This is a genomic window from Campylobacter magnus, assembly GCF_028649595.1.
GTDB classification, from domain to species: Bacteria; Campylobacterota; Campylobacteria; order Campylobacterales; family Campylobacteraceae; genus Campylobacter; species Campylobacter magnus.
This window is the reverse complement of sequence record NZ_JAQSLK010000004.1, coordinates 57,672-114,194: the sequence shown is the minus strand read 5'-3', so window position 1 is coordinate 114,194 and position 56,523 is coordinate 57,672. Positions and strand designations below refer to the sequence as shown.

Annotated in this window: 59 protein-coding genes and 1 other RNA gene (1 of these 60 cut by a window edge); 28 read left to right on the top strand and 32 right to left on the bottom strand. The window is 40.3% G+C overall.

Translation table 11 applies throughout. From position 1 onward, the window contains the following. Positions 1–324: 324 nt before the first annotated feature. The 6 genes from PTQ34_RS06100 to recA all read right to left on the bottom strand — a co-directional run bounded on the left by PTQ34_RS06100 (position 325) and on the right by recA (position 5,639). Complete coding sequence (locus PTQ34_RS06100) at positions 325–552, bottom strand: hypothetical protein (RefSeq protein ID WP_273932643.1); 228 nt, start codon at positions 550–552, stop codon at positions 325–327. Positions 553–571: 19 nt separating this feature from the next. Continuing rightward, positions 572–1,678, bottom strand: a complete 1,107-nt coding sequence (locus PTQ34_RS06095; RefSeq protein ID WP_273932642.1) for an MFS transporter — start codon at positions 1,676–1,678, stop codon at positions 572–574. 514 nt (positions 1,679–2,192) lie between these two features. After that, the gene (locus tag PTQ34_RS06090; RefSeq protein WP_273932641.1) at positions 2,193–2,900 is read right to left on the bottom strand and encodes an AMIN domain-containing protein; all 708 of its coding nucleotides are present in this window, start codon (positions 2,898–2,900) and stop codon (positions 2,193–2,195) included. Positions 2,901–2,907: 7 nt separating this feature from the next. Further along, positions 2,908–3,177 carry a septum formation initiator gene (locus PTQ34_RS06085; protein ID WP_273932640.1) on the bottom strand — a complete coding sequence of 90 codons (270 nt, stop codon included), beginning with the start codon at positions 3,175–3,177 and terminating at the stop codon, positions 2,908–2,910. 178 nt (positions 3,178–3,355) lie between these two features. Continuing rightward, positions 3,356–4,612, bottom strand: a complete 1,257-nt coding sequence (eno, locus tag PTQ34_RS06080) for a phosphopyruvate hydratase (RefSeq protein ID WP_273932639.1) — start codon at positions 4,610–4,612, stop codon at positions 3,356–3,358. Then, a complete protein-coding gene (gene recA / locus PTQ34_RS06075) occupies positions 4,605–5,639 on the bottom strand; it encodes a recombinase RecA (RefSeq protein ID WP_273932637.1) in 1,035 nt (344 codons plus the stop codon). The genes eno and recA overlap by 8 nt, the downstream gene beginning before the upstream one ends. Positions 5,640–5,761: 122 nt before the next feature. Between recA and PTQ34_RS06070 the strand changes: the two genes are divergently transcribed. The 9 genes from PTQ34_RS06070 to PTQ34_RS06030 all read left to right on the top strand — a co-directional run bounded on the left by PTQ34_RS06070 (position 5,762) and on the right by PTQ34_RS06030 (position 11,129). After that, positions 5,762–5,944: a hypothetical protein gene (locus PTQ34_RS06070; RefSeq protein WP_273932636.1), complete on the top strand. Its 183-nt coding sequence runs from the start codon at positions 5,762–5,764 to the stop codon at positions 5,942–5,944. After that, positions 5,941–6,069, top strand: a complete 129-nt coding sequence (locus PTQ34_RS06065) for a hypothetical protein (protein WP_273932635.1) — start codon at positions 5,941–5,943, stop codon at positions 6,067–6,069. Before PTQ34_RS06070 ends, PTQ34_RS06065 begins: the two co-directional genes overlap by 4 nt. A gap of 10 nt (positions 6,070–6,079) precedes the next feature. After that, positions 6,080–6,958, top strand: a complete 879-nt coding sequence (locus PTQ34_RS06060; RefSeq protein ID WP_273932634.1) for a menaquinone biosynthesis family protein — start codon at positions 6,080–6,082, stop codon at positions 6,956–6,958. After that, complete coding sequence (gene fliQ, locus PTQ34_RS06055; protein WP_273931223.1) at positions 6,958–7,224, top strand: flagellar biosynthesis protein FliQ; 267 nt, start codon at positions 6,958–6,960, stop codon at positions 7,222–7,224. Before PTQ34_RS06060 ends, fliQ begins: the two co-directional genes overlap by 1 nt. Next, the gene (locus PTQ34_RS06050) at positions 7,224–7,988 is read left to right on the top strand and encodes a UDP-N-acetylmuramate dehydrogenase (RefSeq protein WP_273932633.1); all 765 of its coding nucleotides are present in this window, start codon (positions 7,224–7,226) and stop codon (positions 7,986–7,988) included. The genes fliQ and PTQ34_RS06050 overlap by 1 nt, the downstream gene beginning before the upstream one ends. 418 nt (positions 7,989–8,406) lie before the next feature. Next, positions 8,407–8,583 carry a hypothetical protein gene (locus tag PTQ34_RS06045; protein ID WP_273932632.1) on the top strand — a complete coding sequence of 59 codons (177 nt, stop codon included), beginning with the start codon at positions 8,407–8,409 and terminating at the stop codon, positions 8,581–8,583. Beyond that, complete coding sequence (locus PTQ34_RS06040) at positions 8,562–9,974, top strand: DUF2972 domain-containing protein (protein WP_273932631.1); 1,413 nt, start codon at positions 8,562–8,564, stop codon at positions 9,972–9,974. Before PTQ34_RS06045 ends, PTQ34_RS06040 begins: the two co-directional genes overlap by 22 nt. Positions 9,975–10,362: 388 nt before the next feature. Beyond that, positions 10,363–10,500 carry a hypothetical protein gene (locus PTQ34_RS06035; protein WP_273932630.1) on the top strand — a complete coding sequence of 46 codons (138 nt, stop codon included), beginning with the start codon at positions 10,363–10,365 and terminating at the stop codon, positions 10,498–10,500. After that, positions 10,449–11,129, top strand: coding sequence for a CatB-related O-acetyltransferase (locus tag PTQ34_RS06030; protein WP_273932629.1), 681 nt, complete (start codon positions 10,449–10,451; stop codon positions 11,127–11,129). Before PTQ34_RS06035 ends, PTQ34_RS06030 begins: the two co-directional genes overlap by 52 nt. Before the next feature lie 494 nt (positions 11,130–11,623). On the opposite strand, the gene PTQ34_RS06025 is transcribed toward PTQ34_RS06030, so the two are convergent. Then, a complete protein-coding gene (locus tag PTQ34_RS06025) occupies positions 11,624–12,340 on the bottom strand; it encodes a hypothetical protein (protein WP_273932628.1) in 717 nt (238 codons plus the stop codon). A gap of 371 nt (positions 12,341–12,711) precedes the next feature. Here PTQ34_RS06025 and PTQ34_RS06020 point away from each other — a divergent pair, with 371 nt between their 5' ends. Both PTQ34_RS06020 and hemN read left to right on the top strand, forming a co-directional pair. Further along, the gene (locus PTQ34_RS06020; RefSeq protein ID WP_273932627.1) at positions 12,712–14,019 is read left to right on the top strand and encodes a Na+/H+ antiporter family protein; all 1,308 of its coding nucleotides are present in this window, start codon (positions 12,712–12,714) and stop codon (positions 14,017–14,019) included. A 66-nt stretch (positions 14,020–14,085) separates the two neighbouring features. After that, a complete protein-coding gene (hemN, locus tag PTQ34_RS06015) occupies positions 14,086–15,444 on the top strand; it encodes an oxygen-independent coproporphyrinogen III oxidase (RefSeq protein ID WP_273932626.1) in 1,359 nt (452 codons plus the stop codon). On the opposite strand, the gene PTQ34_RS06010 is transcribed toward hemN, so the two are convergent. Next, positions 15,420–15,548: a hypothetical protein gene (locus PTQ34_RS06010; protein ID WP_273932625.1), complete on the bottom strand. Its 129-nt coding sequence runs from the start codon at positions 15,546–15,548 to the stop codon at positions 15,420–15,422. The genes hemN and PTQ34_RS06010 overlap by 25 nt on opposite strands. Before the next feature lie 180 nt (positions 15,549–15,728). On the opposite strand from PTQ34_RS06010, the gene PTQ34_RS06005 reads away from it, so the two are divergent. From PTQ34_RS06005 to recJ, 11 genes are all read left to right on the top strand, one after another. Then, a complete protein-coding gene (locus PTQ34_RS06005; RefSeq protein WP_273932624.1) occupies positions 15,729–16,541 on the top strand; it encodes a DUF5718 family protein in 813 nt (270 codons plus the stop codon). Further along, positions 16,534–17,280, top strand: coding sequence for a pyrroline-5-carboxylate reductase dimerization domain-containing protein (locus PTQ34_RS06000; protein ID WP_273932623.1), 747 nt, complete (start codon positions 16,534–16,536; stop codon positions 17,278–17,280). Before PTQ34_RS06005 ends, PTQ34_RS06000 begins: the two co-directional genes overlap by 8 nt. Positions 17,281–17,298: 18 nt before the next feature. Then, the gene (locus PTQ34_RS05995) at positions 17,299–18,087 is read left to right on the top strand and encodes a UDP-2,3-diacylglucosamine diphosphatase (protein ID WP_273932622.1); all 789 of its coding nucleotides are present in this window, start codon (positions 17,299–17,301) and stop codon (positions 18,085–18,087) included. After that, positions 18,080–19,039: a chemotaxis protein gene (locus tag PTQ34_RS05990; RefSeq protein ID WP_273930957.1), complete on the top strand. Its 960-nt coding sequence runs from the start codon at positions 18,080–18,082 to the stop codon at positions 19,037–19,039. Before PTQ34_RS05995 ends, PTQ34_RS05990 begins: the two co-directional genes overlap by 8 nt. 11 nt (positions 19,040–19,050) lie before the next feature. Beyond that, positions 19,051–21,435 carry a hybrid sensor histidine kinase/response regulator gene (locus PTQ34_RS05985; protein WP_273932621.1) on the top strand — a complete coding sequence of 795 codons (2,385 nt, stop codon included), beginning with the start codon at positions 19,051–19,053 and terminating at the stop codon, positions 21,433–21,435. A gap of 9 nt (positions 21,436–21,444) precedes the next feature. Continuing rightward, the gene (locus PTQ34_RS05980) at positions 21,445–21,939 is read left to right on the top strand and encodes a chemotaxis protein CheW (protein ID WP_273930959.1); all 495 of its coding nucleotides are present in this window, start codon (positions 21,445–21,447) and stop codon (positions 21,937–21,939) included. A 9-nt stretch (positions 21,940–21,948) separates the two neighbouring features. Further along, positions 21,949–22,572 (top strand): phosphoserine phosphatase SerB, encoded by a 624-nt coding sequence (gene serB / locus PTQ34_RS05975; RefSeq protein WP_273932620.1) that lies wholly within the window; start codon positions 21,949–21,951, stop codon positions 22,570–22,572. A 52-nt stretch (positions 22,573–22,624) separates the two neighbouring features. After that, a complete protein-coding gene (locus PTQ34_RS05970) occupies positions 22,625–23,605 on the top strand; it encodes a transaldolase (RefSeq protein WP_273932619.1) in 981 nt (326 codons plus the stop codon). A gap of 93 nt (positions 23,606–23,698) precedes the next feature. Beyond that, complete coding sequence (locus tag PTQ34_RS05965) at positions 23,699–24,853, top strand: type IV pilus twitching motility protein PilT (protein WP_273930962.1); 1,155 nt, start codon at positions 23,699–23,701, stop codon at positions 24,851–24,853. A gap of 412 nt (positions 24,854–25,265) precedes the next feature. Next, on the top strand, positions 25,266–26,885 hold the full coding sequence (locus tag PTQ34_RS05960; protein WP_273932618.1) for a CTP synthase: 1,620 nt from the start codon (positions 25,266–25,268) through the stop codon (positions 26,883–26,885). Then, positions 26,875–28,515, top strand: coding sequence for a single-stranded-DNA-specific exonuclease RecJ (gene recJ, locus PTQ34_RS05955; RefSeq protein ID WP_273932617.1), 1,641 nt, complete (start codon positions 26,875–26,877; stop codon positions 28,513–28,515). The genes PTQ34_RS05960 and recJ overlap by 11 nt, the downstream gene beginning before the upstream one ends. Before the next feature lie 611 nt (positions 28,516–29,126). On the opposite strand, the gene topA is transcribed toward recJ, so the two are convergent. Continuing rightward, a complete protein-coding gene (gene topA, locus PTQ34_RS05950) occupies positions 29,127–31,214 on the bottom strand; it encodes a type I DNA topoisomerase (protein ID WP_273932616.1) in 2,088 nt (695 codons plus the stop codon). Between the two features lie 307 nt (positions 31,215–31,521). After that, positions 31,522–32,154: a non-canonical purine NTP pyrophosphatase gene (locus PTQ34_RS05945; RefSeq protein ID WP_273932615.1), complete on the bottom strand. Its 633-nt coding sequence runs from the start codon at positions 32,152–32,154 to the stop codon at positions 31,522–31,524. Between the two features lie 103 nt (positions 32,155–32,257). Between PTQ34_RS05945 and PTQ34_RS05940 the strand changes: the two genes are divergently transcribed. The 3 genes from PTQ34_RS05940 to PTQ34_RS05930 all read left to right on the top strand — a co-directional run bounded on the left by PTQ34_RS05940 (position 32,258) and on the right by PTQ34_RS05930 (position 34,489). Then, positions 32,258–33,322, top strand: coding sequence for an LptF/LptG family permease (locus tag PTQ34_RS05940; protein ID WP_273932614.1), 1,065 nt, complete (start codon positions 32,258–32,260; stop codon positions 33,320–33,322). A gap of 19 nt (positions 33,323–33,341) precedes the next feature. Beyond that, an RNA gene (gene rnpB / locus PTQ34_RS05935) (RNase P RNA component class A) lies at positions 33,342–33,662 on the top strand. Positions 33,663–33,910: 248 nt separating this feature from the next. After that, complete coding sequence (locus PTQ34_RS05930; protein ID WP_273932613.1) at positions 33,911–34,489, top strand: nitroreductase family protein; 579 nt, start codon at positions 33,911–33,913, stop codon at positions 34,487–34,489. Positions 34,490–34,777: 288 nt separating this feature from the next. On the opposite strand, the gene PTQ34_RS05925 is transcribed toward PTQ34_RS05930, so the two are convergent. From PTQ34_RS05925 to surE, 13 genes are all read right to left on the bottom strand, one after another. Further along, positions 34,778–34,957 carry a highly acidic protein gene (locus PTQ34_RS05925; RefSeq protein WP_273930970.1) on the bottom strand — a complete coding sequence of 60 codons (180 nt, stop codon included), beginning with the start codon at positions 34,955–34,957 and terminating at the stop codon, positions 34,778–34,780. Next, the gene (locus PTQ34_RS05920) at positions 34,954–35,571 is read right to left on the bottom strand and encodes a carbonic anhydrase (RefSeq protein ID WP_273932612.1); all 618 of its coding nucleotides are present in this window, start codon (positions 35,569–35,571) and stop codon (positions 34,954–34,956) included. Before PTQ34_RS05920 ends, PTQ34_RS05925 begins: the two co-directional genes overlap by 4 nt. 12 nt (positions 35,572–35,583) lie before the next feature. Beyond that, entirely contained in the window at positions 35,584–36,945 is a 1,362-nt protein-coding gene (locus PTQ34_RS05915) for a M14 family metallopeptidase (RefSeq protein ID WP_273932611.1), read from the bottom strand. Continuing rightward, complete coding sequence (locus tag PTQ34_RS05910) at positions 36,942–38,045, bottom strand: 1-deoxy-D-xylulose-5-phosphate reductoisomerase (RefSeq protein ID WP_273932610.1); 1,104 nt, start codon at positions 38,043–38,045, stop codon at positions 36,942–36,944. The genes PTQ34_RS05915 and PTQ34_RS05910 overlap by 4 nt, the downstream gene beginning before the upstream one ends. Then, positions 38,042–38,803, bottom strand: a complete 762-nt coding sequence (locus tag PTQ34_RS05905) for a phosphatidate cytidylyltransferase (protein ID WP_273932609.1) — start codon at positions 38,801–38,803, stop codon at positions 38,042–38,044. Before PTQ34_RS05905 ends, PTQ34_RS05910 begins: the two co-directional genes overlap by 4 nt. A 60-nt stretch (positions 38,804–38,863) precedes the next feature. Continuing rightward, on the bottom strand, positions 38,864–39,319 hold the full coding sequence (locus PTQ34_RS05900) for an RDD family protein (protein WP_273932607.1): 456 nt from the start codon (positions 39,317–39,319) through the stop codon (positions 38,864–38,866). Between the two features lie 313 nt (positions 39,320–39,632). Beyond that, positions 39,633–40,241 carry an orotate phosphoribosyltransferase gene (gene pyrE, locus PTQ34_RS05895; protein ID WP_273932606.1) on the bottom strand — a complete coding sequence of 203 codons (609 nt, stop codon included), beginning with the start codon at positions 40,239–40,241 and terminating at the stop codon, positions 39,633–39,635. Then, on the bottom strand, positions 40,238–40,795 hold the full coding sequence (gene frr, locus PTQ34_RS05890; protein WP_273930977.1) for a ribosome recycling factor: 558 nt from the start codon (positions 40,793–40,795) through the stop codon (positions 40,238–40,240). The genes pyrE and frr overlap by 4 nt, the downstream gene beginning before the upstream one ends. Positions 40,796–40,804: 9 nt before the next feature. Then, complete coding sequence (gene secG / locus PTQ34_RS05885; protein WP_273932605.1) at positions 40,805–41,221, bottom strand: preprotein translocase subunit SecG; 417 nt, start codon at positions 41,219–41,221, stop codon at positions 40,805–40,807. Positions 41,222–41,232: 11 nt separating this feature from the next. After that, positions 41,233–41,955 (bottom strand): Bax inhibitor-1/YccA family protein, encoded by a 723-nt coding sequence (locus tag PTQ34_RS05880; protein ID WP_273930979.1) that lies wholly within the window; start codon positions 41,953–41,955, stop codon positions 41,233–41,235. 117 nt (positions 41,956–42,072) lie between these two features. Next, a complete protein-coding gene (locus PTQ34_RS05875; RefSeq protein WP_273932604.1) occupies positions 42,073–43,218 on the bottom strand; it encodes a bifunctional 2-C-methyl-D-erythritol 4-phosphate cytidylyltransferase/2-C-methyl-D-erythritol 2,4-cyclodiphosphate synthase in 1,146 nt (381 codons plus the stop codon). Between the two features lie 9 nt (positions 43,219–43,227). Beyond that, positions 43,228–43,665: a hypothetical protein gene (locus PTQ34_RS05870; RefSeq protein ID WP_273930981.1), complete on the bottom strand. Its 438-nt coding sequence runs from the start codon at positions 43,663–43,665 to the stop codon at positions 43,228–43,230. Further along, positions 43,658–44,446 (bottom strand): 5'/3'-nucleotidase SurE, encoded by a 789-nt coding sequence (surE, locus tag PTQ34_RS05865; RefSeq protein ID WP_273932603.1) that lies wholly within the window; start codon positions 44,444–44,446, stop codon positions 43,658–43,660. Before surE ends, PTQ34_RS05870 begins: the two co-directional genes overlap by 8 nt. A gap of 44 nt (positions 44,447–44,490) precedes the next feature. On the opposite strand from surE, the gene lpxB reads away from it, so the two are divergent. Beyond that, entirely contained in the window at positions 44,491–45,534 is a 1,044-nt protein-coding gene (gene lpxB, locus PTQ34_RS05860) for a lipid-A-disaccharide synthase (RefSeq protein ID WP_273932602.1), read from the top strand. A gap of 106 nt (positions 45,535–45,640) precedes the next feature. On the opposite strand, the gene PTQ34_RS05855 is transcribed toward lpxB, so the two are convergent. The 9 genes from PTQ34_RS05855 to gltX form a co-directional block, all read right to left on the bottom strand. Next, the gene (locus tag PTQ34_RS05855) at positions 45,641–46,453 is read right to left on the bottom strand and encodes an MBL fold metallo-hydrolase (protein ID WP_273932601.1); all 813 of its coding nucleotides are present in this window, start codon (positions 46,451–46,453) and stop codon (positions 45,641–45,643) included. 10 nt (positions 46,454–46,463) lie between these two features. Continuing rightward, complete coding sequence (purF, locus tag PTQ34_RS05850) at positions 46,464–47,834, bottom strand: amidophosphoribosyltransferase (RefSeq protein WP_273932600.1); 1,371 nt, start codon at positions 47,832–47,834, stop codon at positions 46,464–46,466. Positions 47,835–47,836: 2 nt separating this feature from the next. Continuing rightward, entirely contained in the window at positions 47,837–48,598 is a 762-nt protein-coding gene (gene dapB / locus PTQ34_RS05845) for a 4-hydroxy-tetrahydrodipicolinate reductase (protein WP_273932598.1), read from the bottom strand. Between the two features lie 79 nt (positions 48,599–48,677). Next, a complete protein-coding gene (locus PTQ34_RS05840) occupies positions 48,678–49,532 on the bottom strand; it encodes a nucleoside-diphosphate sugar epimerase/dehydratase (protein ID WP_273932596.1) in 855 nt (284 codons plus the stop codon). Further along, complete coding sequence (locus tag PTQ34_RS05835; protein ID WP_273932595.1) at positions 49,532–50,218, bottom strand: NTP transferase domain-containing protein; 687 nt, start codon at positions 50,216–50,218, stop codon at positions 49,532–49,534. The genes PTQ34_RS05840 and PTQ34_RS05835 overlap by 1 nt, the downstream gene beginning before the upstream one ends. Further along, a complete protein-coding gene (locus PTQ34_RS05830) occupies positions 50,215–51,048 on the bottom strand; it encodes a DMT family transporter (protein WP_273932594.1) in 834 nt (277 codons plus the stop codon). The genes PTQ34_RS05835 and PTQ34_RS05830 overlap by 4 nt, the downstream gene beginning before the upstream one ends. Next, positions 51,045–51,896 (bottom strand): choline kinase family protein, encoded by an 852-nt coding sequence (locus PTQ34_RS05825; RefSeq protein WP_273932591.1) that lies wholly within the window; start codon positions 51,894–51,896, stop codon positions 51,045–51,047. The genes PTQ34_RS05830 and PTQ34_RS05825 overlap by 4 nt, the downstream gene beginning before the upstream one ends. Positions 51,897–51,933: 37 nt before the next feature. Continuing rightward, positions 51,934–53,334 carry an alanine/glycine:cation symporter family protein gene (locus tag PTQ34_RS05820; protein ID WP_273932589.1) on the bottom strand — a complete coding sequence of 467 codons (1,401 nt, stop codon included), beginning with the start codon at positions 53,332–53,334 and terminating at the stop codon, positions 51,934–51,936. A gap of 8 nt (positions 53,335–53,342) precedes the next feature. After that, a complete protein-coding gene (gene gltX / locus PTQ34_RS05815) occupies positions 53,343–54,719 on the bottom strand; it encodes a glutamate--tRNA ligase (protein WP_273932588.1) in 1,377 nt (458 codons plus the stop codon). A gap of 70 nt (positions 54,720–54,789) precedes the next feature. Between gltX and PTQ34_RS05810 the strand changes: the two genes are divergently transcribed. Further along, complete coding sequence (locus PTQ34_RS05810) at positions 54,790–55,617, top strand: peptidylprolyl isomerase (RefSeq protein WP_273932587.1); 828 nt, start codon at positions 54,790–54,792, stop codon at positions 55,615–55,617. 57 nt (positions 55,618–55,674) lie between these two features. Continuing rightward, positions 55,675–56,523 carry the 5' portion of a GTP 3',8-cyclase MoaA gene (moaA, locus tag PTQ34_RS05805; protein WP_273932586.1) on the top strand. It continues 111 nt past the right edge of the window, so only the first 849 of its 960 coding nucleotides appear in the window; the start codon lies at positions 55,675–55,677; its stop codon lies off the right edge, out of view.

Genomic DNA, 56,523 nt, shown 5'->3' with positions numbered 1-56,523 from the left:
TACCATAAAATCTAGAATTCCTAGGAATTCTAGATTTTTTCTAGGGAATTCTAGAATTCCTAACTACTTATGTCATTGTACGGCTTGACCGCTCTGTGTCATTGTCCGGCTTGACCGGACAATCTCATCACAAAGAATTTTAAAATTCCGTCATTGCGAGCGAAGTGAAGCAATCTCGTTCAAGGTTTAATAAATAAGATTGCTCCCTCTTTTTTTCAAAGCCTCGCAATGACGAATTTTAGGGAATTCTAAATTCCCTAATCTAAAATTCCCAAAAAGAAACCCCCTAACCCCCAGAAAAAAACAAAGGAATTCTAGAATTCCCTAGTGCTTAAACTTTCTTCTGTGCGCCTCAAAGTCTATTTCTACGAAGCGGTTTTTCTTTTTGCCTTTTTTAAAATAAAAATACACAAAAACTCCAAGCAATACAGGCAGCGCAAAAATAAACAGCCAACTAAGCGCAAAAAATACAAAGGCTAGCAAAGCAAAAAGCCCTATAAGCACAGCCGTGGGCAGCGAAAATGCCAGTAAAAATGCAAAAAAGTTTCTCAAATATCTACCTAAAATCTGCTTAAATTCTATCAAGTTTAGCTAGCATTAGCACCCACAGCACGCAAAGTGCGAGCATAACATAAGGCGCAAAGTAGCTAGCCCCAAGCAAGCTGCCAACAAAGCTACCGCCGTATCCACAGGCATTTAGCACGCCAAGGGCCACGCCTCGTTTTGCTTTTGTTAATTTACTCATTTGGCTTTGTAAAATCGGCTCCTGAAGGCTAAATGCGATGAAAAATAGCACCGCACCAACAAAGGCAAATAGTATATTCTCAAAGCTTGGTGAGATCAAAAACACAAGCAAACTAAGCGCAAAAATAATCACGCTAGCAAAAAATAGCTCTTTTGCCTTGCCCTTAGCATCGCCCAAAAATCCAGCCACGCCCATAGAAAAAAAGCCAAAAACCGCACACAGCGCATAAATCTGCCACAAACTAGCACGCTCAAAGCCCATTTGCCCCACAAGCACAAGCCCTATGCTTACAAAAAAAGCATTTAAAAACATTTTTTGGAAAAAATTGCTAAGGCTTAAAATGCGAACATTTTTGTTTTTAATAAGCTCGTAGGTGGTAGTGGTCTCATTATGCTCGTGTTTTTCTGGCTCGGCTAAACCTAGCAAGATAACAGCACTAATCACGCAAAGCAAAGCACAAAGCCAAAATAGCGCACTAAGCCCCAAATAGCTAGCTATAATAGGGCTTGAAATCATAGCAATCACAAAGGCCATACCAACGCCCATGCCAAGAAGCGCCATGTATTTTGAACGGGAGTTTTCTGGCACTATATCAGCGATAAAGGCACTTGCTACAGCGCCAACTGCGCCAGCACCTTGAATAAAACGTCCCAAAATCAGCAGATAAATACTATCGCTAAATATAGCGCAAAGCACGCTGCCAAGGCCGTAAATAGCGATACCTAAGCCTAGGGCTTTTTTGCGACCGATTTTATCGCTTAAATGCCCAAAGGGTGCTGCAAATATTATCTGGCTTAGCGCATACGCCCCCACAGCTAGACCTATTTGCCACGCCTCTCCGCTAGCATAAGCACTAAGCACAGGTAAAATCACAAAAAGCCCAAAAAACCTAGCCCAAACAATGAATATCAAACTAAATACTTGTCTTTTCAAAACTCTACTTTCTTTTAAATAATTTATAAAATCACTAAGGAATTCTAGAATTCCCTAGCACCGAGATCCTCGGGTCAAGCCCGAGGATGACAGAAAACTTAGGAATTCTAAAATTCCCTAGAATTCCTCACTATGTCATCCCACAACCTACATTGTGTCATTCTCGGGCTTGACCCGAGAATCTTGTTCAAAATTCGTCATTGCGAGCGAAGCGAAGCAATCTCATTTATTAAGCTTTTTATTAAACTCCAAACGAGATTGCTTCGGTCGCTTTGCTCCCTCGCAATGACGGAATTCTAAAATTCCCTAAATAACTCTAGAATTCCCTAGATTGTAACTTGCTCGGCGATTCTAGTATCGTGGTGCTAGTATGACAAAAGGCAGTGAGCGCGCCGCAGGGATAGGATACGAAATCCATCCCAAGGCGCGCGTAACTGGCTTTTTTTATAATAGTGCTGCGAGACGAATCGCCAAAAAAAGCACTCACAAGTTAAAGCCTAACGATAAGCAACTATTATTTTCCTAGCCAAATAGTATAACTCGAACTATTTTGCCTAATAGAATACTTATACTTCTTATCTAACTCCAAAACCACTCTATAAAACTTACCGTGAGAACCCACGGTTGCGCGGCGCAAAGGCGTTTTGTTGCCAAACTCACGACTATGGGTTAAAAACTTACTTTTTTTCTCAAAATCCATCACAATGCGTGAGCCTTTATCATAGCTTTTTAGCAGCAAATCAGGCGTGTTTATGACGATTTTATTAGCATAGGCATTTATCCTGCCAGCTACGATATCAGCACTTGCTAGTGGCGTCTTTTGGCTTGGTGTGGCAAGGGCTTGTAGTGGTGGGCCTTCTGTGAGGTTTGTTATCGCTCTTGCTTCTGTGATGTTGCCTTGGGCTGTGACTGAGACATCAACCACTTCGCCGTTTTTTGGCATGGCTTGGCGGCTGATGTAGATAGTATCACGCCAGTCAAAACTAGCCCTAATATCCACACGCTTTTCTTTTAGCGAGCCATCCACGCTTTTATAGACTACAACCACGGCCTCTAGCTCTCTTGCATCACTTGGCAAATTCACGCTTGTTTGGCTAAAACCTGCTAGCTTTGTAATGATATTTGTAGTATTTGAATCAGCCAAAGTAGTAGAGATAAAAGGATTGTCCCTACCAAAAGCCAAAAGCGGCAACAAACACGCCAGCAAATATAAATATTTCATCATCTCCTCAGTTTCTCTCAGGATCAAGCCCGATGAGCTCAAAATAGTCTTTTTGAAGTTTTGCGTTTTCTTGTTGTAGCTCGCTTACTTGTTTGCTTAGCTGTTCACGCTTTGCGTGTAAATCAAGCATCACATCAAGCCCACGCGCGCCAAAAAGTATATTGCCTATATACCAGCCAGCAAAGATCACGCAAACTGCCATTGCGCCGTAAGCTAACAAGGCTTTTGTGTTTTTTTTGCGCCTTTGCTTTGGTAAGTGGTCTAAAATTTCGCTCATTTTGTTACTTTTGGCAATACTCTAAACAGAGGAATTCTAGAATTCCTAAGTTAAAATTCTAGAATTCTAGAATTCCCAAAATAAAATTCTAAGAATTCTAGAATTCCAAGTTAAATTCTAGAATTCCTAAGGCTAAAACTAGAATTCCCAAACTAAAATTCTAAGAATTCTAGATTTCCTAGATTTCATGTCCCAAATACTCGCCATCGCTCTCATGCTCGATTTCAAGCAAGCGGTTGTATTTTGCCATGCGGTCACTGCGAGCGGTTGAGCCTGTCTTTATCTGCGCTGTATTTAGCGCCACAGCAAAATCAGCGATGAAGCTATCCTCGCTCTCGCCGCTTCTGTGGCTCATTATCGTGCGATATCCGCTGCGTTGTGCTAGGCGCACAGCACCCATAGTTTGGCTTACTGAGCCGATTTGATTTGGCTTGATTAAGATAGCATTTGCTACGCCTGCTTCAATGCCACGAGCTAGGATTTTTGTATTTGTTACAAAAAGATCATCGCCTACTAGCTGTGTTTTTGCGCCAAGGGCTTTTGTAAGCTTCGCCCAGCCCTCCCAGTCATCCTCACTAAGTCCGTCTTCTATAGAAAAAATAGGATATTTTGCTACTAAATCGCTATAAAGTGCGATCATTTCATCGCTTGAGTGGCTTTTGCCGCCGAAGTTATAAACGCCATTTTCGTAAAATTCGCTAGCTGCTACATCCAAAGCGATTTTTATTTGCTCGCCTGCTTTGTAGCCTGATTTTTCTATTGCTTCCATGATGACTTTGATAGCCTCTTCATTGCTAGCAAAATTTGGCGCAAAACCGCCCTCATCGCCTACAGCTGTGCTTTGGCCACTAGAGCCTAGAATTCCTTTTAGATTAGCATATATCGTAGCTGCTGCACAAAATGCATCTTTAAAGCTAGCAAAGCCAAAAGGCATAATCATAAACTCTTGAAAATCGATATTATTGTTTGCGTGTGCTCCACCATTTATGATATTTAGCATAGGCACAGGCAAGATTCTAGCATTTGCGCCACCAAGGTAGCGATATAGTGGGATATTTAGCTCAGATGCTGCTGCCCTTGCTGCTGCCATAGATACGCCCAAAACTGCGTTTGCGCCTAGTTTGCTGTAATTATCTGTGCCATCAAGTGCTAGCATTGTACTATCAATCTTTGCTTGATTAAACACGCACTGACCTTTAAGTTTCTCGGCAATTAGCGTATTTACATTTTCTACTGCTTTTAGCACGCCTTTTTTGTTTAGGCGGTTTGCATCGCCATCACGAAGTTCTAAAGCCTCCCTTTTGCCTGTGCTTGCCCCGCTTGGCACGATTGCGCTTGCGCTTACGCCGCTTTCTAGCGTGATGCGAGCTTGCACGGTTGGATTTCCGCGGCTATCAAATACCTCTAAAGCACTTATATTTGCTATTTTACTCATTATTTTCTCCTTCATCAGGTTCAGCACTACCACTTAGCGCATCGCCTATATTTTCTCTAATTTTGTTTTCTATTTCAGTTGCTATGGCTTCATTTTCTTTTAAGAAGGCTTTTGCGTTTTCTCTGCCTTGACCTAGCTTGGTGCTGCCGTAGCTAAACCACGCACCGCTTTTATCGATTATATCAAGCTTTACGCCATAATCCATTAGCTCGCCCTCTCTACTTATGCCCTCACCAAACATAATGTCAAACTCAGCTTGTTTAAATGGCGGTGCTACTTTGTTTTTTACGACTTTTACACGAACTCTATTTCCCACTGGATCCTCGCCTTGTTTTAGCGTGGCGATTCTGCGCACATCTATACGCACAGATGAGTAAAACTTTAGCGCATTTCCACCTGTGGTAGTCTCTGGAGTGCCATAGCCCATTGCGCCGATTTTCATACGGATTTGGTTTATGAAAATCACAGTTGAGCCCATTTTGTGAACTACACTTGTAAGCTTGCGCAAGGCTTGACTCATAAGGCGAGCTTGAAGTCCTACATGCTGATCTCCCATGTCGCCATCTATTTCGTTTTTTGGCGTAAGGGCTGCTACGCTATCTACGACTATTAGATCCACAGCACCGCTTCTAGCAAGGGTTTCAACTACATCTAGTGCCTGCTCACCAAAATCAGGCTGAGAGATATAAAGATTATCGATGTCTACGCCAAGATTTTTAGCATAATTTGGATCTAAGGCGTGTTCAGCATCCACAAAAGCGCACACTCCACCAGCCTTTTGGCACTGGGCGATTAGATGAAGGGTAAGCGTGGTCTTACCACTGCTCTCAGGCCCATAAATCTCTACAATACGACCTTTTGGCACTCCACCTATACCAAGGGCAAGGTCAAGCCCCAAAGAGCCTGTATTTATCGCATCTATTGGCTCGATTTCTCTATCGCCCATGCGTAGAATCGTGCCTTTGCCAAATTGCTTATCAATCTGCTTTATAGCAAGTTCTAAGCTTTTTTTCTTATTTTCATCCATTGTTTATCCTGTGAGAATTAAAAAAAATTTAGTGCTAATTGTAGCAAAAATGCTTAAAAATTTTGCGTAAATTGCTTAAAAAATTTTTTAAATATGTTATAATCTTTGCTAAAAGGCAAAATATGAAAGAATGGCAAAAAATTACTTTTAATGCTTTGGCAAATGTTGCTGTGGCTCTCATCGCTGGTGGTTTTTTAAAGGTATTTTACTACCAAAAAGACGAAATAAGCGGTGTTTATGTAGCTATTGTCGGCTGTATTTTTTTAAGCTTAGTTTCTTATATAGCAAAAAGGATAGAAAAATGACTTTTACTTTTGATACTTTTACTATACTAGCTACTGTTGTAGCGATTTGGGGTGTTGGCTTTGCTTACTGGGTTTCTATCGCTGAAAAAGGCAAAGACAAAAAAGACTTAAAAACAGCACATTAAAGGCAAAATTTTGAATAAATTTAGTAAAAACATTAGCGTAGCGCATTCGCCTGATGCTGATGATATTTTTATGTATGCGGCTATTGCTTTTGGCTGGGCTAGTGATGAGAGACTAAAGCTTAGCGCAAAGGCTGATGATATAGAAAGCCTTAATCTTTCGTGCTTAAAGGGCATTTATGATGTTTGTGCCATAAGCTTTGGGCTTTATCCGCACATTTCTAGCGACTATGCCCTGCTTGATACTGCTACTAGCTTTGGGCGTGGCTATGGACCAAAGCTAATTGTCAAAAAAAACGCCGTTTTAAAGCGCAATTTCAAAGTCGCCCTTAGTGGCAAGCACACGAGTAATGCTCTGCTTTTTTCTATCGCTTATCCTGATGCAAGAGCTGTTTATATGAACTTTTTAGATATTGAAAAGGCAGTTTTATCAGGACAGGTGGATGCTGGCGTGCTGATTCACGAGAGCATTTTGGACTTTAGCGATGAGCTTAGGGTAGAGCGTGAGCTTTGGGATATTTGGTGCGAGCTTGCTGGCACTGAAAAGCTACCACTGCCACTTGGTGGCATGGCTATTCGCAGAAGCCTGCCTTTAAATGACGCAATAGCCACGCAAAACCTGCTTAAAAAAGCTGTTATTTTAGCAAGAGCGCACAAAAACACTCTAAGTGCTATGCTACTTGAAAGAGGCGTTGTAAGAGTAGATGATAAAAACCTAGCAAAATACTTAGAACTCTACGCAAATGATGAGAGCATAGAGCTTAGCGAGGTCCAGATAGAAGCTCTTGATAAGTTTTTTGAGCTAGGATACACTCACGGCTTTTATAGCCAAAAGATAAAAACTAGCGATTATCTCGTGCCTAGCGAGTATTTGGATATAAGGAATTCTTAATGCAAAATGATTTAGTAGGACTTGGGGTTGAGACCTTTAAGATTGCTTTAATGCTAGCTTTGCCTATGCTTTTAGCTGGACTTGTGGCTGGACTTATTATTAGTATTTTTCAAGCCACCACGCAGATAAACGAAATGACGCTAAGTTTCGTGCCAAAAATTTTGCTTGTTGTTGTTATTCTTATCTTTCTCATGCCTTGGATGATGAATGAAATGATGGATTTTACTCGTGGCGTGCTAAATAGAATTCCCACCTTTATTCAGTGATGAAAGTAGATTTTAGCAAGTTTAGCTCTGTAAAAATCGGCGCAGAGCTTGAAGTAGCAGAGCTTAATGAAGTTTGCGACTTTGATGGTTTTATCATCGGCAAGGCTTGTAATTTGCTAGTTGGCGCACCAAAACAAGCCCTAGCAATGCTTGGGGACAAGTTTGATTATATAAAGCTGGATAATGATATTTTGCGAATAGGTGCAAAAACAAACGCAAGAGATATTTTTGCCTTTGCTAAAAAGCATGATTTAAAGGGCTTTGAGCTCTGCGCCTCAGTGCCTGGCAGCCTTGGTGGATTAATCAAAATGAACGCAGGACTAAAAGGACGCTCTATTAGCGATACCTTGCTTGAAGTGCGGACTAGCTCTGCTACTCTTAGTAAAGATGAGTGCGGTTTTGCTTACCGAAAAAGTGATATAAAAGGCGTGATTTTTGAGGCTGTTTTTAGAGCGGTTAAGGGCTTTGATGAGGGGCTTTTGGCTGATTTTAACGAGGCTAGAAAAAATCAGCCAAAAGGTGCTAGTTTTGGCTCAATTTTTAAAAATCCGCCAAACGATAGTGCTGGCAGGCTGATAGAAGCTGTGGGCTTAAAAGGCTATAAAATAGGCGATTGCGAGCTTTCAGCTAAGCATGCTAATTTTCTTATAAATCACGGCAAAGGTAGTTTTGATGAGGCTTTTTGGCTAATAAATCTAGCCAAAAGTAAGGTAAAAGAAAGCTTTGGTATAGAGCTAGAAACTGAGGTTGTAATCTTGAACTAGAATTCCGTCTAGAATTCCGTCATTGCGGGAATTCCTGTCATTGCGAGGGAGCGAAGCGACCGAAGCAATCTCGTTCAAGGCTTAATGACGGAATTTTGGGGAATTCTAGAATTTTAGCGGGGTTTTAGGGGCGGCAGCCCCTAAGGGTTTAGGGCGTAGCCCTTATAAAACTAGCGAGCTGGGCTAGATTTATCTAGCTGGGAAGCGAGCTAAAATTTAGAATTCCTAAAGATAAATTTAGAATTCCTAGAGATTGCTTCGCTTCGCTCGCAATGACGAATTTTGGGGAATTCTAGAATTCCTAGGATAGAATTTAAAATTCCAAGATAAAATCCCTAGGAATTCTAGTTTAAAATTCTAGTTTTTATGCTAGCAGCAGTAAAAAACAGGATAGAAAATTTTACAAAAAGAGAAAAAAATGACAACAGAAGAAATTTTACAAATCGGCAAAGTTGAGAGAAATGATGAAAATATCGCTATCATAGAACGCTTTAAAGAACAAATTAGCTCTTGGCTTAAAAGCGATAAATTCCAGCAAATCGCCGAGGGGGGGGCAGCAGCACCTATGCAGCTTTGCCCTATCCGCCACTACTAGATCCAGCAAGCATAAACTACGAAACCAGCGATATCAAGCTTTGCTGGTGCTTAAACCTACCTTTGCCACCTTTTTATGACTTTATGATTTTTGGCTCGCATGCTGTGAGCTTGCACTCTGGCGTGCCTGCGTTTTTAAAGCTGTGTAATTGCGGCACAGCAGGCAGGCAGGGCGAAAAAGAGAGTTTTCGCATCTACGAGCAGTTTTTTACGCAGTTAAAAGCGCAAAAAGCCGCCAAAGATAAAGGTAAAATCAAAAAAATCGCCCTTATCGTAAGCGACCTGGCACTTGATAGCCAAAATGACAAGCTCTATAGCCTAATGCCTGCAAGGCACGCTATAAATATCGTGCGTGATCCTATTAGCAATATTAAAGGGCTTTGTAATCTAGCCTTACAGCGTTGCACGAATGACGAGGATGATTTTAGCGAGCTTGATACTAACGATGAGTTTGTAGCAAGGACTAAGCGCAGAGCCATAAAACAGCTGTGCTTTAGCCTAAATGACGAACCTAGCAAAACTCTAAGCGAGCTTATTTGGTATGTAAGCGGTCATGATGGAGAGCATGCAACGCACGAGCTAGCTCCCACTCCAGCGGCGGTAGAGGTTTGGATGAGAGAGATTCATCAGGCTTTTCACGACGGAATTTTTACTAGAATGCTTGTAAGGCTTGATGAAATTCACACCTTGCAGACCAAAGACTTTTTGGGGCAAAATGCGCTTAATACTATGAGAGCTCTTGCGGCAAAGTTTGGCTTTGATGAGCCAAAAAGCGAGCAAGAGTGGCTCTTTAAAGAGCGGGTTAGCGACTATAAATACTTCTTGCCTGCACCTATCATGCTAAATCCCTCTGCGCTAAATGCCAAAGATGGCAAGGCAGTAATGGCGGATGAAAAAGATATAATGGTGCTTTGGCTCACATCGGTTTTTAAAAGTGATGATAACCGCAAAGATATAACAAAGCATTTTGATTTGCCTGAGTTTTTTAGAGTGGAGACTGACCCAGCCACAGCCTACACTCTGCTTACTAGCCACATGGCAAGCAAAGTAAAACTCTATATCAAAGACTTGGCCGCCGCTATCATAGAACAAAGCAAAAAAGAGCGTGCTAAATTTGTCAGCGAGGCTGATATTTTAGAGTATTTTAGGGGGCACGAGGACAGCGCTGAGATGTTTGATGGGCTGCTATTTCAGCATTTGCGCCGCTTAAGAGAGAGTGAGCCAAAAGTGCTAGAAAGCTTTGGCTTTTATAAAGAGTTTTGCCAGATTCTAGAGGGGCAAAGGCAAAAAAGAGGGGATGATGGCAGCAGGTATCGACTAGTAAGAAAAAATGATGATAAGAGCTATGCCTTTGCTAAGTTTAGCAAAGAGCAGCTAGAAAAGATGAAGTAGATTTTGCTGGCTTTCTCTTGGGAATTCTAGATTTTTAGCGGGGTTTTAGGGGCGGCAGCCCCTAAGGGTTTAGGGCGTAGCCCTCATAAAACTAGCGAGCTGGGCTAGATTTATCTAGCCCAAAAGCGAGCTAAAAAAGAATTTTAGAATTCTCTAAAATTCCGTCATTGCGAGGAGTGAGTGAGACGAAGCAATCTCGCTTGGGGTTTAGACGGAATTTTGAACGAGATTGCTCCCTCTGCTTTGCTCCCTCGCAATGACGGAATTTCTGTAATGACTGAATTTTAAATGAGATCCTCGGGTCAAGCCCGAGGATGACACAAGGCTAGGGAATTCTAGAATTCCCTATAATAAACTGGATATAAAATTTAATTTTAAAAGGATAAATATGACCGAAATTCTCCGCCAAAATGGACTAAATATACACGGCAGCTGTTCTATAGATAACTTTTATTTTGAAAAGCCTTTTGATCTTTGGGGTGGCAGCGAGCTTATGGGCGTGATAGGGGGGGGTATACCTCGATAAATGGTAAAAGCCGCCTAGAAAAAGTCAAAATCGGTCGCTACTGCTGCGTGGCGCATAATGTCATGCTAGGCGTGGCAAGCCACGATAAAAACAGCGTTATGATGGCGTATTTAGAAAACTTCGATGGCTTTAGCCAAAAAGGACTTGATGAGAGCCTAAAAAGTCCGTGGCGCAAGCCAGATATCACCACGCAAACTACAAATATCGGTCATGGTGTGTGGATAGGTGCTGGGGTTTGCGCTGTTAGTAGCAAGGAGCTTTTTATCGGCAATGGCGCGATAATCGGCAGCTGCGCGGTCATCACAAAAGACATCCCAGCCTACGCTATAGCAGTAGGCAATCCAGCAAGGGTGATAAAAATGCGCTTTAGCGATGAAATATGCGCTGATCTAGATGCTAGTAAGTGGTGGGAGTATGACTGGATGGAGGCAGCCAAGGCTAAAAGAGAGTTAGCTAGCATCGCACCGCTAAATGACGCAAAAGCCTTTTGTGCGTGGTGGAGTGATGGTGGTAAAGAGCTTTTAGCCCCTTTTAAACTAGATGGAAAAATCTCACTTATCACAAAAGAAAACGGCGAAATGGTACTAAAAAAAACTACAAATAGCTTTGATGAGCTGGGTTTTGATTAGAGGGAATTCTAGAATTCCATAAAAGTAAAAACTAGAATTCCCTAAATCTAGAATTCCTTACTATGTCATCCCCCAGCTTGACCCGAGGATCTCTATATGGAATTCTAGAATTCTTTGCGTCATTGCGAGGGAGCAAAGCGACCGAAGCAATCTCTAGAAATTCTAGATTTGTTCTAGGAATTCTAGATTTCTGGGGGTTAGGGGGTATCTTTTTTTATGGAATTCTAGAATTCCATAGCTAAACAAGGCGTACTATGTCATCCCTCAGCCCCTTTAGGGGATATTTCTAAATACAGTAGCGCTAAAACCTGTGCTATCATTGCCAGCTTGATTATATACTTCAAAACTAGAATTTGTAGCTGGGTTTGTAATTATTCCATCTTATGGTAAATGTTTGCTTGGATTATAATCCTGGTCAGTGCTTGATTTTACAGCTTTATAAGACTTTTCTGCTAAAAAAGCAAAATCATTAACATTTTCTAGTGTAACATTGTTCATTGTTTTTCTCCTTTTTGGTATTGTTTTAGGTATTCTCGTCTAGTAAGCTTTTTTCCATCTAGCTTATAATATATTGTTTCGTGTGTAAAAGCAGAGCATTTACCACCACTATCTATATTGCTTATAAAACAATTTAAAGTGCTTTCTGCTATAAAAGGTGTTATTGTTTCGCCTATTTTTCGCCCATTGATAGTTTTATTTATATCATCGTAAATATAAATTTCACCTTTTCTAAAATAAATCTCAAATAAAGAAATATTTGGCAATTTTCCATTATCTGCTAGCTTTAATTTTATATTTGATTTATCATTGCTTTCAAGCACCGTATAATTATTATCAAATATTTCTATTTTATTATCTATTAAATTGATTATTATCCTTTGAGGAACCTCAAACTGCCAAATATATACTAAAAAACAAACAAAAGCAATTAGGACTTTTTTTATTATTGTTTTATTAGTATAACTTTGAAAATATTTTCTTTCTCTAAATAATAAAATAGTCATAATAATTAAAGGGGCAAAAATAAAAATTACTCCATATGAATAAACATAAATAATCATTAAGGTTATAAGTAAAAAACAAAAAAGCAATATTGCTTTAAATTTTAATTTAATATCTAACTTTATTATGCCATAAACTATGTAAGCATATAAATAAATAAAAAAAAACAAAAAAGCCAAGAAAAAAGGCCAAAGAATTAGTATAGCCATAAAAAAATCCTCTTTAAAATTATTTTTTCAAACCAAAACCCGCATTTTAGCAAAAAAGAACTTTTTAAGCTAAATTCTAGAATTTAGCCCTCGCAGTCATTAGGGGGATCTCTATATGGAATTTTAATTTTTTTGGGGGTTAGGGGGTATTTTTATCTTAGGGAATTCTAAAATTCCGTCATTGCGAGCGAAGCGAAGCAATCTCACTTATTAAGCCTTGAACAAGATTGCTTAATGACGGAATTTAAAACGAGATTGCTCCATCTGCTTTGCTCCCTCGCAATGACGGAATTACGGAATTTTATACGGAATTCTAGAATTCCTAGAATTCTGCTATAATTACAAGCAAATTTACAAACCAAGGCTCAAAAATGCTTACAAATCCTGTTGTTCTTAGCGTGCTGCTTATGTGTGTGCTTTGTCTTTTTCGCTTTAATGTGATTTTGGCTATCATCGCCTCAGCCTTGCTTGCTGGCGTGCTTAGCGGTGCTAGCATAGAAGAGACTGCTAGCACGCTCATTTCTGGCATGAGCGCAAACCTTGAGACCGCACTTAGCTATATTTTGCTGGGAGCTTTGGCGGTTGCTATTTGGCACTCAAACCTAGCTGATATCATCATCACAAAGATCAGCCACTATCTAAGCAAAAAGCGCACTTGGCTCATTTTTGCTATCGCTGCTGTGGCGTGCTGTTCGCAAAATATCGTGCCTATTCACATAGCCTTTATCCCCGTGCTTATCCCGCCACTTCTAGCACTTTTTAACTCGCTTAAAATTGATAGGCGGGCGATTGCTTGCGCGCTAACCTTTGGGCTAAAGGCACCTTATGTTAGTCTTAGTGTGGGCTTTGGGCTTATTTTTCACACGATTATAAAGGACAATTTAGCCAGTAACGGCGTGGATGTTAGCATTAGTGATATTAGCTCTGTTATGTGGATAGGTGGGGTTAGTATGCTTGTTGGGCTTATTTTAGCAGTTTTTTTCTACCGCAAGCCAAGGGTCTATGAAAATCGCGCCCTAGACAAGCAAAGCCAGCAAGAGCATAAGGATAAAACCGAGCTTAAAATGCGCCCTAAAGAATGGGCGATTTTAGGCGGACTTGCCGTGGCTTTGGGCGTTCAGCTTTATACGAATTCTATGGCGCTAGGTGGATTTTTTGGCATTATTTTTATGATTATTTTTGGTGGCATTAGCTATAAACACATCGATGATGTTATGCTAAAAGGCCTTACTATAATGAGCTTTGTAGCCTTTGTGATACTAATTGCTGGTGGCTTTGCAGCGGTGCTAAAAAGCACTGGTGGCATAGAAGAGCTAGTAAATATAGCTAGCTTGTTTGCTGGTGGCAAGCTAGGCGGGGCTATCATCATGCTTGGCGTGGGCCTACTGGTTACTATGGGTATAGGATCTAGCTTTGGGACTATACCGATACTAGCGGTGATTTATGTACCACTTTGCCAGAGCCTTGGATTTAGCGTAGAGGCTACGATACTGCTAATTGGTATTGCCGCAGCGCTTGGCGATGCTGGCAGCCCAGCAAGCGATAGCACCTTAGGACCAACTTCTGGGCTAAATGCTGACTCTCAGCACAGCCACATCTATGATACCTGTGTGCCAACATTTTTGTTTTTTAACATACCTTTGGTGATCGGCGCTTTAATATTTAGTGTGATTTTGTGATTTTAGAATTGTTAAAGATAAATTAAGCTTAGAATTCTAGAATTCCCTAAAATAAAAGGATAAAAAATGATAGATTTTAACGCATTTGTAAAATACTCAAAACCAGGACCACGCTATACTAGCTATCCTACGGCTTTGGAGTTTAGCGAGGCTTTTAGCTATGATGATTATATTGCCCGCCTAAAGACTGGCACAAAGCCACTTTCGCTATATTTTCACATGCCTTTTTGCCGCTCGGCGTGTTATTTTTGCGGCTGTAATGTCATCTATACTACAAACGAGGGCAAAAAAGAAAGGTATATAGAGTATTTAGAGCGTGAGTTAGACTTGCTTTGCTCAGTTTTGGATGCTTCTAGACCAGTGGTTCAAATGCACTTTGGCGGCGGCACACCTACTTTTTATAAAGCGGAGCAAATGGAGCGCATTATAAAGGCAATTAGAGCGCATTTTGGCAATTTCACGAGCGATGCTGAGATAAGCTGTGAGATTGACCCACGCTTTTTTACAGAGGCTCACATGGAAGTGCTAAAAAATGGTGGCTTTAATAGAGTTAGCTTTGGTATCCAAGACTTCGATGAGCGTGTCCAAAAAGAAATTCACCGCATTCAGCCTTACGAAATCACACAAAACGCTATCAAAATCGCTAGAAATGCTGGAATTAAAAGTATAAATACTGATCTTATCTACGGACTGCCTTATCAAAGCTTTGAGAGCTTTAAAACTACGCTTGAAACTGCTGTAAGCTTGGATCCTGACCGCTTTGCTATATTTAACTACGCTCATGTGCCGTGGATCAAAAAATCAATGAGAAAGTTTGATGAGACTACGCTACCTGCGCCAAATATCAAGCTTGAAATCCTAAAACACACTATGGAGTATTTACCAAGCCGTGGCTATAAAATGATAGGTATGGATCACTACGCAAAGGCTGATGATGAGCTCTTTGGCGCACTTAAAAATGGCACTTTACACCGCAATTTCCAAGGATATACCACAAAAGGTGGAGCCGATCTAATCGGCATAGGGCTAACTAGCATAGGCGAGGGCGAGGACTACTACGCGCAAAACTTCAAGGACTTAGATGGCTATGAAAAGGCAATAGATGCTAATAAGCTGCCAAATAATAAAGGCGTGTTTTTAAGCGCTGAAGATAGGCTAAGAAAAGACGCTATTATGAGCCTTATGGCAAACTTTGCGCTTGATATAAGGGCGCTAGAGGCTAAGCATAATGTGGATTTTGCTAAGCATTTTAGCAGCGAACTTGAAGTGCTAAAAAGCACTTTGGGCGAGTTTGTAGAAATTAACCCTGAAAAAATCAGCGTAAATGAAACTGGCAGCTTGCTAATACGCAATATTGCGATGTGCTTTGATGAGTATATGAAGAAGTTTGTAGGTAATAATCAAAGCTTTTCAAAAACAGTTTGAGTGGCGATTCGTCTCGCAGCACTATTATAAAAAAAGCCAGCCACGCGCGCCTTGGGATGAATTTCGTATTCTATCCCTGCGGCGCGCTTGCTGCCTTTTTTCATACTAGCACCACGATACTAGAATCGCCCAAAAACGGCTTGTAATTTTAGAGCCATTTAGGGAATTCTAGTTTAGAAATTCTAGTTTTAGGGAATTCTAGTTTAAGGAATTCTAGAGTTAGGGAATTCTAGAATTCCCTAAAAGCGTTTGCAAGCTGTTAAAATATAAAATAAAGGATTAAAATGTTTAAAAATATTCCCTGTTTTGGTATAGCTGGCAATTTTGCCCAGCACTTAGAACAAGCTGGCGAAGCTAGCGACTTTGCTGGGCTTATTAGAGAGCAAGGCGCACCAAAAGGGATTTTTCCTTTTTATGTGCCTGGGAATTCTAGTTTTTTGGGGCGTTATCCGCTTGATAATGAGCGTCTAAAAATCCCTAAAAATGCTGAGGTTCAAGCTGAGCCTGAAATCGCCTTACGCTTGGGTCTTAACTATGATGAAAAGGGCATTTGCTCTTTAAAGCCACTTAGCTTTATGAGCTTTAATGACGCTAGCGTGCGAGGCGTAAAAGCAGCAAAAATCTCGCACAAAAAGAACTTTTCAGGCGCAAGCAGAGGCGCAGGCAATGAAATAGCTATTGACAAGTTTAGCAGCGGCGGCATTTGTGATGATTTTAGTCTTGCTAGTTTTTTGCATTCTCAGGGCGAGTTTTTGGCTTATGGCGAGTGCGCAAGGCTTAGTGAATACGGCTATTTTTATGAAAAGCTTTTAGAATGGATTAAAATCACGCTAAATACGCAAAAAGACGAGGCTGTTTTGGAGCATTTGGCAACATTTTTTGTGCATAAGCCTAAGCAGATTTTGCTAGCACTTGGGGCTACAAGATACGAGCCAAATATGGAAAATAGATATTTCAAAGCTGGCGATGAGGTATATATCATAGCCTTTAATCACAAAAAATTTAGCCTAGAGCAGATCAAAGAGCTTGCAAAAGATGGTAAAATCAGCCCTAGCGATGATATTTCAGTTCTAATTCAAAGGATAGAATATGAGTAAAATATATATTTTGGGCTCTGGGGCTATGGCAAAGGCTATGGCTCATGGGCTAAAAAACAGCGGCTTTAGCGTGGTTTTGGTAAGTAGAGAAAAGATTGATTTTAGCGCATCACCCGAGCTGCTTGGCGGCGTAGAAAACGAGCTTTATGGAGAAAATTTTGATATAGAGGGCAAGGATATCATTTTAGCCTTTAAGCCTTATGCATTGGATGAGGTTGCTAAAAAGCTAAGCGGCAAGGCAAAAAGAGTGCTTAGCGTGCTAGCTCGCACGGATTTAGAGGTGGTAAAATCAGCAGTAAAATCAGCAGATTACGCTATTTGTATGCCAAATCTAGCAGCTGCTAAAAACGCTAGTATAACGCCGTTTTTAGGCGATGAGAGCCTGTGTCAGATAATTTCAGGCTTTGGCAAGGCGGTAAAAATGACTAGCAAAAGCGAGTTTGACGCAGCTGGGATAATCTCAGGTTGTGCGCCTGCTTTTTTAGCACTTGTGGCTGAGGCACTAGTAAATGCAGCCATTAGAGGTGGGGTTAGAGCAAAGGATGCTAACGAGCTTGTTAGTGGGCTATTTGATAGCGTTAGGGTTTTGCTAGCTAGTTCTCATCCAGCACTTTTAAAAGAAAGCGTCTGCTCACCTGCTGGCACGACTATTGAAGGCATCGCAAAGCTTGAAGAAAAGGGCGTTCGCTCAGCTTTTATAGAAGCAGTAATGGCTAGTTTAAATAAGCAAAAAGGCTAAGGAATTCTAGAATTCCCTATGAAAAATAATCTAGAATTCCTTATGAAAAATAATCTAGAATTCCTTATGAAAAATAATCTAGAATTCCCTATGAAAATAAATACTGATGCTATTTTTCTAAGCGATGCGCACGAAAATACGAACAAAACGCATTTTTTAGAGTTTTTAGAAGCACTTGATGATGGCAGGATTTCTATGCCTAGTCAGCTTTTTTTGCTAGGCGATATGTTTGATGTGCTTGTGGGTGTGGGCGAGTTTGCTAGCTTTTTTGCTAGGCAAATTAAGCTTATAAACAAACTAGCCTTAAAAACTGAAATAATCTACTTTGAGGGCAATCACGACTTTTACCTAAAAGATATTTTTAAAAATGTGAAAATAGTGCCAATCCAGGCTCAACCGCTAAATCTAGAATTCGCTGGCAAAAGCGTCCAGATCGCTCACGGAGATATTTTTTTGCCCCCACTTACGCAAAGAGCCTTAGCGCTGTTTAGAAAGCCTTTTTTGCTAGGAATTCTAGATTTTTTTGATAAACTTTGTGCCAGAAAACTCTCAAAAAGTATTTTGCGCTCGCAAATGCATAAAAAACTAGATTTTAAAATTGATAATTTTAAAGAAAAAATAGAGCAAAGAATAGCTAATTTTAGCGCAGATATCATCATCGAGGGACACTGGCATCAAGGTGTGAGCTTTGAGGTTAAAAATAAATTTTATATAAATTTACCTAGTTTTGCGTGCAAGCGAAGTTTTTTTATGTTAGAATACCGCGATTATAAAATTCAAATCCTAAAAAGGAGCCTAAATGTTTGATGATAATGTTTTAAAAACAGGCTCTGGTGAGATGGAGCTTGTTGATTTTCGCATCTTTAAAAAAGGCAAAGAAGGCGACAGTTACTACGAGGGCATTTACGGCGTAAATGTCGCAAAAGTAAAAGAAATCATCAAGATGCCAAACCTCACTGAGCTTCCAGGAACACCTGAGTATATCGAGGGAATTTTTGACCTTCGTGGCGTGGTGATTCCAGTAGTTAACCTTGCTCGCTGGATGGGCATAGAAGCACCAGCCCAGATGGTTTTAAAGCCTCGTGTAATCATATCTGAGTTTTCAAATATCTACATCGGCTTTATCGTCCATGAAGCAAAGAGAATTCGCCGAATTAATTGGAAAAACATCGAACCAGCGAACTTCTCTGGCGGTGTTGGCGGTGGCGGTGCCTTGGATAAGAGCAAAATCACAGGTGTTACTCGCATCGAAAATGACGATGTTTTGCTGATTTTAGACCTAGAGAGCATTGTTCAAGAACTTGGTATCTATCAGCCTAAGATGGAAATTGATATCGCTGATTTTCAGCAGATTGACGGTTTTGCTTTAGTGCTTGATGATAGCATGACAGCTCGCCACCTTGTAGGCGACGCTCTTAGTAAAATGGGCTTAAAAGTCCTTGAGGCAAAAGACGGCTCTGATGGAATCGAAAAACTAAACGACCTTTATGCTATGTATAAAGATGAGCTTTCAGATGTCCTTAAAATCATTATTTCAGATGTTGAAATGCCACAAATGGACGGCTTTCACTTTGCTTCTGTTATCAAGCAAGATAAGAGATTTGCTAATATTCCTATTATCTTTAACTCATCTATTAGCAATCAATTCTCTGAATCACAAGGTAAGCAAGTCGGTGGCGAGGGCTATCTAACTAAGTTTAACGCCACTCAGCTTTACAACGAAGTTACGCGCGTGATTAACAATCACAAACAACAATAAGGAGGTGCTAGATGGATGATATGCAAGAACTATTAGAAGATTTTCTGGTTGAGTCCTTTGAGCTTATCGAGCAGATCGATCACGACCTAGTCGAGCTTGAGTCTAATCCAGATGATCTAGAGCTATTAAACAGAATTTTCCGTGTTGCGCACACCGTAAAAGGAAGCTCATCATTTCTAAACTTTGATACACTAACTGAGCTTACTCACCATATGGAAGACGTGCTAAACAAAGCACGCCACGGCGAGCTAAAAATCACCGCTGATGTAATGGATGTGGTGCTAAAATCAGTAGATATGATGAAAGGACTGCTTGTTAGTATCCGTGATAACGGCAACGACTCAAGCTCAGGCATTGATATTTCTCAAATCTGTCTGCAACTAACTGCTATCAGCGAGGGTCAATCATCTGCTAGTGCCACGCCAGCTGCCGCGCCAGCTACTACACCTGAGCCAGCACCAGCGCCTGAGCCAGCCACGTCAGCCGCTGCTGATATACCACCATCTGCTATACCAGATGATGTTGATCCAAACACTCTAAGTGAAGATCAAGTAAATGCTGAGATAGAAAGACTGCTAAAAGTCCGTAAAGCAGAAGATGAAGCGCGTCGTGCTGCAAAAGGAAGTGGCGGTGGAACCACACCAGCTGCACCTGCTGCACCAGCTACCGCTCCAGCCGCTGCCCCTGCAGCCCCTGTGGCTGATAAACCAGCCGCTGCTGCTAAACCAGCAGGTGATGGGGCAAATGCACCAGCAAAAGCAGGCGCAAATGCTTCTGATCAAACAATTCGTGTTGAGGTTGGCAGACTAGATTATCTAATGAACCTTGTTGGAGAGCTAGTTCTTAGCAAAAACCGCTTGCTAACTATCTACAACGATGTTGAAGAGCGTTATGATGGTGAGCAGTTCCTAGAAGAGCTAAACCAAGTTGTCTCAAGCCTAAGCCTAGTTACAACTGATGTTCAGCTAGCTGTGATGAAAACTCGTATGCAGCCAGTCGCAAAGGTGTTTAATAAATTCCCTCGCGTGGTGCGTGATATAGGTCGTGATCTAAACAAACAAATAGATCTAATCATAAGCGGTGAAGAAACCGAGCTTGATAAATCAATCGTTGAAGAAATCGGCGATCCACTAACTCACATTATCCGCAACTCTTGCGACCATGGTATAGAAGATCCAGCTACTAGAAAAGCAGCTGGCAAGCCAGAAAAAGGAACCATAGAGCTAAAAGCGTATAATGAAGGTAATCACATCGTTATTGAAATCATAGATGATGGTAAGGGAATTGATGCTGATGCTATTCGTATCAAGGCTGTTGAGCGTGGACTAATTAGCGAGAACGAAGCTGATACTATGAGCAATAAAGAGATTTATTCTATCATTTTCCGCCCAGGTTTTTCTATGGCGGCAAAGGTTACGAATATCTCTGGGCGTGGCGTTGGTATGGATGTTGTTAAAACAAATGTTGAGAAACTTCACGGTGTAATTGACATTGATAGCGAAGTTGGCAAAGGAACTACTTTAAAACTAAAGATTCCTCTAACCTTGGCAATTATTCAATCGCTACTAGTAGGAACACAAGAAGAAATCTATGCTATTCCACTAGCAAATGTTAATGAGACAGTTCGTGTGCCAGTAGATAATATCTACACAATCGAGGGCAAAAATGTTCTTCGTCTAAGAGATGAGGTTCTTAGCCTTGTGCGTCTAAGCGACCTTTTTGGCGTAAAACAAGTGCTTGAAAGTGGCGATCAAACCTATGTAGTAGTTATTAGTGTGGCTGAGACTAAGCTAGGAATTATCGTTGATAATCTAATAGGACAAGAAGAAATCGTTATCAAATCTCTTGGTAGCTACCTAGCAAATATTGATGGTATCGCAGGCGGTACAATCCGTGGTGATGGTAGAGTAACACTGATTGTAGATGTTGGCGTTATCATGGATATGGCAAAAGAAGTTAAAGTAGATATCAAATCAAGCATGAGCGCAGAAGCTACACAAAAAGCAAAAGAAAGCCCAGCTGATTACAAAGTGCTAGTTGTCGATGACTCAAAAATGGATAGAACCATCATCAGCAAGGCTCTAGCGCCAACTGGTATCACGCTAATAGAAGCTACAAATGGTCTAGAAGCGCTTAATATCATCAAAAGTGGCGAGCATGCCTTTGATGCTGTGCTTATCGATATCGAAATGCCAAAAATGGACGGCTATACCCTTGCAGGTGAGATTCGCAAGTATTCTAAATACCGCAATCTACCGCTTATTGCTGTTACAAGTAGAACTAGCAAGAGTGACCGCCTAAGAGGCGTAGAGGTCGGCATGACTGAGTATATCACAAAACCATACTCAGGTGAGTACCTAGAAAATGTTGTTCGCAAGAACATCAAGCTACCATAAGGAAGCAACATGGACAAATTAAACGAAGTTTTACAAAAGCAAAAACAACAAATCACAAACCCCGTCCAAGTAGACCCTGACGAGGTTGAGCAATTAGTAGGCTTTATTGTTGGAGAGGAGGAATACGCGATTCCAATTCTTTATATTAAAGAGATTATAAAGCCTATTGAGTTTACTCGCGTGCCTGGTGTGCCTGAGTTTGTTTTGGGCGTATTTAATATGCGTGGAAATGTAACGCCACTAATAGACTTACGCATTATGTTTGGTGTCCAAAACCCAAAAATGACAGATACCACTCGCTATATAGTAATGGTATATGAAGATAATGTCGCAGGCTTTGTGATTGACCGCTTAACTGAGGCAATAAGAATGAAAAAAAGCAAAATAGACACTCCGCCAGAGACCTTGCTACACGCAAAAGGTATGATCGCTGGAATAGGCAAAAGGGATGATAATATCCTTACTATCCTAAAAGCCGAAGGGCTTTTAAAGCGTGATTTTTAAGGATTTTAAGTGATTAAGCTTTGTGTTTTTGACTTTGATAGCACGCTTATGGATGGCGAGACTATAGCCTTTTTTGGCCAAGCTGTGGGAAAAATGGATGAAATCTCAGCTATCACAAAGCGTGCTATGGCTGGCGAGCTTGATTTTTACGAGAGTTTAAAAGAGCGAGTTAAATTTTTAAAAGGCGTAGAGGTAGCAAAAATAGAGCAAATCGCTCATTCTTTACCTTTTATCAAAGGCGCAGAGCAAATCATAAAATATCTAAAAGAAAAAGGAATTTTAGTAGCTGTTTTCTCAGGTGGCTTTCACATAGCCACAGACCACGCTCAAAGCTTGCTTGGCTTTGATATAAACTTCGCAAATGAACTTCACTCAAAAAACGGAGTGCTAAGTGGCGAAGTAGGTGGCGAGATGATGTTTGGCGACTCAAAAGGCAAAATGCTAAAACGCTTAAAAGGCCTTTTGGGGCTTGATAGTAAGCAAGTCGCTGCCATAGGCGACGGCGCAAATGATATTTCTATGTTTAAAGAGGCTGGCACTTGCGTGGCGTTTTGCGCAAATGCTGTGCTAAAATCAGCTGCTACTCATATCATAGATATCAAAGATTTAACAGAGCTTAAAAAGATTTTATAAAGAATTTGATTTTTAAATAGGGAATTCTAGAGTTCTCTGTGAAGGACATTAAATGAACTTTTCATTATGGTGCGATTATTTAGAAAAAGATTTTATAAATGGCGATTTTGCTAGCATGATAAAAGAGGGCAAAATCTCAGGTGCTACGACAAATCCAGCGATTTTCAAAACTGCTTTTGAAAGTGGTGCATATAGTGAGCAAATCGCTAGTCTAAAAGGCAAAAAAGAAGCAAAGAAAATTTATGAGCTTCTAGCTATGAATGATGTCAAAAACGCTGCTTTTAAACTACTTACAAACTACGCAAATGGTGAAGATGGCTTTGTTAGCATTGAAGTTAGACCTGAGCTTTTTGATGATGAGGTGGGCAGCCTAGATGAGGCAAAGCGTATTTTTAATACTATAAAAATGCCAAATGTCATGATGAAAATCCCAGCAAACGAACAAGGCTACTACGCAATGCGTGAGCTAGTAAAACGGGGTATAAATGTAAATGCAACCTTAGTTTTTAGCCTAGAGCAAGCAAAAGAATGCCTAAAAGCCTTTGAAAAAGGGCTAAAAAGCTATAAGAAAAAATTCCCAAATACAAAAGAGCCAGAGTGTGTAATCAGCGTGTTTGTAAGCCGTTTTGATAGAGAGCTTGAAGAAAGCCTTAAAAAAGCAGGTTTAGATCACATGAAATACGGCATTTACAATGCTACTTCTATCTACTATGAGATAGAGACTTATGGGCTAAATAATGTTCGCACGCTTTTTGCTAGCACTGGTGTAAAAGGTGGCAAGGCAAGCCCTGATTATTACATCAAAGAACTAGCCTTTGAGCGCTCGATAAACACAGCTCCACTTGATGCGCTAAAAGCCGCAAATAGCATAAATGTAATAGCTCCAGCCTCAAAAGAGGTCATTGAAGAGTATTTTGCCAAAGCAGCTGCAGCTGGCATAAACCACGAAAAAGTCTGCGCTAAGCTATTTAGTGATGGCATAAGTGCTTTTAAAGAAGCCTACGCACAAAGCATTAACGCTTTACAAGCCTAGGCATTTTTATAAGGAATTCTAGAGTATGAAATTCTAGAATTCCCTAAAATTTTCTAGAATTCCTAGATTAAAAAATATATAAAAGGTAAAGTTTTGGCAGTAGATATTTCAAAATTAGATTTTAAACTTCGTGATGAGCTAAATGGCTACCTTGAGGAGCTAGTGCGAGACGGCGGCAGCGACCTTCATGTAAAATCAAACTCAGTTATCCGCAAGCGTGTAAATGGCGAAATGGTGCCAGTAGAAAACTCTCGCTTTCTTTCTACCCCAGAAGGACTTACTCTAGCAAAAGAGCTACTTCGTGGACGCTTTGATGAGCTAGTTGAAAATAAAAGCGCAGATTTTATCCACAAGCTAAACGAAGATTACCGCTTTCGTGTAAATATTTTCTTTCAAATGGATGGCGTCTCGGCTGTGTTTAGAACTATCCCAGTTAAGCTTCCAGCCCTTGAAGACCTTGGGCTTCCATCAAGTGTAGTAAAGCTCTGCGATACAGTACATCGTGGCATCGTGCTAGTAACTGGCCCAACAGGCTCAGGTAAATCAACCACGCTAGCAAGCATGATAGATCGCATAAATAAAAAGCGCAAAGCTCACATTATCACGATTGAAGATCCAATTGAGTTTATCCACAAGGATATAAACTGCCTTATAAACCAGCGCAGCGTTGGCCAAGACGCCACCAGCTTTGCAACTGCGCTAAAAGCTTCTTTGCGTGAAGACCCTGATATCATCCTAGTAGGTGAGATCCGTGACTATGAGACTATGAATATCGCTCTTATGGCAGCTGAGACTGGACACTTGGTGCTTAGCACCCTACACACCAGAGACTCACAAGAGACTGTAAACCGTGTGCTAGGCATGTTCTCAGGCTCTGAGCTAGAGCGTGCGAAAATGGCACTTGGCTCAGCGATTCAAGGCATTATCTCTCAGCGCCTTTGCCAAAAGATTGACGGAGGCCGCGTAGCAGCTGTAGAGATCATGCTCCAAACCCCTCGTATCAAACAGCTAATCCTAAAAGGCCGCCAAGATGAAATTCTAACAGCCATCACAGAAGCTGGCGCAAATAGCGGTATGCAGACCTTTGATTCAGCCTTGCTAAATTTATACAAAAATAACATCATCACCCGTGAAGAGGCGATGAACTCATCTACTACGCCAAATGACCTTGCCATCTTGCTTCAGCAGGCAAGCGCAGCAGCGTTTGAGAGTGGGATGAGAGAGATCGGGCTAAAAGACCTAGACTAACAATACATAAAGGCTCAGCTCTTGCAGCACTACTAAAATTCTGCGCACGGCTTGATAAAGATCTGTTCTATCTGCGCCTGCGCACCGCAGATTTTTAGCACAGCAGCACCTTTGCGCTAGAATTGCCTTAAATCTAGGAATTCTAGAATTCCTAAATCTAGAATTCCTATAAGTTTTTTATCCCTAGGGAATTCTAGAATTCCTAAATCTAGAATTCCATATAGAGATCCCCCAAAGGGGCTGGGGATGACATAGTAGGGAATTCTAGAATTCCTACAAATCTAGAATTCCCTAAACTAGAATTCTAGAATTCCTATAATTTAGAATTCCGCAAATCTAGAATTCCCTGCTTTTTAAGTCTATTTTAGTTTGCTTTGCTATAATTTCACACAAAAATTCAAAGAGAAAATCCATGCAAACAAAATACATTTTCGTAACCGGCGGCGTGCTAAGCTCACTAGGCAAGGGCATCGCAGCAGCCTCTATCGCAACTTTGCTAAAAAGCGCAGGACTAAAAGTAAGCATACTTAAATGCGACCCTTACATAAATGTAGACCCAGGCACGATGAGTCCACTTGAACACGGAGAAGTTTTTGTAACTGATGATGGGGCTGAGACTGACCTAGACCTTGGGCATTATGAGCGTTTTTTGGGCGAAAACCTTAGCCAGCTAAACAACTTCACCACAGGCAGAGTTTATAGCTCAGTCATAGAAAAAGAGCGCAGAGGCGACTACCTTGGCAAAACCATCCAAGTAATCCCACACATCACAGGCGAGATAATAAGCCGCATAAAAGACGCAGGTGAGGGCAAAGATATCTTAATCGTTGAAATCGGCGGCACAGTAGGTGACATCGAGGGCTTGCCGTTTTTAGAATCAATCCGTATGCTAGGCGGCGAGCTAGGGCATGAAAATGCTATGTTTGTTCACCTCACGCTAGTGCCATACATAAAAGCAGCCGGCGAGCTAAAAACAAAACCCACCCAGCACAGCGTAGGCGAGCTTCGACGCATAGGCATCATCCCTGATATGCTCATTTGCCGCTCAGAACAAAGTCTAGGCCGTGAGCTAAAAGACAAGCTAGCTGCAAGCTGCGGCGTGGCAAAAAACTGCGTTATAGAAAGCTGCGATCAACCTAGCATTTATCAAGTCCCACTTAGCTTTGAAGCGCAAGGAATTCTAGATGCTATTAGCGGCAAGCTAGCTCTTGGTGAGCTTAGAGCTGATATGAGCGAGTGGAACGAGCTTGTTAAACGAGTAGTAGCCCCAGCACATGAAATCACAATCGCCTTTGTCGGTAAATACACAGATCTAAAAGAAAGCTACAAAAGCCTAACCGAGGCTCTCATCCACGCAGGCGCAGCCACTGATACAAGAGTAAATTTAAAATGGGTAGATAGCGAAAAACTAGAGCCAAACACAGCAGAATCTATGCTAAAAGACTGCGCTGGCATTTTAGTAGCTGGTGGCTTTGGGCTTAGAGGCGTTAGCGGTATGATGGAGGCAGCCAAATACGCAAGGACAACAAACACACCTTATCTTGGCATTTGCCTTGGCATGCAAATTGCGCTTATTGAGTTTGCTCGCTCGGTGCTTGGCATAAAAGATGCTAGCTCGGCTGAGTTTGATAAGAGCTGCAGTGAGCCTGTGATTTATCTAATAGATAGTTTCATTGACGCAAGTGGCGCAAAACAAATCCGCACGCATGTAAGCCCACTAGGCGGGACTATGCGCCTTGGCGGCTATGAGTGTCACTGCGCCCCTGGCTCGCTACTTAGCAAATGCTATGGTGGCGCAAATCTTATAAAAGAACGCCACCGCCACCGCTACGAGGCAAATCCGCTGTATAGAGAACGCCTTGAAAATGCTGGTATGAAAATCAGCGGTGAGAGCGATGGGCTAATAGAAGCTGCTGAAATTCCAGAGCATAAGTTTTTCTTAGGTGTTCAGTTTCACCCAGAGTTTACCTCTCGTCTAAAAGAGCCAAATCCAGCGATTTTGGGCTTTATAAAGGCCTGTTGTGCTAGATAAGCCAGCAGTAGCTAAGCTACTCTCGCAGCGTTTTGCTAACGACAAGCACACTAGCCTTTCACAGCTGCCTTTGCCACACACTATGAGTGGGGCAAAAAATGCTGCTAGCATAATCGCTGCTAGCATTAAAAATAATGAAAAAATCGCTATTGTAGGGGATTATGACTGCGATGGGGTTTGCTCATCTGCGATTTTGGACGAGTTTTTTTGCGATATAGGCTATAAAAACCACAAGGTAAAAATACCAAATCGTTTCAAAGACGGATATGGGCTAAATGAGAGCATTGTTGGCGAGCTAGATGTCCAGCTTATCATCACAGTAGATAATGGTATAACTGCCTTTGAAGCTGCAAATGAGTGTAAAAAGCGTGGCATAAAGCTAGTTATCACAGACCACCACATGCCTCTTGATGAGCTGCCGCAGGCTGACGGGCTAGTTGATCCGCAGTGTAAGGACAATGAGTTTGCCTTCAAAGAAATCTGCGGCGCACAAGTAGCGTGGTATCTAGTAGCTGCGCTAAAAGACGAGCTTGGGCTAGTAGGCTATGAGCTTGGCAAGTTTACTGACCTGCTAGCGCTTGCCATCATCGCTGATATGATGGAGCTAAAGGATATGAATAGGGTTCTAGTGCGAGCTGGGCTAAGGCAAATAAACTCTTTTGCGCGTCCGTGCTTTCGTGCTATTGCTAGGCTAAGTGGCAAAGAAAGCTTTGCTTTTAAAGAAAGTTTTACTTTTAAAGAAAGCAAAGCTTTTAAAGAAAGTAAAGCTTTTAAAGAAAGTTTTACTTTTGATGATATTAGCTTTCTTATCACGCCGCTTATAAACTCAGCTGGGCGCATGGATGATGCTACTGTTAGCTTTGAGTTTTTGCGATCAAGAGATTTGCGCTGTGCTGAGGGCTTGCTAGCAAAAATCAGCGAGTGTAACGCCGTGCGAAAAGAGCGTGAAAAAGAGCTTTTTGAGCTTTGTGCTAAAAGCGTGAGCGAAAATGATAAGGTGGTTGTAGTCTGGGGTGAGGGCTGGCATGAGGGGGTGATTGGCATCGTGGCTTCTCGCCTAGCAAGGCTGTATAAAAGACCTGCGATTGTATTTAGCATAGATGGGCAAAGAGCCAAGGGCTCTGCTAGAAGCGTTGGAAAGTTTGATATTTTAGCGCTTATTTCATCGTGTGAGAGCTTTCTTAGTAGTTTTGGTGGGCATAAGGGCGCTGCTGGGCTAGTGGCCAAGCCTAGCAAGCTAGCCCAGCTAAAAACAGCACTAAATGAAGCCTGTAGCAATGTAGATTTTAATCAAATTAGCCACGATGATTTGCTAGGCGATATTAAAGCTGATTGTATTGATAGTGAGCTTATGGATATCATCGATAGTTTTGCGCCTTATGGCAGTAAAAATCCAAAGCCAGTTTTTGCTCTACGCTGTGCGCTTGTAGTGGGCGTAAATACTATAGGCTCTGAGGGCTTGCACCTGCGCCTTGTGCTAAAGGCGGATAATCGCTGCTTTGAGGCGGTGTATTTTAACTTTGAGAAAAGACCTGCTATGGGCGTTAGGATAGATGTTTTATTTACCTTAGGCAGAAATTATTTTAGAGGTCAAGAAAGCCTTCAACTAATCATCCAAGAGATTTTATAAGCAAATTTATACTACTAAAATCTAGAATTCTTAATCTAGAATTCCCTAGGAATTTTAGATTTTTTTAGAGAACTTACGCTAGGAATTTTAGAATTCTCCAAAACTAGAATTCCTTAAACTAAAATTCCTATATTAAATTCCCTAGGAATTCTAGAATTCCCTTAAACTAGAATTCCAAAACTAGAATTCCAAATCTAGAATTCTTATATTGAATTCCCTAGGAATTCTAGATTTTCTGGGGGTTAAGGGGGTGTCTTTTAAGGAATTCCAGAATTCTTAAACTAGAATTCCCATATTAAATTCCCTAGGAATTCTAGATTTTTTAGAGAAGTTACGCTAGGAATTTTAGAATTCCTAAATTTAGAATTCTTAATCTAGAATTCCTAAACTAGAATTCCCATATTAAATTCCCTAGGAATTCTAGATTTTCTGGGGGTTAAGGGGGTGTCTTTTAAGGAGAATTCTAGAATTCCTAATCTAGAATTCCCCAAAGAGAATTCCAAAACTAGAATTCCAAAACTAGAATTCCTTAAACCAGAATTCCTTAAACCAGAATTCCTGAGTTAAAAATACCCCCTAACCCCCAAAAATCCTAGGAATTCTAGAATTTCTTATGAAATCTGCGTTTTGTATTTACAAGCAAGGCACTCGTGGAAGTTGCCTTTTTTAAGCTCTTTTAGCACCATAGGCTCGCCACACTGCGGGCAAGACGCGCCTGCTGGCTTGTAGTTGCTAGTATAATCGCACTTTGGATAAAGCGAGCAGCCATAGAACTTGCCCCTTTTGCTGCTGCGCTCTACGACCTCGCCTTTTTGGCATTTTGGGCAGGTGATGCCTGTGCTGGCGGCTTGTTTTTTAGTGCTTTGGCTGCTGTTTTGTTCGCTAGCTATGTTGCGTGAGTACTTACACTTTGGAAAGCCAGAACAAGCAATAAACTCGCCAAAGCGGCCCGAGCGTTTTAGCAAGTCTTTGCCACACTGCGGGCATTTTTCGCCGATTAGTTCGCGCACTTTTTGGCTCTCAATTGCGGTTTTGCCCTCGCTGATTTTGGCTATAAATGGCTCGTAAAACTCGCCAAGCACCTTTTGCCAATTGGCACCTTTTTCAGCGATATCATCTAGCTTTTTTTCAAGATTGCTTGTAAAGTCGCTATCTACGATGTCTGTGAAGTTTGCTTCTAGCATAGCTGTGATTTTAAAGGCGATTTCATTTGGCACTAGTTGCTTGTTTTGCGTGCTGACATACTCACGGCTTGTTAGTAGCGTGATGGTTGGGGCGTAGGTGCTAGGACGGCCGATCCCTAGGCTTTCAAGTTTTTTTACAAGACCTGCCTCGCTGTACCTGGCTGGCGGTTCGGTAAAATGCTCTTCTTTGCTTGATTTTTGAAGTTTTAACTCTTCTTTTAAAGACAGCTCAGGCAAGATCACATCTTTTTCGCTGCTAGCCCAGAGCTTAGAGAAGCCATCAAATAGCGTTTTTCGCCCAGATATTTTTAGCTCGCACTCGCCTCCGTCTACGCTTACCATTTGATTTAGCGTGATTTGCGGGCTCATTTGGCTAGAGACAAAGCGGTTATAGATAAGCGTGTAGAGCTTTAAAAGGTCTTTTTCTAGGTATTTTGCAGCGATTTGTGGGGTAAACTCTACATTTGTAGGGCGGATCGCCTCGTGGGCTTCTTGTGCGCCTTTTGCCTTGCTAGTGTATATATTTGGCTTAGGCGGCAAATACTCTTTGCCAAACTCACGCTCAATAAACTTAGCCGCAGCCTCTCTTGCTTCTTTTGCGATATTTAGGCTATCTGTTCTCATATAGGTGATTGCGCCCATTTGTCCATTTGGGGTGTTTACGCCCTCGTAGAGTTGCTGGGCTAGCGCCATGGTTCGCTTAGGGCTAAAGCCAAGGCGGTTGCTCGCACTTTGTTGTAGTGTGCTAGTCATAAAAGGCGGATTTGCTGTGGTTTTACGCTCTTTGCTTTCTATTTTGCTTATGCTAAAGCTTGATTTTTTAAGGCTTGCTAGTATCTCATCAGCCAGCTCTTCGCTTGAAATATCAAGCTTATCAAGCTTTTTACCCTTAAAAGAGACAAGCGTGGCTTCAAGGTCAGTTTTAAAAAGAACTTCAATGCTAAAGTATCTTTGTGGCACAAAGGCCTGAATTTCACGCTCTCTGTCTACGATAATTTTTAGCGCAGCACTTTGTACGCGGCCTGCGCTAAGTCCGCTTTGGATCTTTTGGCTTAGAAGTGGACTTAGCTTGTAGCCAACGATACGGTCAAGCAAGCGGCGTGCTTGTTGGGCGTTTACGCTTGCCATATCTAGGCTGCGTGGGTTTTTTAGTGCGGCATCTATTGCGCTTTTTGTGATTTCGTGAAATACTATGCGAGGCAGTTTTAGCGGGTCTTTGCCGATGGCTGCTGCGATGTGAAAGGCTATGGCTTCACCCTCTCTATCTTCGTCCGTTGCTAAGTAGATTTTATCTGCGCTTTTGGCTTTTTCTTTGATTTCTTTTACTACTTGGCTATGGTCTGCTGTAATGCGGTATTCTGGGATGAACTCGCCATCTTCAATCTTTATGCCAAAGCTTGATTTTGGCAGGTCGCGGATGTGTCCTAGACTAGCGATTACATCATAGCCACGGCCTAGAAAGTTTTTTATGGTTTTTGCTTTGGCTGGGGATTCTACTATTATTAGCGTGCTCATTTTTTACCTTAAAATTTTTTGCGAAATTGTAGCACAAAATCTAGAATTCTTAGAAAATTTCAAGGAATTCTAAATTTATTTTATAGGGAATTCTAGTTTTGGCTTGGGAATTTTGAACGGAATTTTGAATGAGATTGCTTCGCTTCGCTCGCAATGACGGCGATTTTAGACGGAATTTTAAATGAGATCCCCCAGTCAAGCTGGGGGATGACACAAGGCTTAGGGAATTTTGAATGAGATTGCTTCGCTTCGCTCGCAATGACGGCGATTTTAGACGGAATTTTAAAAATCTAGGGAATTCTAGATTTTAGCCTTTTGCTAGGGCTTTTAAATGTGGTAAAATCGCTCTTAGAGCTTGCGTGCGGTGGCTTAGGGCTTCTTTTATCTGCTCGCTTAACTGCCCTATGGTAAGCTCATAGCCTTGTGGTATAAACATAAAATCATAGCCAAAGCCGTTTTCGCCACGCTCATCAGCAATAGCACTTCCGTGCATAAAGCCTAGCTCCACATGCTCGCTAAAGCCACCTATATCGCTAATAGCAGCAATTGCTGCTGTGTAAAAGGCAGGCGAGCTAAAAACGCCTTTTTTATCAAGCTCGCTTTTTAGCTTGGCTCTGTTGCTAGCTTCTGTTGGATGCTCTACTAAGTCGCTACTATATCTTGCTGAGTAAATCCCAGGCGCGCCACCAAGGGCTTTGACGCTAATGCCACTATCATCGCTTAGAATAATAGCGTTTTTTAAAGCCTCAGGATTTTGGCTTTTTAGTGCCTTATAGACAGCGCGCGCTTTTATAAGGGCGTTTTCTTTAAAATCAGCGCCGTTTTCTTCTATCTCAAAAGGGGCGATAAACTCGCTGTAATTTCGCACCTTGAATTCCTTTAAAAAATCTTTAAACTCTCTTAGTTTTCCTGCGTTTGAACTAGCTAGAATAATTGTCATTATGTGCCTTTTTGCTAGAAATCTAGCGAAATTTGCTCGCAATTTTAGCCAAAATTATGAATAATTTAGCTAGAATTTGCTCTATTTTTTAAAAGAAATTAAGATGAAAGTTTTTATAAAGTATATTAGTTTTATTTATTTAAAGTATTTTTTTATCGTTTTTTTAGCCTTAGAGCTGTTTTTTGTAGCTATTGATGTGCTAAATAATCTTGCGCTACTACCAAAAAGCGCAAACTTAGCAGTGCTTTTTGTGGTGTTTTCTGCTGCTTCTGCGGTGCCTTTTTTGCTTCCGCTCTCGCTTGTTTTTGCGCTTATTATTTCGCTGATACTGCTGCTTAGAAGTGGCGAGCTAGTGGCTTTTTACGCCCTTGGGGTTAGTAAAAATGCTCTTATTAAACCTGTTTTTATTATCTCTTGTGTGATTACAGGGCTTTTTGTGCTACTTCAATGCACTCCAGCAGCCTATGCAAAGGATGTAAAAAACTCCATTTTAGAGCTTAATTCAAAAAACTTTTTTTCTTTTAACTCAGCTTTTATCAAAAACAAAAATAACTTTATATATTTTGCCACCATAGATGAAATGAACAAAACCGCACCTTTTGCCTATATTTTTGAGATTGAAGATGCTAAGCTTGTAAAAAAAGTGCTAGCTATGGATGTGAGTTTTAGCAAAGATAAATGGATAGCTAAAACTGCCTACACTCAAATTTTGCCAACAGACCTAGCGCTTGGTAAAACTGCGCTTAGCTATGAGGCAAATATGAATTACGAGGTGCTTGAGGGCTTTGAGCCTAGGCTTCTTTCAAACCTAAACCGCTCAGCTACTTCGTATTCTATCATCCACGCTATAGCTACGATATATCAAACAATAGGCGATGATATAAATATAGCACTTATTAAAACCTCGCTGTATCTTTCTCTTTTTTTCCCATTTTTTGCGCCTTTTGGCTTGCTAGCACTTTATTACTACGCCCCTGCTATACCAAGGTATAGCAATCTTGCTTTGCTAGGCTTTGGCTTTGTGATATCTACGCTGTGCGTGTGGGGTCTGCTTTATGCGCTATCTCGCCTTAGCAGCTCTGGGACTTTAAATGCTGAACTAGCAATAATTGCGCCTATTGTAGTGCTTGGCAGCTTTGCGTATATAAAATTTCGCCAAGCTCGCTAAAATTGTGCTATAATTGCGCTTGCTGTGGCAAGTAGTCGCTACAAAAGTAGAGGAAAGTCCGAGCTGCATCAGAGCAAAGCTACGCCTAACAGGCGTCGGGCGAGAGCCTAGGGATAGTGCAACAGAAAGCAAACTACCAGCAATGGTACAGGTGAAACGGCGGGGTAAAAGCCCACCAGTGCGCAGGCAAGAACAAGCCACGCAGCTATGTAAACCCAGCTTGCAGCAAGAAGCGGTGGTAAAGCTCTGAGATTTTACGCTTCGCTAGATCCCTTTGGTGACATTGGGGCGAGATAAATGGCTACATAAACAGAACTCGGCTTATAGTCACAGCCCTGCTTGCCTCTCTTTGGCATCTGTACTAAAAGTTCGTTTGTGCTTCGTTTGACGCACTACTAGTGCGCCTACACTCGCACTTCACTCACTTTTAGCACATCTGCTCAAAGATAGACTAAGCAGATAGATATGTTAGTGGCTCGCTTGATGAACTTTTGTTTTTATCTGCGCTCGTGCTAGCTCCTAGCACATCTACCTACGCTAAAGCGCAAAAAGACTATGTTTTTAAGCTTGGCAGAAAAAGGATAATAAATGGATATTTTTGAAGCTATAAACTCTCGTCGCTCGGTTAGAAAATATAAAAATACTGAAATTTCTAAGGCTGATTTAGAGCAAATCCTAAATGCTGCTTGTATGGCACCAAGTTCAAAAAACACGCAGCCGTGGTATTTTGTAGCGGTGCGTGATGAGAGCGAGAAAAGCTATATTCTGGGCATTATGCAGCAAGTCGCAGCACAGATGAAAGCACCGCTTGAAGAGTATTTTAAGGAGCATCCTGATGTAGCAGCGCAGACTTTAAGCTTTATAAAAAGTCTTGGCGCAGCTAGCGTTTATGTGCTGGTTTTTTCTCAAAAGCCCTATGATGAGAGTAGCGAAAGTGCCCTTACACAAAGCATCGCAGCAGCTGTGCAAAATTTGTGCCTAGCTGCTAGCGGGCTTGGGCTTGGGACTTGCTGGATGAGAGCGCCTATAAATGTGGGCTTTGCGCAGACTTTTAAAGACCGCTACGCAAAAGATAAAGGTCAAATGCTAGCTATGCTAACCCTTGGCGTCCCTGATGAATCCCCAAAGGCCCTAAAGCGCAAAGATGATAGATATAAAATAATCTAGAATTCCCAAAGAGAATTCCTCAAAGAGAATTCCTTAAACTAGAATTCCAATCTAGAATTCTTAAACTAGAATTCCTATTTTCGCTTCGCATCCGCTGGTTGCTTAGTTTTTGGGGGTTAGGGGGTATTTTACCTAGGAATTCTAAAATTCCCTAAAGAGAATTCCTAATCTAGAATTCCTAAAGAGAATTCTTTAAACTAGAATTCCTAAACTAGAATTCCAAAGATAAAAAATACCCCCTAACCCCCAACCAGCGGATGCGAAGCAAAAAAAGTAATTTTAATCTATTTAGTACTCATCTTCTTCGTCGCTGCCATCATCATACTCGTAGTCATCATCGTCGTAATTATAGCTTTTGCCACTGCTAAAATCATCGTCAAAGCCGTCATCTTCGTCCTCGTAATCCTCGTTATAACGGCTGTCTTCTTGTCCCTCTATATCCTCATCAAAATCATCATAATTTCTCATTTTTGCTCCTTATTTAGTAGTATAAACTCGCCATTTTTGTAGCTAAAAACCTCGCCAGTTTCTATTATATAATGCCAGCCAAAGAGCTTTAGCTCGCCCTTTTCTTCACGCTCTTTTACCTGCGGAAAGGTGCGCAGATTTTCTAAACTTTGTAAAATACAAAGCCTCTCAGTAAGCCACGCACGCTCTTCAAGCGGAGCATCAGAGTTTTGTATTTCGTGCTTTACATCATCTAGCTGGCGCAGCCAGTTTGCTACGCTTGGCATATTTTCTAGCTTTTTTGGATGCCAGATAGCCTCACAACCACCACAATTGCTATGCCCACAAACCACGATATTTTCTACATTTAAAGCAATTATCGCATAAGCAATAGCACTAGTTGTAGCCAAAAACTCATCTTTTAAACGGTATTTTGGCACTATATTTGCTACATTTCGTACGACAAAAAGCTCTCCTGGCAGGGTCTGGGTGATAAGAGTTGGCACCACACGAGAATCAGAACAGCCAATAAATAGCGTGTGTGGATTTTGAGCTTGTTTTAGCTTGTTAAAAAGCTCTTTGTGCTCGTTAAAGCCTGTGTGCATAAAGCGAATTGCGCCTTCAATTATAGACATTTACTTCTCCTTTTAGCCTTGCTTGATACTTAGTGCCTCAAGCCTAGCAAATTCTACCAAAAACATACCTAAAAACTTGTCTTTTTTGCCGCTTTCTTGCTCATAAAACTCTACTCTAAAAATCTTACCAGCCTTATCAATGCTGTAATTTCTTTGTATATCTTTTTTGGTGATTTTTACATCAGTTTCTTTTTTGCTAGGATTTTCATAGCCTATTACATTTACACGCACATTTTTTTGTGAGTTTATGATTATATTATCATCTACGTGGATTTTGCTACCAAAGGTAACAATCTCATCTCGTCCATCTACTTTAACACTAGCAGCAGGCAAACTATGACCAAACTCAAAATACTGTGGCCTAATGCTTGTAAGCAGTCTATTTCCATAATAAATATTTGTCTCTTTGCCCTTTTTGCCTTTGCGTGTTTCATCTACGATAGCAACAAGCGGATTTTGGCTTTGATAATTACTTGAAAACTGCTGATTTATCGGCGTTGGAATGTAGTTTATACTAGCTCTTGGATCTTTTAGGGCAAGCAAGAACCTATCATCAAAAAGGCTTAGCCTAATCTCTTTTTTCATTACTTCTTTTATACCTTTTAAGCTTAGTTCAAAAGAACGCTCAAACTCCACTCCAGCTATACGCATGTACTCTTCAAGGGCGATAAGATGATAGTAGATGCGAGTGTAGACATCTAGTTCTTTGCTAGCTTCATTTGCATAAGCTGGCTTGTTTTTTGTGATAGCAAAGTAGGTTAGAGAGTTTAGCTGCTCGGCATCTTTGCTACCTTTTTGGGCGGTGTGTGTGTTTTTTAGATGATAGATATGTTCTTTGTCTTTGATTTTTTCATTTATTGTTTTTACTATGCGGTTTGCGTTTATTTCAAGCTCGCCGTATTTAACGCCTTTTAGCTCGCTTTGGTCTATTATAGCGCAGTTTCCCCACCTAGCAGGGCTGTGTTTAGCATCTATAAACTCTGGTCTATAAAAGCCGCTACCATCGTGTAAATGCACGACAAAAGCTACTTCTTTGTGCGTAATGATATCTTTGATGAAATTTACTGCTTTATAATCAGGGTCTTCTGGACTGATTTTAGCAAACTTTCTATTCATATCTCCAGCTGCGCCACGATTATTTTTTACTATGCTTGGAAAGTTTAGATTTGGCACGACCCAAAGTGCGCCTTTTGTTACATTATACTCAGTTGCTAGCAGATTTGCGCTAAAAAACCCGCCTGGCTCGTCGCCTTGTATGCCTCCTATTACTAGCACGGCTTCTTTATTTTCCTCGCCTTTTTTAATAAGCGAAAAGCTAGGTTCAGCCAAAACTAAGCTAAAAGCAAAAAGAGCTAAAAATATATTTTTTATCATTTTAAAACTTTCCTTATCATCAAATCAGCCTCTAAAACATCTTCAAATGATGAAATATCTATATTATTATATTTTTCATATATTTTTAAAATGTTTTTAGCAATATCACCAAAGGCGCATTTGCCTGCTAAAAATCTAGCTACCATTACATCATTTGCAGCGTTTATTATCACGCCTGATTTTGGCTTTTTTAGCACTTCATTTTTTAGGCTAAATATAGGATATTTTTTTAAAGATATTTTCTCAAAAGTAAATTTTGCCCCCAAAAAATCAAAATCAGGCAAAACTTGCTTAGTTTGACTAGGAATTCTAGAATTCCCAGCCAAACTAAGCGCATGCGCAATAGCTAAGCGCATGTCAGGCAAGCTAATATGCGCCGTGCTAGAGCCATCATCAAAGCTAACTATTGCATGAACCTTGCTAGTTCGCTCAATAAGCGCATCTATGTTTTTTATACCATAAAGATGATAAGCCTCAAGCACCTCAAAAAGCTTATTTGCCATGCTAGCGCTATCAATTGTGATTTTTGCGCCCATATTCCAGTTAGGATGTTTTAGGGCTTTTTTGCGGCTAAGACTAGCTATTTTTTTGGGGCTTTTTATATCCACTACTGCCCCGCCTGATGCTGTAATAATAAGCCTTTTTGGCTCTGCTAGCTTACTGGAAAGCAAAAACTTTAAGCCAAAATGCTCGCTGTCAATTGGCGTGATTTTAGCAGTGTCTAAAAAAGCCCCACCAGCTACTAAACTTTCTTTATTTGCTAAGGCTAGATTAAATCCTAACTCCCCCGCTAGCTTGCTAGGCACAAGCCCCCCAAAGCCCACAAGTGCGTTTATTAGCGTGGTTTTACTAGAATCGCACTCGCTAGCACAAGCCCTTAGAAATTCTCTTATATCGCCACAAAATACACGGCTGTGATTTACAAATTTTGCTAATTTTTTATCTTTTATAAAAACTAGCTTTGGTGCAAAGTCTTTAATCTGCGCATTTAAAAGCTTGTAGTTTGATGCGCAGGCTAGGGCTGTTACGCTAAGTCCATACTCCCCGGCTAGGTTAAGGGCGTTTTTGCCGATGCTGCCGGTGCTTCCTAAGACTATCAAGCAAGCACCACCAACATAGCAATCGCGCCAAAGAAAATCGCATCAAAGCGGTCAAGCACGCCACCATGCTCGCCTAAAATCTTGCCGCTGTCTTTGACATCGCTAAGACGCTTTAAATAACTCTCAAACAAATCGCCAAACACACCAAACACGCACGCTAGCACACTAGCACCAAGTGCTACAAAAAAGCTAACATCTACAAAAATACTAGCATAAAGCGCGCCTGCAAAACTACCCAAAATAACGCCAGCCAAGGCACCTTGGATACTTTTATTTGGACTTGCTGGGCTTAGTGAGCGCAAGATATCAGGCTTTTTAAGGCGCAAAATTTTGCCACAAGCAAAGGCTGCTGTATCGCTCGTAGCTACGGTGATCACAAGCCAGACAAGGCAGAGCATGCCACACTCGTTTAATAGCGCAAATAGCGCAAAAACAGGCGCAGCTGGATAGAGAAAAGGCAAAATCAGCTTTGGTTCAGGGCTTTTTACAAAAGCTACGCCGCCAGCTACAAGGCAGAGCATAGTAAGCATAGCAAAAAGTGGATTTAAAAAGATTGAAAAGCTAAAAAACACAAGGGCGATGATGATTAAAAACTTTTGATTTAACCCATAAAGCGGCAAACTCTCATACATCGCCACGCATAAAAGCAGGGCAAAAACTGCGAAGTTTAGCCAAAAGCTATCAAGCACAACAAGCACGCTAAATGCTATTATAAGCAAGGCTGCGACTATTATTCTATTAAGTAAAGAAGCAAACATCTTTTAAACTTTCTTTATTGATTTTTTAGGGGCTGATTTTAGCCAAATTTTGCTTAAAAATCAGCTTTTTTGCTCGGTTTTTATCACTACAATTGTGCGAGAAATAATGTCGTGTAAGGCTCTTTTGTCCTTGCGAAAAAAGGCTATTATCGTCCCACCAACTACAAAAAGCATCACAAAACAAATATAACGCAGCAAATACTGATGAAAGGCTGCCTTTTTGCCGCTACTATCAACTGCGTAAATGCCTTGGGCTTTGTATCCAGGACTTGCGGCAGTTTTGGCAAAAAACAGCGATTGAATCAGCCCAAAAACAGCCCAAAGTACAAAAATCGCAAGCTGATTTTGCTGAAAATCATCTTTGCCATTTAGCACGATATAAGCAGTAAAATAAAGTAGCGGCGCAGCTATTAAAAACATATCAATAATAAAAGCTTTAAAGCGCAAAATAAGTGGGGCTGGTTTTGCTTTTTGACTTGATTTTGGGCTGTTTTGTGTGCTTTTAGTTTTGTTCATTTTAGCCCTTTAAAATGCTTTTAAAAATCTAGAATTCCTAGGATTTTAATGCTAGGAATTCTAGATTTTGCTTTTAGGGAATTCTAAATTCCATTTTAAGAATTTCAATTTTGCTTTTACGGAATTCCAAATTCCGTTCTAGGAATTCTAAACTCTATTTTAAGAATTCTAAATTTTTATTCTAGGAATTTTAAATTCCATTTTAAGAATTCTAAATGTTTATTAAAAAGTCCTAGGAATTCCAATTTTGCTTTTATGGAATTCCAAATTCTATTTTAGGAATTCTAGTTTTTTATACTAGGAATTCTAGATTTTAGTTGCCACGGCTTCCTGGTTTTATAGCCTTAGACCCACTTTTACACAGCGGACACTCATCAGGCGTAAACATAGCAAAACCAAACTCGCCAAGGGCAAAAAATGGCTTATCGCTAGGTAATTTGGCATTTGGAGCTTGCTTTTCTAAGCCACCCACCATTTTACAAAAACCTCTACTTGCTAAGGCAGCATATCCTACTACCTCTCCGCCAAGGCTTTCAATGATTTTTGCGCTCTCCACTGCTGAGCCACCAGTTGTTATCACATCTTCGCAGATAATGAATTTCTCGCCTTTTTTTACCTCAAAGCCACGGCGCAGAGTCATTTGCCCATCTACTCGCTCTGTAAAAATAAAGCGCTTGTTACCAGCACGAGCCAGCTCATATCCAGCTAGAATTCCACCAAGCGCAGGCGAACACACACTCTCAAAGCTAATCCCAGCATTTTTTATCACGCTAAAAAGCTCATTAGCTAGTTTGCCAGCCAAGGCTGGATTTTCAAGCACTTTTGCACTTTGTAAATAAAACTGCGAGTGATTGCCACTACTTAGCAAAAAATGCCCTTCTAAATACGCTCCAGCCTCTTTATAAACACTCTCTAAGTTCATATTTTCATAAGCTCGCTTTCTTTATGTGCTACAAGCTCATCTATTTTTTCTATGAACTTATCAGTTAGCTTTTGGACATCGTCATAGCCACGCTTGATCTCATCTTCGCCCATGCTTTTATCTTTTTCTATTTTTTTGATCTCATCATTTGCTTCTTTGCGAACATTACGAACTGAGACCTTGGCTTTTTCGCCCATTGCTTTGGCTTCTTTTGCGCTTTTTTCTCTATCTTCTTTTGTCATCGGTGGGAAAAAGAGTTTCACACACTCGCCATCATTTGTAGGATTTACGCCAAGATTTGCCGCTGCTAGCGCGCTAGTTATATCTTTTAGCATTTTTTTCTCCCACGGAGTGATAGCTATGGTGCTAGCATCTGTTGCAAGCACGGTAGCTACTTGATTTAGCGGGGTTGGCGTGCCGTAGTAGTCTACTGTGATATGATCTAAAATCGCAATATTTACCTTACCAGAACGCAGCGTGCCAAAATCACGCTTTAGAGCCTCTAAGCTTTTGTTGCCGTGTTCTTCTTGGTTTTTTAGTATTTGTGCTATCATTTTTTATCCTTATTTTGTGGCATTTGTATCAGTGGTGTTTGTATCAGCACTTGGGGCTATAGATGTTTGATTTTCATCCACTGCTTGTGTTTGGTTTGTATCCATCACAGGCGCAGCTGGCGCATCGCTAATAGGCGCAGCCGGTGCAGCATCAGGTACTAGAGATTTAAACTCTTTGCTTTGCGTAAGAGACCCGCGCAAGCTTTCATTGTATGTATAGCCAAGTGCGATAGTATTTAAGATAAAGAGCGCACCTACTAAAAAGGTAAACTTAGCTAAAAAGCCAGCTGGTCCTTTTGCGCCAAAAAGGCTTTCATTGCTACCAGAATACGCACCAAGACCGATAGAACTTGACTTTTGTAGTAAAATCGCAATAGTTAGCACGATAGCAAAAACAAATTGTAAAACCAAAAATAAAGTACTCACGGCAAAACCTTTTATTTATTGTTATTTAGTGCGCCTAGAATGTGAAGTAGCGATATAAATAGATTTAGTATATCAAGATATAGCGAAACTGCTGCTAGCACAGGGCTATCATATGCGCCACGAATGATGTTTTGAGTATCATATAGGATATAACCGCTAAAAATCAAAGCACCTGCACCAGAAACAGCAAGGCTAAGCATAGAACTGCCTACGAAAATATTAATTAGTGATGCTACTACAATTACGATTAAAGCGATAAATAAAAACTTGCCCATTGCGCTAAAATCACGCTTGGTATTCATAGCAAATACACTAAGTCCGCCAAAAGCCACTGTTGTCATCAAAAAGGCTTGTGTGATAACATTTCCCATACCTGCACCGATATAGCGAGCAAGCGTAGGGCCAAGAACAAGTCCGCTAATGAAGGTAAAAGCAAAAAGTAAGATTAAAGCTAATTTTGCGTTTTTTCTAGCATACATAAGCCCAAAAAGACAAGCAAACTCAGCAATAACTGCTATCCAATAAGCCCCACCGCTTAGCAAAGATGCGCTATTTGTGCCGATATACGCACCAGCTGTGGCAGCTAGCAAGCTAGCAGCTAGTAGTTGGTAAGTTTGTTTTACAAATGTAGCTCTTGCGCTTGTTGCCTCTCTTTGTGCGCTTTGTTCAAAAGCACCACCAAATGCGCTGCTCTCATAGTTATTTTGAGGCATATTTCTATTGTATAGACTCATTTTTACTCCTTTGATTTTTTTAGGGCTATGAATTTAGCAGAAATTTCTAAATTTTTGGTTAAAAAATCTAGAATTCCTAGATAAAAGGCTAATAAAATACTAGGAATTCTAGAATTCCTAGTATAATTTTGGCTCGCCTTTACTCCAATCAAAATATCTAATGCTAGCAGTAGCGATTGCACCAAAGCCCTCGCCAGTGCCGATAAAGCCCATTTTCTCCATTGTTGTGGCCTTGATATTTACAAAATTTTGCGCTAGTGCTAGGGCGTCTGCGACATTTTTTCGCATTGCTTCTTTGTGTGGAGTGATTTTTGGCTTTTCGCAAAGTATGGTTATATCAGCATTTATTATCTCAAATCCATAGCTTTTTACCACCCTTGCGCACTCACGCAAAAGCTGCGTAGAATCAGCCCCTTTAAACTTTGGATCATTATCAGGAAAAAACTCGCCTATATCGCCAAGGGCTGCTGCGCCAAAAAGCGCATCGCACAAAGCATGTAGTGGTGCGTCCCCATCACTGTGGGCTAAAACGCCTTTATCGTGAGCGATTTTAACGCCACAAAGCGTAACAAAATCGCCTTCTTTAAAGCGGTGAACATCAAAACCATGCCCGCTAAAAACCCTGCTAGTAGGAGGGGCAAAACCAAGATTTTTAAGCTTTAAAAGGTCTTTTTGATAAGTTAGTTTAAAGGCGTTTTCATCGCCCTCCATAAAGGCGATTTTGCCGCCCACAGCAGCTATTGCTGCGCTATCATCGTTATAAAACTCGCCTTTTTCTAGCGCAGATTTTAAAAGCTTGGTTTGTGAGAGTTGCGGTGTGCCAATAAGCCCTAGTTCGTCTCTATTTGCATGAGAGCCATTAAATATTATGCTATCAGCGCACTTTAATACAGGGACTATACAATCAGCCTTTTCTTTGCTCTTTATTAGTCTATTTACAAGCTCACTGCTAACCCCCAGCCTAGCAGCGTCCGTGCTTATCACAAAAGGCGTATCTACAAGAGCTAGAGCATTTTTTAAGCTCTCTTGCCTTGTAGCTCCTCCTTTTGCGTAGCAAAACTCTGGGGCAAAATACTTCATGTGCTTTATCTCAGCCTCGCTGCCTACAATGATGATTTTTTCAAAATCAGCGTAGCTAGCAAGACGCCTAGCCAAAACTAGCCAAAATGGATCATCGCCACTTCTAAGCCACTGCTTTTTTTGCGCTAAGCCAAAGCGAGTGCTATCCCCAGCCCCTAAAATAATTAGCGTTATATCTTTCATTTTATCCCTTTATTTTCTAGCTTTTATACCTTTGCTTTCTATCTCATCTATTTCGCTTGAGTAGTCTGGATTTTTGGCTTTTAAGTCTCTATTAAATGATGAAATAATCTTAGCATCGCTGTTAGCAGAGGCTGCATGAAGCGAGATAAAATCTAGATATTCTCTTGCGCTTGCTGGAATTTTGCCTGCGTTTTTAGCTGGGATTGTAAAATTGCCTACAAAATATCCGCTAAGTATGCCTAGATCGTCTTTTGATGGAGTGTTGTTTAGCATATGGCGATTAAGGTCTGCTATGCTTACATTATGACCCTTTAAAATCATGCTAATTACATTTATTTCATCTTTTGCGAGCAGATTTTTTAGCATCAAAATCACAGCTGTCAAAAAAGCCCCAAAAAGCATAAGCACCACAAAGCCAGCTGCGCCTAAAAATATAATCTTACTCATTTATCCCCCTTGCCCAAAGCCCTAGCTCATCAAGGCTAGCATGAGCGCACATATCGACCTTTATTGGACTTAGCGTGGCAAAGTTTTTGGTAATTAAAGTGATGTCGCAATCATCGTTTTCTAGCGTGGCTACCACATCAGGCTCACCTAGCCAGATATACTCGCCACCTCTTGGGTCAATGCGTATATCAAGCTTGGTATCATAGTTTCGCTTGCCGGTTTTGGCTACTTTTAGCCCCTTAAAATCAGTCTTAGAACAAGCTGGGATATTTAGGTTTAAAAACTCTCTTTCTCCTAGCTTTGGAGGGAATTCTAGAATTCTTGCTGCTATATCACAGGTGATTTTACAGGCTAGGTCGTAGCTGTATTTTTCTATGCTGTCATTTTCGTAATACAGCGAACTAGCAAGGGCTGGCACTCCACGCAATACTGCCTCCATAGCCCCAGCGCAAGTCCCTGAGTAGCTGATATCTTCACCTAAGTTTGCGCCGTGATTTACACCGCTAATTACCAGATCAATTTTACCATCAAAAAGCTTTGAAAGCCCTACATACACGCAATCACTAGGCGTGCCGTCATGTAGGCTATAAATATCTTTTTCATGTTTTTTTAGTCTTAAAGGGTGGTGTAAGGTAATAGAGTGCGAACAAGCTGATTTTTGTAAATGCGGTGCTATTAGCCAGATATTTGCGTCTTTAAAACGCTCTTTTAGTGCTTTGTGTAATTCTCTAATGCCCTTTGCGTCGTAGCCATCGTCGTTTGTAAGTAGGATATTTTTCATTTCTTGCCTTTTTGTGTGGTATAATATCAAAAAAAGGTTAATCTATGAAAATTCTAATCTCAGCCTTGGAGGCTTCTGCGAACTTACATCTCTCTCATGTGATAAAAGAACTAGAAAAGCACGAAAAAATAGAGCTTTGCGGTATTTTTGAGCTTGAGGGTTATAGTGGGGCTTTACACAAAAGCAGCGAGTTTAGCGCAATGGGCTTTGTAGAGGTTTTAGGGCTAATTGCTAAGGCAAAAAGGGCTTTAAAAAAAATGGTAGAGCTTGCAAAAGACTGCGATACCGTGCTGCTAATCGACTCTCCAGCCTTTAACATGCCACTAGCTAAGGCTTTAAAAAAAGCAAATATAAAGGTAAATTACTACATCTTGCCACAAGTTTGGGCGTGGAAAGAATATAGAGCTAAGATTTTAGCGCAAAACTGCGAAAATCTACTTAGCATTTTGCCCTTTGAGCGTGAGTATTTTGGAACGCCCTGTAAGTTTGTAGGACACCCACTTTTAGATGAGATAAAGGTAGAAAAAAGCAAGCAAAAAAGCGGAATAATTGCCTTTTTGCCAGGTTCTAGGCGAAGTGAGATTTGGCGGCTTATGCCGGTTTTTAGAGAGCTTGCTAGTAAGCTTGATGGCAGAAAAATCATCGCTGTCCCAGCGCATCTAAAAGGCAAGGAAAGCGAGTATTACGGCGATACTAGCGGTTTTGAGCTAAGCTATGATGCAAACTCTCTTTTGGCGCAAGCTGATTTTGCTTTTATTTGTTCTGGTACAGCTACGCTTCAAGCAGCGCTTATTGGCACGCCTTTTGTGCTGTGCTACAAGGCAAAGGCGATTGATGTGTTTTTGGCTAGACTTTTTGTACGAAAGTTAAAGCATATCGGGCTAGCAAATATTATTTTTGATTTTCTTGGACAAGCTGCGCTTCACGCTGAGCTAATCCAAGATGAGGTAAGTGCGGCTGCGCTTTTAGCTGCGTATAAAGACTGTGATACTAGCGCCTTTGCCAAGGGCTGCTTGAAGCTAAAAAAATATCTAAGCCACGGCGCAAGCGCAAATGTAGCAAAGATTTTGCTAGAAAAAAGCCACTAGGAATTCTAGAATTCCTAGGAAATTTATACTAGGAATTCTAGATTTATTCTAGGAATTCCAGAATTCCTAAGAAATTTATACTAGGAATTCTAGATTTGAGTTTATTTTAAGGCACTTCTAGTGGCTCAGGCTCGCTGTAAGGAAAGTGTGTGCCCATGACCTTTATATCTGGGTTTTTCTTAAAAATTTCTAAGATTTTTTTGCGTTCAGCCACAGCTGATTTTTTGTCTATATCATAGATGTGAGCGATTTCTGGGCGTTTGATTTGCACATCAAAAGCATATATCATATCAGCGATGTCATAAAACTCATCATTGAAGTTAAAAATCGTCATTCCAGGAGTGTGCCCTGGGACAAAAATCGGCTTTATGTTAGAATTTTTAGTAACTAGATTTTCTCCGTTCATATAAAATAACATGCGCTTTTTATACATATTTAGGCGTTTTTTGGTCTTATCATCGCCTTTTTTCATCCAGTATTCATACTCAGCTTTGTTTATGAGCAAAGTAGCATTGGCAAAAGTCGCTCCAGTCTCTCCAAGCCCACCGATGTGGTCAGGATGTCCGTGAGAGACCGCTACTTGCGTGATTTGATCAGGTTTTACACCTCGTTTTTTTAGCTCTGCTTTTAGCTTTGAAGTCGTGCTTGAAAGTCCAGTATCAATAAGCATGGTAAAATCAGGATTTTTTACTAGCACGACATTATATAGCCTTGGGTCAGTATCTTTTGAGTAAGTTTGCTCTATAAGCTGTTCATCGCTTGTATTTTCTGGGACTAGCAAATCAGGATCTACGCTAGCTTCAAGCAATGAAATTACATATATTTCATTGTCGCCGATTTTTAGATCAGGTTTTATAGCAGGTTCTTCTGCCATACTTAGCGCAAAAAACAGCGCAACTAAAAACAATTTTTTTAACATTTTTATCCTTTCATTTTATGAAATAATTACCATCAAAACTAACAAGAGAGTATTTTCTCTCATCTCCAAGAGCTTTTACGAGCTCATCAATGCTTAGGAATTCCAAACTATCAGCGCCTATATACTCGCAAATCTGAGCGCAAGTTTTCTTGGCACTTATTAGCTCATCACGGTTTGGCGTATCTATGCCATAAACCTCAGCATAGCGGATTTGTGGGGCTGCGATTTTCATGTGAATTTCTTTTGCACCTGCGTGGCGAAGCATCTCTACTATGCGCTTGCTAGTTGTGCCACGCACTATGCTATCATCGATTACTACTATGCTTTTTCCTGCTAAAACTGAGCTCATAGGATTTAGCTTTAGTTTTACTTTTAGATTGCGAATTTCTTGCGTTGGTTCTATAAAAGTTCTGCCTACATAGTGATTCCTTACTATTGCCATCTCAAAAGGAATATTCGCACTCTGCGCATATCCAAGTGCTGCTGGCACGCCAGAGTCAGGCACAGGTATTACTAGATCGGCTTTTGCTTTTATGTTACCGCAAGTATCGCAGGAATTTTCACAGCTTTTATTTGCTAGTGCTGCGCCAAGGCGTTTTCTCATCTCATATACGCTTTTTCCCTCTATCACGCTATCTGGCCTAGCAAAATAAATATATTCAAAAGCACAAATTCTAGGCTCACTCTCAAAGATTTTTATGCTCTCAAAGCTGTCTTTACCCTCTTCAAAGATGATCATTTCGCCAGGTTCTACATCACGCACGAAGCTAGCCCCTAGCAAATCAAAAGCACAAGTCTCACTAGCTACGATATATCCGCCATCTTTTAGCCTACCTATGCTTAGTGGCCTCACACCGTATGCATCACGCACAGCAAAGACCTTTTTGCGGCTCATTATAAGTAGGCAGTATGCGCCTTTTATCTCTTTTAGGGCTTCTATTATTCTATCTTTTAGCTTTGGTGCTGAGCTTTTTGCGATTAGGTGGAGTATGTTTTCAGTATCCATATTGCTTTGAAAGATTGCGCCGTTTTTTACTAGGCTTTCTCTTACTTCTTTTTTATTTACAAGATTGCCATTATGAACGATGCTAATCTCGCCCAAAGCATACCTAGCAGCTACTGGCTGGGCGTCATTGCCACTTTCTTTGCCAGCGGTTGAGTAGCGGTTATGCCCTATTGCCATTGCGCCTTTTAGCGTATTTAGTTTTTCTTCGCTAAAAACCTCTGTTACTAGACCTTTTGCTTTTATGGTGCTGATTTTATGCTCAAAATTTGCGCTTATACCGCTTGCTTCTTGACCTCTGTGCTGCATAGCAAAAAGTCCATAATACGCTGATTTTGCTGCGTGTTCGCTATTTATGATTCCAACTATTGCGCACATTTTTATAGTCCCAAACAATCATCTATGCTATATCTCTTTGGCTCTTTATTAGCTAGCCAAATAGCTGCTTTTATAGCACCTTTGGCAAAAGTAGCACGGCTTGTAGCGGTGTGATTTAGCTCTATAAACTCTCCATCATTATAAAAGCCCACCGTGTGGCGACCTACGATATCTCCACCCCTTAGGCTCATTACAGCTATTTCATCTTTGCTTCTAGCACCTACTTGTCCGTCCCTGCCGCTAACTCGCACTTTATTTAGATCTAGATTTCTAGCTTGCGCCACGCTTGTAGCCAAGGTTAGAGCAGTGCCACTTGGGCTATCTACTTTGCGGCGGTGGTGCATTTCGCAGATTTCTATATCAAAGTCTTCTAGTGCTTTACTAGCAAGTTTTGAGAGCTTATTTAGCACGGCTACTCCAAGACTCATATTTGTAGCTTGTAAAATCGGCATAGAATTACTTGCTAGATTTATTAGATTTTCGCCCTGATCCCCAAGTCCTGTGGTGCCTATTACTAGCGCTTTTGGGTTTGTTCTAGCATAGTTTATTAGCTCCAAGCTAGCAGCAGCCACGCTAAAATCAATCACCACATCGCAACTGCTAAAAAGCTCTTTAAGGCTAGTCTTTACAGCATCTTTAAGATCAGCTATGCTTGCTGGGTCACGCTCATAAGCCCCTGCTAGAACAGCCCCAGAGCCATCTAAGTTTGCGATTATCTCTCGCCCCATTTTGCCATTTGCGCCAAAAATTCCTACTTTTACCATTTTTATCCTTTAAAAATAAAGCCTTGAATTCTAGCAAAAAATAAGTAAGTTTAGAATAAATTTATAAAATTTTAGCAATTTATAGCTTTTTTAATGTTTGAAAATCTACCAAATTTCCATAGTCATTTGCCAAAAATTGCTTTGGAATTTCTAAGTAGTTTTTGCCATACACTAAACTTAGATACTCATCATATCGTTTTGGAGCTTTTAGCTTAAAATCCTTATAATCAAGACTAATTAACTCATCTAAAAACTCTTTTGGGATATAAAAATATTTTTCATTATAAGGCAAGGTATAGAAGTTTTTATATTTATCATATGCATTTATATCTAAGACCATCTTTTCTTCGCTATTATCACTTATAATGATATTAAATATATCACCTTTTTTTCTCGCAGCGTAATCTTTTTGACAATATCTAATTTCAATATTTAATTCAGGAAAAACCTGGGGTAGAATATTGGCTAAATTAGATAAACTTTTATTCTCAAAAAGCATAATATCTACATCGCTAACTACGCTTAATTCTCTTTTGCGTAAAATACTAAGCAAGCCTGAACCATCTATAAAATAATCATAGCCTAGTTCATCTAGAATTCCTACTAAGCTTTTTACATAGTAATTTGTAGTTTTAGCCCTATTATCAGCCGAGTAGCTTATGTCTTTATCATCTATTAGTTTTATTTTTTCTTTGCTTATGCCTAAGTTTAATAGCTGAGCACTCATCTCATCAGCCCACACCCCACCTATAAGCACAGCATCAAAGTTTAGCTTTTTTAGCTCTGCTGGAGCGATGATTTTTATTCCTTTGTAAAAAGTATTTATTTTACTAGGCGAATTATCTATGAAAGCTACTATATCATCTTTGTCTTTGATAGCTCTATATATAGCTCTACCAGCTGCGCCTGTGCCAAAAATCACTACTTTTGCCATTATATTTTCCTTGCCATTTTTTCTTCTAATTCTTTTATATCATCCAAATCATCTATTTCGCATACTAGCGAATTATTTATTATTCTTTGCTTTATTTGTATTTTATCATACATACTAGCAATAACATTGTCATAATAAAGCTTCCTGTCATTAAAGAATTCTTGTTTTAGAGTGCTTATTTTTTCTTTGATTTTAAGAGCGTCATCTTTGCTAAAATACGAAATCCCAAGCAAAGATGGTTCTTTTTTGCTAGCAATCTCAATCTTGTTAGCAAAGCCATTTTTGGTTTTTAGTATCCATTCTTTTTTGGGCGAGTTTCTAATCGTAGTGTATAAAGTAGAGTTTTTTTCTTGTTTTAAGATATTTTTTAGCATTACCACATCAGCATCTATGATAAAACTATCACCAAAAAACTCTAATGCCACACAAAAGGAGCTTAGATTATTTTGTGTGGCAAAGTTTTTATTAAAAAGTAATTTTACGCCAAACTTACTCTCTAAATACAAAAAATCCTCTGCTTTATATCCAGTCACTACGCAGATTTCATCCACATTTATTTCTTTTAAAAACTTAATTGTCCTTTCGATATTTGGCTCATCAAAGACCTTTAATAGTGCTTTGTGAGTTTTTTGCGTGATATCTTTTAGCCTGCTGCCAAGCCCTGCTGCTAAGATAATAGCGTTCATTTTACCTCAATTTTTATAGTTTTTGCATTGCTAAGCAAGCATCCAAAAATTATAATGAGAGCACAAAGCAATAAATACATATTTATTTGACTACCAAAAAATACACCAAAAACCACTATCCATGCTGAGTATGAGATATTTAGTCCCATGGCTTTTAGCGCACCAAGTTTGCTGATTGCTTTGTAATAAAACAAATACGAAATAGTGCCTAAAACGCTAGCAACACAAACAAGATAAAGATTGCTCTGGCTAAAATCAAGTTTACCTAGGCTAAATACAGCTAGAATTCCTACAAAAGAAAAAAAGCTGCTAACACATTGCCTTATAAAAAGTGCTGTTTTTTCATCTGTGCCTTTATTTAGCGCAAGTTTTACTATCACGCACTCACTACCCCAGCAAAAAGCGCAGCCAAGCGCACAAAAAGCACCAAGAAAGCTAAACTCGTTTAAATTTATATTAAAAAGCATAAAAGTGCCAAAAATAGCCAAAACCAAGCCAAAATACCCTAACAAACTCAAATACTCTCTTAAAACAAAATGAGCTAAAACCGCACTAAATATAGGATACAAGCTACTAAGCACTCCAGCTATACTGGCTGATGAGAGATAAATGCCAAGCAAATATAAAATCATACCAAGCCCACCAGCAATACCAGCTAGGATTAGGATTTTTAGCTCTTGCTTTTTTAGATTTATTTTGCTAGTAAAAAATAGCAGCCAAACAGCAATAAAATCATGAAAAAAGCAAATAATAAGCACAAACGCACTTATATAAGAAAGCACTATCGTATCAAGTGCCCAAAAAATACCGCTAAATAAACCAAAAATCATATTTCATCTCTATTTAAAGCAGCATTTAGCCTAGTTTTTGCATAGTCTATGTAATTTGTGTTTTCATCGCTTTTTGCCACTGCCCACACAGCCCATAGTATATCTACAAGGTTTTTATAATACTTTATTTTTTGCCTTTTTATCTCATCTGCACCATATGCTAGCAAAAACTCATTTTCAAGCTCCAAGCCAAGCTCACACTCTATTATAAATGATGCCAAGTCCCAACACGGATCATTTAGCCCAGCGTACTCCCAGTCAATTAGTCTAATATCTTTATCGCTTACTAATATATTTTGTGGCACCAAATCCCCATGCGTAGGGGCAAAAACAAACTCAGTGTTAAAATATTTTTGATTTATATTTTTAACTTTTTCTAAGTGATGATAAAAAGGCTCTAAGCCTTTTTTAAGCTCATCAAACCAAAAACTAGAATTCCTAGCAAATTCTAGATACTTTTTCATCTCATCAGCAGGATTAAAGTGGTATTTAAAATCTAGTTTTGAAGTGTGTAGAGCTTTTAGTTTATTAGCAAGGGCGTTAAAATGTTTTCCCATATCTGTGAAGTTTAGAGTTTTTGCGTTTATAAACTCTGTTATTTTTATGCCTGTTTTGCTATCAAAATACAAGCATTTTGCGCTTATACTCTCCCCCATAAGTGCTTTTTCTATATGTTTTTCTTGTTCTCTATTTATTATAGCTTGTGCGTTTTTTGGTGGAATTCTAAGGATATAATGATTTGCGTCACTTTTAACTAAATAATTAGTATTTGTCATTCCACCAATTTTTGTGATTTGAAGGGCTTTAAAAGGCGTGATAGCCTCAAAGAGCCTTTTAATCTCATTCATACGCCCCCCCCCCATTTAAATCACCTATAAGCATTTCTTACTTCCAAAACTCAGTATTGTTTATACCTACATCGCTGGCTTTAAATACTGGATTTTTTCCTTCTTTTCTTTGTTTTTGATAGTCTTTTAGCACACGCACGGCTATATTGCTAAGTAGCAAAATTGCTACTATATTTACACTAGCCATAAAGCCCATAAACACATCAGCCAAATCCCACGCAAGGCTAAGGCTAAGCTGAGCCCCCACAAAAACCATAAGCATAGCCAAAAGCCTAAATACAAAAAGCCCACGCTTGCTAGTGCTAATAAACTTAAAGTTTGCCTCTGCATAAAAGTGATTGCCTATAATAGAAGTAAAGGCAAAAAGCACGATAGCAACGCTAACAAAAAGCAGTCCAAAAGAACCTAAATGCTCTTGCATAACGCCTTGGATGAGCCCTAAGCCTTTTAGCTCTGTGTTTTTTACAATATCAGCGCAAAGCACCATAAAAGCAGAACACGAACAAATCACCAAGGTGTCAATAAAAACTGAAAGCGTTTGAACCATACCTTGTTTGGCTGGGTGGCTAGTGTGAGCTGAGGCTGCTGCGTTTGGGGCTGAGCCCATGCCTGCTTCGTTTGAGTAAAGCCCACGTTTTATGCCTATTACGATAGCTGAGCCTGCAAAGCCTGAGAAAATCGCTTCAAAGTTAAAAGCTTCTTCAAAAACATGAGAAAATATCATAGGCAGCTTTTCTATATTTGAAAAAATCACAAATAAAGCCACAAGCAAATAGCCAAGTGCCATAGCAGGCACCAAAACAGAGCTTATAAACGCTGTTGCCTTAGCCCCTTTAAAAAAGAAATAGCCTGATAAAATAGCGACTATAATGCCTACAAAAAGCTTAAAGCTAGTATTTTCAAAGCCACCAGCATAGATATCAAAAGCAGATGCTAAGGTGTAGGATTGAAGTCCATTAAAGCCAAAAGAAAAGCACAAAATAAGACTAATAGCAAAAAGCACGCCAAAGCTTTTTGAGCTAAGTGCGCTCTCTATATAATACGCTGGTCCGCCTTTGTAACTATGCTTGCCATCGCTTCTTTTATACACTTGTGCTAGCGTACTCTCTACAAAGGCACTAGCTCCACCTAAAATAGCAGTTATCCACATCCAAAAAAGCGCACCCACGCCACCACCTGCGATAGCTACTGCCACGCCTACGATATTTCCTATGCCTACACGAGACGCAGTGGAGACCATAAGTGCGCCAAAAGGCGAAATATGCTCTTTTTGGCTCTTTTCTCTTAGCACAAAAATAGCATCTTTTAAAAACCTTAGCTGTATAAAACCTGTCCTAAAACTAAGGTAAAGCCCACATAAAATCAAAGCAAACACCAGCCAGTAAGTGTATAAAAACCCACTTACTAAGCCTACGAAATTTTCTACTGCGCTATACATTTTTTTCTTTATGCTTTTAGGAATTCTAGAATTCTCTTTTTTACTTCACTAGCGCCTAGCACTTCCATCATCTCAAAAATTCCAGGGCTTACAGAACCGCCAGTTAGCGCAATTCGCACATTTTGAGCCAAGTCTTTTAGCGTTTTGCCTTTGCTATTTAGGAATTCCATTGTAAAATGCTCAAACTCGCTAGTATTTTCTAAGCCCTCTTTAAACTCGGCTAAATACTGAGCTAAAAGCGCCTTACTCTCATCATTTACAAACTTTTTCATAGCCTTTTCATCATAGCTACTTGGCGCATTGATTATAAGCTCTACACCTGCTTTTATATCAAGCAGAGTTTTTGCCCGCTCTTGCAATAAACTCATAAGTAGCTCGCCCTTTGGCAAGCCCCTAAAATCAATGCCAAAAAATAGCATTTCATCAGCTAGTTCATAAAAGCCAGAATTCTTTATATAATAAGCATTTAGCCACTCTAATTTGCTTAGATTATAAGTGCTTGCGCTTTTGTTTATGTCTTTTGGGTCAAAGAGGCGCAGCATATCACTCATGCTAAAAATCTCATCATCGCCATGCCCCCAGCCAAGCCGTACTAAAAAGTTTAGCAAAGCCTGTGGCAAATAGCCCATGCGCTTATACTCCATAACATCAGTTGCGCCGTGCCTTTTGCTAAGTTTGCTGCCATCGCTTCCATTTATCATCGCTACATGATAAAACTTTGGCACCTTAAAGCCAAGCGCATCATAAAGAATAATCTGCTTTGGCGTGTTGCTAAGGTGATCATCACCACGGATTACATCACTTACGCCCATTAGCGCATCGTCGATTACCACCGTGAAATTATAAGTAGGCGAGCCATCACTTCTAGCTATGATAAAATCATCTAAAATATCAGCTGCCTCAAAGCTAATATGCCCTTTAATGCCATCATCAAACTCTATTTTGCCCAAAAGTGGGGCTTTTATGCGAATTACTGGCTCTATCCCCTCTGGCGGTGTGCCAGTAAAGTCTCTGTATCTGCCATCGTATTTTGGGCGTTCTTTGCGTGCTTCTTGTTCTTTGCGAAGGGCGTCTAGCTCGTCTTTGCTCATGTAGCATTTATAGGCTTTGCCACTCTCAAGTAGCTCGTTTATGTATTTTTTGTATATCTCAGTACGGCGACTTTGAAACTCCACCTCGCCATCATACTCTAACCCACACCAGTCAAAGGCTTCTTTTATAGCCTCTACTGCTGCATCCGAGTTTCTAGCTAGGTCAGTATCTTCTATGCGTAGCAAAAACTTTCCGCCGTTTTTGCGTGCGTAAAGATAGTTATATAGTGCTGTGCGTAGTCCGCCTACATGTAAAAATCCAGTAGGACTTGGTGCAAATCTAGTAACAATCATTTTTTAAACCTAATTTGAAAAAATTTTGGCTATAATTCTAGCTTAATTTACTTTAAAAAAAGGTTTTGGTATGAAAAAAATATTTTTATCCCTTGCGCTTGGACTAGCCATAAGCACGAATGGGGCGTATCTAAACGGAGTTGCCGCTACTGTAAATAATGAGCCTATTACTGATTATGATGTTGAGCTTGTAGTAAAGCGCATGAATATAACGCCAAATGATGCGCTAAATGTGCTAATACGAGATAAGCTAGAACTTTCGCAGATAAAAGAGCTGGGGCTGTCTGCTTCTGAGAGCGAGATAAATGAAGAACTAAGCCAAATTGCCAAGCAAAACGGCTATAGCGACCTTGCAAGCTACGCTCAAGTGCTTAGCCACAAAGCAGGTGCGCTAGCCAAACTAAGAGAGCAGGCAAAAGAAAATTTATCTAGAGCAAAGCTATATGATTTTATAATAAGTCAGCCAAATGACAATATCACAAGGGCAAATGCTATGCGCTTTTACGAGCAAAATCGTGGTATGTTTACTCGCTTTAGCTCAGCAAAAGTTACTCGCTACATGGCAAAAAGCGGTGCTACCTTGGGGCGTGTAAAGGCCCAGGGGTTAGCCTCAGGCGTAACAACTACGGCAATGAGCATATATCCAAACTCAGCTGATAACCGCGTGCTAAATCTCATAGCCGCAGCAAATGTAGGCGACTTTACGCCTATAGTGCGTGAAGGCGATAGCTACGTAATGTATAAGGTAAACTCAAAAGAAAATCCGCAAGTAGTAGCCTTCGAAGAAGTAGAACAAAATGTAGCTACAATGATGGCTGAACAAGAAAAAGAAGCGCTGATTGCTGATTATTTTAACAAACTGCGTGCAAAAGCTAATATAGAAATAATCAAGCGATAAAAATATTCTAGGAATTCTAGAATTTTTTGGGAATTCTAAATTTTATAAAAGGTAAAAATGCTAATAGACGCATACGGACGAGTGATTGATTATTTGCGTATTTCACTTACGCAAAGGTGTAATTTCCGCTGTCAATACTGCATGCCAGAATCAGGCGTAGAACTAGACAAGCATGAAAATATGCTTAGCCACGAAGAGATGTTTGAGTTTGTAAAAATCTGCATTGACAATGGTATAAAAAAAGTACGAATAAGCGGCGGTGAACCGCTGGTTAGAAAAGGCGCAGAGGACTTTATAGCAATGATTTTTGCTTATGCGCCCCATATTGATCTAGCCATGACTACAAATGGATATTTTTTAAAGGCCAAGGCGCAGGCTCTAAAAAACGCTGGGCTAAAAAGGCTAAATATCTCGCTTGATACACTAGATAATGAAAAATTCAGGCAAATCGCTCGCCGTGACGGACTAGAGCAGGTGCTAGAGGGCATAGAAGCTGCCAAAAGCGCAGGCCTAGGCATAAAGCTAAATACTGTGGCGATAAAAGGCTTTAATGATGATGAATTTGAGGCTCTCATGAGCTTTGCGGCGGCTAATAATGCGCAAATCCGCTTTATAGAATACATGGAAAACAAGCACGCAAACCCTGAGCTAAAAAGCATACGAGCTGATGAAATACTAAGCAAAATCGCTACTTTTAAAAACTTTAAAGAAATTACAAAAAGCCCGCAAAGCCCAAGCCGACTTTTTGCTTGCGATGATGGCTATATCTTTGGGCTTATAAATCCCCACCAGTGCGACTTTTGTACCACTTGTAACCGCATAAGGCTAAGTAGCGAGGGGCTGCTTATTCCTTGCCTTTATTTTGATGAGGGTAAGAGCATTTTAGCAGCGATGAAAAAGGGCGAT

Bases quoted from the DNA above. Each gene is read 5' to 3' on its own strand.
- PTQ34_RS06090 (WP_273932641.1), bottom strand. From the start codon at position 2,900: ATGAAATATTTATATTTGCTGGCGTGTTTGTTGCCGCTTTTGGCTTTT.
- PTQ34_RS06085 (WP_273932640.1), bottom strand. From the start codon at position 3,177: ATGAGCGAAATTTTAGACCACTTACCAAAGCAAAGGCGCAAAAAAAAC.
- eno (WP_273932639.1), bottom strand. From the start codon at position 4,612: ATGAGTAAAATAGCAAATATAAGTGCTTTAGAGGTATTTGATAGCCGC.
- recA (WP_273932637.1), bottom strand. From the start codon at position 5,639: ATGGATGAAAATAAGAAAAAAAGCTTAGAACTTGCTATAAAGCAGATT.
- PTQ34_RS06070 (WP_273932636.1), top strand. From the start codon at position 5,762: ATGAAAGAATGGCAAAAAATTACTTTTAATGCTTTGGCAAATGTTGCT.
- PTQ34_RS06065 (WP_273932635.1), top strand. From the start codon at position 5,941: ATGACTTTTACTTTTGATACTTTTACTATACTAGCTACTGTTGTAGCG.
- fliQ (WP_273931223.1), top strand. From the start codon at position 6,958: ATGCAAAATGATTTAGTAGGACTTGGGGTTGAGACCTTTAAGATTGCT.
- PTQ34_RS06050 (WP_273932633.1), top strand. From the start codon at position 7,224: ATGAAAGTAGATTTTAGCAAGTTTAGCTCTGTAAAAATCGGCGCAGAG.
- PTQ34_RS06045 (WP_273932632.1), top strand. From the start codon at position 8,407: ATGACAACAGAAGAAATTTTACAAATCGGCAAAGTTGAGAGAAATGAT.
- PTQ34_RS06035 (WP_273932630.1), top strand. From the start codon at position 10,363: ATGACCGAAATTCTCCGCCAAAATGGACTAAATATACACGGCAGCTGT.
- PTQ34_RS06025 (WP_273932628.1), bottom strand. From the start codon at position 12,340: ATGGCTATACTAATTCTTTGGCCTTTTTTCTTGGCTTTTTTGTTTTTT.
- PTQ34_RS06020 (WP_273932627.1), top strand. From the start codon at position 12,712: ATGCTTACAAATCCTGTTGTTCTTAGCGTGCTGCTTATGTGTGTGCTT.
- hemN (WP_273932626.1), top strand. From the start codon at position 14,086: ATGATAGATTTTAACGCATTTGTAAAATACTCAAAACCAGGACCACGC.
- PTQ34_RS06010 (WP_273932625.1), bottom strand. From the start codon at position 15,548: ATGAAAAAAGGCAGCAAGCGCGCCGCAGGGATAGAATACGAAATTCAT.
- PTQ34_RS06005 (WP_273932624.1), top strand. From the start codon at position 15,729: ATGTTTAAAAATATTCCCTGTTTTGGTATAGCTGGCAATTTTGCCCAG.
- PTQ34_RS06000 (WP_273932623.1), top strand. From the start codon at position 16,534: ATGAGTAAAATATATATTTTGGGCTCTGGGGCTATGGCAAAGGCTATG.
- PTQ34_RS05995 (WP_273932622.1), top strand. From the start codon at position 17,299: ATGAAAAATAATCTAGAATTCCTTATGAAAAATAATCTAGAATTCCTT.
- PTQ34_RS05990 (WP_273930957.1), top strand. From the start codon at position 18,080: ATGTTTGATGATAATGTTTTAAAAACAGGCTCTGGTGAGATGGAGCTT.
- PTQ34_RS05985 (WP_273932621.1), top strand. From the start codon at position 19,051: ATGGATGATATGCAAGAACTATTAGAAGATTTTCTGGTTGAGTCCTTT.
- PTQ34_RS05980 (WP_273930959.1), top strand. From the start codon at position 21,445: ATGGACAAATTAAACGAAGTTTTACAAAAGCAAAAACAACAAATCACA.
- PTQ34_RS05970 (WP_273932619.1), top strand. From the start codon at position 22,625: ATGAACTTTTCATTATGGTGCGATTATTTAGAAAAAGATTTTATAAAT.
- PTQ34_RS05960 (WP_273932618.1), top strand. From the start codon at position 25,266: ATGCAAACAAAATACATTTTCGTAACCGGCGGCGTGCTAAGCTCACTA.
- topA (WP_273932616.1), bottom strand. From the start codon at position 31,214: ATGAGCACGCTAATAATAGTAGAATCCCCAGCCAAAGCAAAAACCATA.
- PTQ34_RS05945 (WP_273932615.1), bottom strand. From the start codon at position 32,154: ATGACAATTATTCTAGCTAGTTCAAACGCAGGAAAACTAAGAGAGTTT.
- PTQ34_RS05940 (WP_273932614.1), top strand. From the start codon at position 32,258: ATGAAAGTTTTTATAAAGTATATTAGTTTTATTTATTTAAAGTATTTT.
- PTQ34_RS05930 (WP_273932613.1), top strand. From the start codon at position 33,911: ATGGATATTTTTGAAGCTATAAACTCTCGTCGCTCGGTTAGAAAATAT.
- PTQ34_RS05925 (WP_273930970.1), bottom strand. From the start codon at position 34,957: ATGAGAAATTATGATGATTTTGATGAGGATATAGAGGGACAAGAAGAC.
- PTQ34_RS05920 (WP_273932612.1), bottom strand. From the start codon at position 35,571: ATGTCTATAATTGAAGGCGCAATTCGCTTTATGCACACAGGCTTTAAC.
- PTQ34_RS05915 (WP_273932611.1), bottom strand. From the start codon at position 36,945: ATGATAAAAAATATATTTTTAGCTCTTTTTGCTTTTAGCTTAGTTTTG.
- PTQ34_RS05905 (WP_273932609.1), bottom strand. From the start codon at position 38,803: ATGTTTGCTTCTTTACTTAATAGAATAATAGTCGCAGCCTTGCTTATA.
- PTQ34_RS05900 (WP_273932607.1), bottom strand. From the start codon at position 39,319: ATGAACAAAACTAAAAGCACACAAAACAGCCCAAAATCAAGTCAAAAA.
- pyrE (WP_273932606.1), bottom strand. From the start codon at position 40,241: ATGAACTTAGAGAGTGTTTATAAAGAGGCTGGAGCGTATTTAGAAGGG.
- frr (WP_273930977.1), bottom strand. From the start codon at position 40,795: ATGATAGCACAAATACTAAAAAACCAAGAAGAACACGGCAACAAAAGC.
- PTQ34_RS05880 (WP_273930979.1), bottom strand. From the start codon at position 41,955: ATGAGTCTATACAATAGAAATATGCCTCAAAATAACTATGAGAGCAGC.
- PTQ34_RS05875 (WP_273932604.1), bottom strand. From the start codon at position 43,218: ATGAAAGATATAACGCTAATTATTTTAGGGGCTGGGGATAGCACTCGC.
- PTQ34_RS05870 (WP_273930981.1), bottom strand. From the start codon at position 43,665: ATGAGTAAGATTATATTTTTAGGCGCAGCTGGCTTTGTGGTGCTTATG.
- surE (WP_273932603.1), bottom strand. From the start codon at position 44,446: ATGAAAAATATCCTACTTACAAACGACGATGGCTACGACGCAAAGGGC.
- lpxB (WP_273932602.1), top strand. From the start codon at position 44,491: ATGAAAATTCTAATCTCAGCCTTGGAGGCTTCTGCGAACTTACATCTC.
- PTQ34_RS05855 (WP_273932601.1), bottom strand. From the start codon at position 46,453: ATGTTAAAAAAATTGTTTTTAGTTGCGCTGTTTTTTGCGCTAAGTATG.
- purF (WP_273932600.1), bottom strand. From the start codon at position 47,834: ATGTGCGCAATAGTTGGAATCATAAATAGCGAACACGCAGCAAAATCA.
- dapB (WP_273932598.1), bottom strand. From the start codon at position 48,598: ATGGTAAAAGTAGGAATTTTTGGCGCAAATGGCAAAATGGGGCGAGAG.
- PTQ34_RS05840 (WP_273932596.1), bottom strand. From the start codon at position 49,532: ATGGCAAAAGTAGTGATTTTTGGCACAGGCGCAGCTGGTAGAGCTATA.
- PTQ34_RS05835 (WP_273932595.1), bottom strand. From the start codon at position 50,218: ATGAACGCTATTATCTTAGCAGCAGGGCTTGGCAGCAGGCTAAAAGAT.
- PTQ34_RS05830 (WP_273932594.1), bottom strand. From the start codon at position 51,048: ATGATTTTTGGTTTATTTAGCGGTATTTTTTGGGCACTTGATACGATA.
- PTQ34_RS05825 (WP_273932591.1), bottom strand. From the start codon at position 51,896: ATGAATGAGATTAAAAGGCTCTTTGAGGCTATCACGCCTTTTAAAGCC.
- PTQ34_RS05820 (WP_273932589.1), bottom strand. From the start codon at position 53,334: ATGTATAGCGCAGTAGAAAATTTCGTAGGCTTAGTAAGTGGGTTTTTA.
- gltX (WP_273932588.1), bottom strand. From the start codon at position 54,719: ATGATTGTTACTAGATTTGCACCAAGTCCTACTGGATTTTTACATGTA.
- PTQ34_RS05810 (WP_273932587.1), top strand. From the start codon at position 54,790: ATGAAAAAAATATTTTTATCCCTTGCGCTTGGACTAGCCATAAGCACG.